This window comes from Sorangium sp. So ce1153 (genome assembly GCF_051521595.1).
GTDB lineage: Bacteria > Myxococcota_A > Polyangia > Polyangiales > Polyangiaceae > Sorangium.
This window is the reverse complement of sequence record NZ_CP150361.1, coordinates 7,764,661-7,822,331: the sequence shown is the minus strand read 5'-3', so window position 1 is coordinate 7,822,331 and position 57,671 is coordinate 7,764,661. Positions and strand designations below refer to the sequence as shown.

45 protein-coding genes (1 of these 45 running past the window's edge) are annotated in these 57,671 nt (G+C 71.7%); 16 read left to right on the top strand and 29 right to left on the bottom strand.

Annotated features, from left to right (window positions below):
* Positions 1-291, top strand: partial view of a cytochrome P450 gene (locus tag WME85_RS28185; protein WP_437825526.1) — the 3' portion only. It extends 1,140 nt beyond the left edge of the window; the window shows 291 of its 1,431 coding nt (coding positions 1,141-1,431); its start codon lies beyond the left edge, outside the window; its stop codon occupies positions 289-291.
* Between the two features lie 42 nt (positions 292-333).
* Here the strand turns inward: WME85_RS28185 and WME85_RS28180 are convergent, their stop codons facing one another.
* From WME85_RS28180 to WME85_RS28150, 7 genes are all read right to left on the bottom strand, one after another.
* The gene (locus WME85_RS28180) at positions 334-2,583 is read right to left on the bottom strand and encodes a cyclic nucleotide-binding domain-containing protein (RefSeq protein WP_437825525.1); all 2,250 of its coding nucleotides are present in this window, start codon (positions 2,581-2,583) and stop codon (positions 334-336) included.
* Positions 2,584-2,890: 307 nt separating this feature from the next.
* Positions 2,891-3,961, bottom strand: a complete 1,071-nt coding sequence (locus WME85_RS28175; protein WP_437825524.1) for an alpha/beta hydrolase family protein — start codon at positions 3,959-3,961, stop codon at positions 2,891-2,893.
* A 129-nt stretch (positions 3,962-4,090) separates the two neighbouring features.
* Entirely contained in the window at positions 4,091-5,128 is a 1,038-nt protein-coding gene (locus WME85_RS28170) for an alpha/beta hydrolase family protein (RefSeq protein ID WP_437825522.1), read from the bottom strand.
* Positions 5,129-5,237: 109 nt separating this feature from the next.
* Positions 5,238-5,645 carry an Mpo1-like protein gene (locus WME85_RS28165; protein ID WP_437825521.1) on the bottom strand — a complete coding sequence of 136 codons (408 nt, stop codon included), beginning with the start codon at positions 5,643-5,645 and terminating at the stop codon, positions 5,238-5,240.
* Positions 5,646-5,825: 180 nt separating this feature from the next.
* The gene (locus WME85_RS28160; RefSeq protein ID WP_437825519.1) at positions 5,826-8,075 is read right to left on the bottom strand and encodes a cyclic nucleotide-binding domain-containing protein; all 2,250 of its coding nucleotides are present in this window, start codon (positions 8,073-8,075) and stop codon (positions 5,826-5,828) included.
* 371 nt (positions 8,076-8,446) lie between these two features.
* Positions 8,447-9,247 (bottom strand): crotonase/enoyl-CoA hydratase family protein, encoded by an 801-nt coding sequence (locus WME85_RS28155; RefSeq protein WP_437825516.1) that lies wholly within the window; start codon positions 9,245-9,247, stop codon positions 8,447-8,449.
* 89 nt (positions 9,248-9,336) lie between these two features.
* Complete coding sequence (locus tag WME85_RS28150) at positions 9,337-10,104, bottom strand: patatin-like phospholipase family protein (protein WP_437825515.1); 768 nt, start codon at positions 10,102-10,104, stop codon at positions 9,337-9,339.
* A 362-nt stretch (positions 10,105-10,466) separates the two neighbouring features.
* Here WME85_RS28150 and WME85_RS28145 point away from each other — a divergent pair, with 362 nt between their 5' ends.
* Together WME85_RS28145 and WME85_RS28140 are read left to right on the top strand one after the other, a co-directional pair.
* Entirely contained in the window at positions 10,467-11,282 is an 816-nt protein-coding gene (locus tag WME85_RS28145; protein ID WP_437825513.1) for a lysophospholipid acyltransferase family protein, read from the top strand.
* A gap of 92 nt (positions 11,283-11,374) precedes the next feature.
* Positions 11,375-12,415, top strand: coding sequence for a zinc-dependent alcohol dehydrogenase (locus tag WME85_RS28140; protein ID WP_437825511.1), 1,041 nt, complete (start codon positions 11,375-11,377; stop codon positions 12,413-12,415).
* On the opposite strand, the gene WME85_RS28135 is transcribed toward WME85_RS28140, so the two are convergent.
* Complete coding sequence (locus tag WME85_RS28135) at positions 12,416-13,627, bottom strand: alpha/beta hydrolase family protein (RefSeq protein WP_437825509.1); 1,212 nt, start codon at positions 13,625-13,627, stop codon at positions 12,416-12,418.
* Between the two features lie 245 nt (positions 13,628-13,872).
* Here WME85_RS28135 and WME85_RS28130 point away from each other — a divergent pair, with 245 nt between their 5' ends.
* The 3 genes from WME85_RS28130 to WME85_RS28120 all read left to right on the top strand — a co-directional run bounded on the left by WME85_RS28130 (position 13,873) and on the right by WME85_RS28120 (position 16,488).
* A complete protein-coding gene (locus WME85_RS28130; protein WP_437825508.1) occupies positions 13,873-14,766 on the top strand; it encodes a ferritin-like domain-containing protein in 894 nt (297 codons plus the stop codon).
* A 41-nt stretch (positions 14,767-14,807) separates the two neighbouring features.
* On the top strand, positions 14,808-15,488 hold the full coding sequence (locus WME85_RS28125; RefSeq protein WP_437825505.1) for a hypothetical protein: 681 nt from the start codon (positions 14,808-14,810) through the stop codon (positions 15,486-15,488).
* A gap of 88 nt (positions 15,489-15,576) precedes the next feature.
* Positions 15,577-16,488 carry a fatty acid desaturase gene (locus WME85_RS28120; protein ID WP_437825504.1) on the top strand — a complete coding sequence of 304 codons (912 nt, stop codon included), beginning with the start codon at positions 15,577-15,579 and terminating at the stop codon, positions 16,486-16,488.
* A 56-nt stretch (positions 16,489-16,544) separates the two neighbouring features.
* On the opposite strand, the gene WME85_RS28115 is transcribed toward WME85_RS28120, so the two are convergent.
* Positions 16,545-18,110 carry a serine/threonine-protein kinase gene (locus WME85_RS28115; RefSeq protein ID WP_437825503.1) on the bottom strand — a complete coding sequence of 522 codons (1,566 nt, stop codon included), beginning with the start codon at positions 18,108-18,110 and terminating at the stop codon, positions 16,545-16,547.
* A 351-nt stretch (positions 18,111-18,461) separates the two neighbouring features.
* Here WME85_RS28115 and rpsO point away from each other — a divergent pair, with 351 nt between their 5' ends.
* From rpsO to WME85_RS28090, 5 genes are all read left to right on the top strand, one after another.
* A complete protein-coding gene (gene rpsO, locus WME85_RS28110) occupies positions 18,462-18,728 on the top strand; it encodes a 30S ribosomal protein S15 (protein ID WP_437302115.1) in 267 nt (88 codons plus the stop codon).
* Positions 18,729-19,291: 563 nt separating this feature from the next.
* Positions 19,292-21,562, top strand: coding sequence for a polyribonucleotide nucleotidyltransferase (pnp, locus tag WME85_RS28105; RefSeq protein ID WP_437825501.1), 2,271 nt, complete (start codon positions 19,292-19,294; stop codon positions 21,560-21,562).
* Positions 21,563-21,856: 294 nt separating this feature from the next.
* A complete protein-coding gene (gene pyk, locus WME85_RS28100; RefSeq protein ID WP_437302113.1) occupies positions 21,857-23,284 on the top strand; it encodes a pyruvate kinase in 1,428 nt (475 codons plus the stop codon).
* A complete protein-coding gene (locus WME85_RS28095) occupies positions 23,281-25,179 on the top strand; it encodes a serine/threonine-protein kinase (RefSeq protein WP_437825499.1) in 1,899 nt (632 codons plus the stop codon). The genes pyk and WME85_RS28095 overlap by 4 nt, the downstream gene beginning before the upstream one ends.
* 84 nt (positions 25,180-25,263) lie before the next feature.
* The gene (locus tag WME85_RS28090) at positions 25,264-26,328 is read left to right on the top strand and encodes a hypothetical protein (RefSeq protein ID WP_437825497.1); all 1,065 of its coding nucleotides are present in this window, start codon (positions 25,264-25,266) and stop codon (positions 26,326-26,328) included.
* A gap of 19 nt (positions 26,329-26,347) precedes the next feature.
* Here the strand turns inward: WME85_RS28090 and WME85_RS28085 are convergent, their stop codons facing one another.
* Positions 26,348-27,106 carry a class I SAM-dependent methyltransferase gene (locus WME85_RS28085; protein WP_437825494.1) on the bottom strand — a complete coding sequence of 253 codons (759 nt, stop codon included), beginning with the start codon at positions 27,104-27,106 and terminating at the stop codon, positions 26,348-26,350.
* 78 nt (positions 27,107-27,184) lie between these two features.
* Between WME85_RS28085 and WME85_RS28080 the strand changes: the two genes are divergently transcribed.
* The gene (locus WME85_RS28080) at positions 27,185-27,682 is read left to right on the top strand and encodes a hypothetical protein (protein WP_437825491.1); all 498 of its coding nucleotides are present in this window, start codon (positions 27,185-27,187) and stop codon (positions 27,680-27,682) included.
* Positions 27,683-27,729: 47 nt separating this feature from the next.
* Here the strand turns inward: WME85_RS28080 and WME85_RS28075 are convergent, their stop codons facing one another.
* Entirely contained in the window at positions 27,730-32,775 is a 5,046-nt protein-coding gene (locus tag WME85_RS28075; protein ID WP_437825489.1) for a translocation/assembly module TamB domain-containing protein, read from the bottom strand.
* A gap of 133 nt (positions 32,776-32,908) precedes the next feature.
* On the bottom strand, positions 32,909-34,615 hold the full coding sequence (locus WME85_RS28070; protein WP_437825486.1) for a protein kinase domain-containing protein: 1,707 nt from the start codon (positions 34,613-34,615) through the stop codon (positions 32,909-32,911).
* Between the two features lie 160 nt (positions 34,616-34,775).
* Between WME85_RS28070 and WME85_RS28065 the strand changes: the two genes are divergently transcribed.
* Complete coding sequence (locus tag WME85_RS28065; RefSeq protein WP_437825484.1) at positions 34,776-36,326, top strand: phytoene desaturase family protein; 1,551 nt, start codon at positions 34,776-34,778, stop codon at positions 36,324-36,326.
* Positions 36,327-36,382: 56 nt separating this feature from the next.
* Here WME85_RS28065 and WME85_RS28060 read toward each other — a convergent pair whose 3' ends face one another.
* On the bottom strand, positions 36,383-37,603 hold the full coding sequence (locus tag WME85_RS28060; protein WP_437825482.1) for a hypothetical protein: 1,221 nt from the start codon (positions 37,601-37,603) through the stop codon (positions 36,383-36,385).
* Between the two features lie 563 nt (positions 37,604-38,166).
* Positions 38,167-38,760 (bottom strand): hypothetical protein, encoded by a 594-nt coding sequence (locus tag WME85_RS28055; protein WP_437302104.1) that lies wholly within the window; start codon positions 38,758-38,760, stop codon positions 38,167-38,169.
* 512 nt (positions 38,761-39,272) lie between these two features.
* Here WME85_RS28055 and WME85_RS28050 point away from each other — a divergent pair.
* From WME85_RS28050 to WME85_RS28040, 3 genes are all read left to right on the top strand, one after another.
* Positions 39,273-39,782, top strand: coding sequence for a GNAT family N-acetyltransferase (locus tag WME85_RS28050; RefSeq protein ID WP_437825480.1), 510 nt, complete (start codon positions 39,273-39,275; stop codon positions 39,780-39,782).
* A 104-nt stretch (positions 39,783-39,886) separates the two neighbouring features.
* Entirely contained in the window at positions 39,887-40,495 is a 609-nt protein-coding gene (locus tag WME85_RS28045; RefSeq protein WP_437751359.1) for a TetR family transcriptional regulator, read from the top strand.
* Positions 40,496-40,611: 116 nt separating this feature from the next.
* Entirely contained in the window at positions 40,612-41,619 is a 1,008-nt protein-coding gene (locus WME85_RS28040; protein ID WP_437825478.1) for a Rieske 2Fe-2S domain-containing protein, read from the top strand.
* A 186-nt stretch (positions 41,620-41,805) separates the two neighbouring features.
* On the opposite strand, the gene WME85_RS28035 is transcribed toward WME85_RS28040, so the two are convergent.
* The 15 genes from WME85_RS28035 to WME85_RS27965 all read right to left on the bottom strand — a co-directional run bounded on the left by WME85_RS28035 (position 41,806) and on the right by WME85_RS27965 (position 57,415).
* The gene (locus tag WME85_RS28035) at positions 41,806-42,618 is read right to left on the bottom strand and encodes a ferritin-like domain-containing protein (RefSeq protein ID WP_437825476.1); all 813 of its coding nucleotides are present in this window, start codon (positions 42,616-42,618) and stop codon (positions 41,806-41,808) included.
* Between the two features lie 117 nt (positions 42,619-42,735).
* A complete protein-coding gene (locus WME85_RS28030; RefSeq protein WP_437825474.1) occupies positions 42,736-43,635 on the bottom strand; it encodes a hypothetical protein in 900 nt (299 codons plus the stop codon).
* A gap of 250 nt (positions 43,636-43,885) precedes the next feature.
* Entirely contained in the window at positions 43,886-44,593 is a 708-nt protein-coding gene (locus WME85_RS28025) for a hypothetical protein (protein ID WP_437825472.1), read from the bottom strand.
* Between the two features lie 318 nt (positions 44,594-44,911).
* Entirely contained in the window at positions 44,912-45,247 is a 336-nt protein-coding gene (locus WME85_RS28020; RefSeq protein ID WP_437825470.1) for a cytochrome C oxidase subunit IV family protein, read from the bottom strand.
* A 15-nt stretch (positions 45,248-45,262) separates the two neighbouring features.
* Positions 45,263-45,943 carry a cytochrome c oxidase subunit 3 family protein gene (locus WME85_RS28015; protein ID WP_437302096.1) on the bottom strand — a complete coding sequence of 227 codons (681 nt, stop codon included), beginning with the start codon at positions 45,941-45,943 and terminating at the stop codon, positions 45,263-45,265.
* Positions 45,915-47,576 (bottom strand): cytochrome c oxidase subunit I, encoded by a 1,662-nt coding sequence (locus WME85_RS28010; protein ID WP_437825468.1) that lies wholly within the window; start codon positions 47,574-47,576, stop codon positions 45,915-45,917. Before WME85_RS28010 ends, WME85_RS28015 begins: the two co-directional genes overlap by 29 nt.
* The gene (gene coxB, locus WME85_RS28005; protein WP_437825466.1) at positions 47,573-48,664 is read right to left on the bottom strand and encodes a cytochrome c oxidase subunit II; all 1,092 of its coding nucleotides are present in this window, start codon (positions 48,662-48,664) and stop codon (positions 47,573-47,575) included. The genes WME85_RS28010 and coxB overlap by 4 nt, the downstream gene beginning before the upstream one ends.
* Positions 48,661-49,506 carry an SCO family protein gene (locus WME85_RS28000; RefSeq protein ID WP_437825464.1) on the bottom strand — a complete coding sequence of 282 codons (846 nt, stop codon included), beginning with the start codon at positions 49,504-49,506 and terminating at the stop codon, positions 48,661-48,663. Before WME85_RS28000 ends, coxB begins: the two co-directional genes overlap by 4 nt.
* On the bottom strand, positions 49,506-49,898 hold the full coding sequence (locus tag WME85_RS27995) for a hypothetical protein (RefSeq protein WP_437825462.1): 393 nt from the start codon (positions 49,896-49,898) through the stop codon (positions 49,506-49,508). The genes WME85_RS28000 and WME85_RS27995 overlap by 1 nt, the downstream gene beginning before the upstream one ends.
* Positions 49,895-51,082, bottom strand: a complete 1,188-nt coding sequence (locus tag WME85_RS27990) for a hypothetical protein (protein WP_437825460.1) — start codon at positions 51,080-51,082, stop codon at positions 49,895-49,897. The genes WME85_RS27995 and WME85_RS27990 overlap by 4 nt, the downstream gene beginning before the upstream one ends.
* Entirely contained in the window at positions 51,079-51,738 is a 660-nt protein-coding gene (locus WME85_RS27985; protein WP_437825458.1) for a c-type cytochrome, read from the bottom strand. Before WME85_RS27985 ends, WME85_RS27990 begins: the two co-directional genes overlap by 4 nt.
* Positions 51,735-52,268, bottom strand: coding sequence for a DUF3341 domain-containing protein (locus WME85_RS27980; RefSeq protein ID WP_437825456.1), 534 nt, complete (start codon positions 52,266-52,268; stop codon positions 51,735-51,737). Before WME85_RS27980 ends, WME85_RS27985 begins: the two co-directional genes overlap by 4 nt.
* 1 nt (position 52,269) lies before the next feature.
* Positions 52,270-53,613 (bottom strand): NrfD/PsrC family molybdoenzyme membrane anchor subunit, encoded by a 1,344-nt coding sequence (gene nrfD, locus WME85_RS27975; protein WP_437825455.1) that lies wholly within the window; start codon positions 53,611-53,613, stop codon positions 52,270-52,272.
* A complete protein-coding gene (locus WME85_RS27970) occupies positions 53,610-56,675 on the bottom strand; it encodes a TAT-variant-translocated molybdopterin oxidoreductase (protein ID WP_437825454.1) in 3,066 nt (1,021 codons plus the stop codon). The genes nrfD and WME85_RS27970 overlap by 4 nt, the downstream gene beginning before the upstream one ends.
* 89 nt (positions 56,676-56,764) lie before the next feature.
* Positions 56,765-57,415: a cytochrome c3 family protein gene (locus tag WME85_RS27965; RefSeq protein WP_437825452.1), complete on the bottom strand. Its 651-nt coding sequence runs from the start codon at positions 57,413-57,415 to the stop codon at positions 56,765-56,767.
* Positions 57,416-57,671: the final 256 nt, after the last annotated feature.

Genomic DNA, 57,671 nt, shown 5'->3' with positions numbered 1-57,671 from the left:
TGGCCGGATCCGCTGCGCTTCGACCCCGATCGCTTCCTCGTGGAGCCGCCGCCGGGCCACTACATCCCGTTCGGGTTCGGCCCGCGCACGTGCGTCGGCGACGCCTTCACCCTGATCTGCTCGAAGATGATCTCCGCGAGCATCCTCGCGAGCTACGACATCGAGCTGCTCCCGCCGGCCGAGTACGCGACCAAGGTGACGGCGGGCACGATGGCCCCTCGCAACGGCATCCGGGCGCGCGTCACCCGGCGGTGGCGCAGGCTGAGCGTGCCTGCACGAGAGGCTCCATAGCTCTCCTCGTCGAGGGCGAGCCCCTCGACGCCGGGGCGAGCCTCAGAAGTCGCGGTTCCGGCAGAACGCCGTGTACTTGTTCTTCACGGACTCGATGAAGGGCGGCAGCGTCGGCTGCACGTGCTCCACGATCTTGGCCGCGAGGTGGCTGTCCACCATGGTGAACTTTCCCATCGAGGGAGCCCACGTGATCTGGGCGGCGGTGGCCTGGCGATTGCCCGCCTCGTGCATCAACAGGAACATGGCGCGCAGGCCGTCCTTCGTCCGCCCGAGCGGCGAGAGCTGCGACAGGATCCGCGTGATGCCTGACTTGTGGAGCTCGCGCGCCAGGCGGTTCGGCGGAGGGATCACGTTGGACGCGATGATGAAGTCGGCCCCTTCCTCGACGAGCGCGCTGACCGGCACGTTGTTGGCGATGCCTCCGTCCACGTACCGGGCCCCGTCCTGGATCTCGGGGATGATGAACGTCGGTATCGCGGTGCTGGCGAACATCGCGTGGACCGCCCGGCCGTGACGGAAGACCCGCGCCCTGCCCCGCTGGATATCCACCGCGACGGGGAGCGTCGGCAACGGCATGTCCTGAAGGTACTTGTGCGCGATGAGCTTCTTCTCGACCAGGCCTTCAAGGGGCTTTCGCGTGATCGGCGCGATCGCGTGCCAGATCGCGAAATCTTTCCCGAGCTTGACCATCGAGTCCAGCCCATCGAGCCCTCGGCTCGCGTAGGCGCAGGCGACCACGGCCCCGATGCTGGTCCCCGCGACCATGTCGATCGGGATCCCTGCGTCGTGGAGGGCGCGCAGGAGCGCCACGTGCGCGTAGCCCCAGGCGGCGCCGCCGCCGAGGGCCACGCCCACGACCTGGCGCGCGAGCGTCCGCGCGAGGCGCTGCAGCGCGGCGCGGTTCTGCGCTGGCAGCGACGTGTACAGCAGATCCGAGCCGGGCTTGCCGTCGACGACGAGCCGGATCGAGCCGCTCCGCACCATGTGCACTTCCTTCTCGCTGCCCGGCGAGCGCACCTCGATGTATTGCACCGGGGAGAGCTGGGGCGTCTCGATGGGGAAGGGCTGCCGCAGGTCGTCCGTGAAGTAGACGGCCGAAGAGACGCGGTTGTCGATGATCTTGTCCCAGACGGGCTCCGCCAGCCAGTCGAGCGCGCCCGGAATCGTCGTGTACAGGACCAGATACCTGTGGCCCATCCGCTGCGCGACGGCGTCCAGCACCTGCAGGGCGCGCGTCGGGTCGCTCGGGATCCTGAGCACGTTGTCCGCCGCGGCACCGGCCGTCTCGGGGGCGACCTCCAGGATGGCGACGTTCTTCTCCCCGGCGTCCCCGAACGCGGCGGGTATCAGGGAGGCGACGGAGCGGGTGGGGTACGGCGTGCGGTTGACCACGAGCACCAGATCCTGCGGCCTCGCCGCGACGGCGGACGACCCCGCCCGCGCCACGACGGCGCGGCGGAACGAGCCGCAGGCGCGCCGGAGGGCCTCGATGTCGATGCGATCGATGGCGAGCACCTCGGTGTCGCTCTGCGCCACGGCCGTCTCCGTGCGCTTGCCCGAGGCGAGGAGATCCGTGTCGCCGAACACGGCACCTCGCCCGATGACCGTGATCTTCTCCACCTGATCTTCCGGCACCTGGTGCTTCGCCTCCACCTCGCCGTTGACGACGAGGTAGCAGGTGTTCGCCGGCTCGCCCGCCTGATAGATCGTCGTCCCGGAGCGGAAATCGAGCAGCGTCATCTCCTGGAGGAGCCGGTGACGGAGGACGGAGCTCGAGTTGCGGAACAGGGGAGCGTGCTGCAGGAGCTCGGCGAGCTCGGCCAGCCGCACGCCGATCGAGAGGCGCTTGAGGAGCTGAGCGTGGAGCCCGGGCGCCCTGGCCTCGGCGCGGCGGAGCGCGTCCTTGTCCCAGCTCGCGACGAGCGTCTCGCGGCTCGTGGCGTACGAGTACGCGTTCTCCTCGTCGAGGAGCGCGCCGCCGCCGAAGACGCCGCCGCGGTTGTAGTTGAGCAGGACCTCGCGCAGCGCCTCGCCCCAGAAGGCGTCCACGTCTCCTTTCAGGATGAGGAAGAGGCGCTCGGACCTCTCGCCTTCCCGCCCGATGAGGGTGTCGGCGGCGATCCGCTCGACGCGCGCCGCGCGGAGCAGCGCGTCGACGTGCTGCTCGCTCAGCGCTCGAAAGGACGGAGAGATCGAGATGACCTCCTGCAGCTCGGCCTGGTCCTTCGCGTCCACCTGTGTCGCTCGGCCGCCGGCCTGTCCACCATTCGCTGTCGTGGTCTGAAGCGTCATTACAGTAACCTCATGGGGGGGCAATTCAGACGAGGAGATCACAGGCGATCTCGTGTGGCCATCCGATGCTGGGCTGCGTGCTGCACGCTACCGTGGCGCGGCCGACAGCCTCAAGGAAAATGAGCGCGTGAGCCGACGTGATCATCGCGTGTGTTCGACGCCCGGGCAGGTGTGCGAGATCGTGGAGAGTGACGCGCGTTCGAGAATGACCGTCATGGACGAACGCGGCATCCGCAGGTACGTTCGTGCGGAAGATCGGCCCTTCTTCCTTCGCAGATCCGGGCGTCTTCCGACGTGCCATGAAGGATCAAAATCCCCGCAGCGCGCCCTCCGTCGCCGTGCGGGCGGGCAGAGCCGGCTGCGGTGCAGCGATCGCCCGGCGCAACCGCACCATCGCCTCCACCGCGGCCCACCGTAGCGCCGGGCTGTGCTGTATCAGCGCCCCGGCGTGCCCGGTGAGCAGCCACCTGAGCTCGCTGCCCTTCCAGAGCTCGTGGAGCCTCTGCACCTCGTCCGGGACGACATAGCCATCGTGTCGCGCCCCGACGATCACCGCGGCCTCGGGGCACCGGGGCACCGGGTGTCGATCGATGTCCAGCATCGCGACGTACTCGCCGATCTTCTGTCGGGCCTCGTCCGCGCCGCCCTCGCCGCGCCCGAGGCGCTCGAACTCGACCGAGCGGGACAGGAGATCTCGCGTGAACACCGGCACCGCCGATCGACCAGCGCAGAGGATCGCCGCGGCGAGCGGCTTCGGCCAGCGGGCGGCCACGAGCGCCGCCACGGTCGCGCCCATGCTGAAGCCGGTGATCCCGAGCTGGGTGTGACCGTTCGCGGCGAGCCACGCGAGCAGGGCCCGGCCTTCCTGCATCATCCCCATGCTCATGAGCATGAGCTCGCCGAACGTCCGGAGAGCGGTGCCCTGCTGGCCTGGAGGGCGACGGAGGCCGTAGAACGGGCTCTCGAGCAGGAGGACCCCGATCCCCGTGGCCTCCACCATCCGCCCGAGGAGGCGCGTGCGCGTGGCGAACCCTTCATCGCCGGACGCGGCGAGCATCACGTACATCGGCTGTTCGGGCGCGGGGCGCCGGAAGCGCGGGGAGAGCTCGCGCACATGAGCGACGCGCGACGCCTCAGGGAGCTCGGCGAGCGGCGAGCGAAAGGTACCGTCACGGACCGAGAGAGCTCCCACGACCCGCGGCGGCGCAGCCCAGGAGACGGCGATGGGCTGCGGTTGCGCTGCGAACCAGGCATCCGACACGCGCGACGCGATCTGCGCCGCGTCGCCGAACCCTTCAGTGAAGAGCCGGCGCCGGATCGAGGTCAACGCGTGGAAGTGGTCAATCCAGTGAACAGAGCCCATGTTCGTGGCAAACAAGGTTGGCATCATCGTGGGATCGATCAAAAAACAAGCGTTCCACGTTCCGTCCCCTCGACCTCTGGTGGAGCGTGTCCACCAGCGCTCGACAGGGGATCGCCTCTCCTGCGGGGCGTCGGTCGCCTCCTGTCACCGCCCCGCCGGCCGCTCTCGCGCCATCGCTCGGCCGAGGCGCTCCATCGCCTCCACCGTGGCCCGCCGCAGCGCCTCCGTGTGCCGCACCACCGCCCCGGCGTGGCCCGTCGAGAGCCACCGGACCTCGCTGCCCGTCCAGAGCTCGTGGAGCCTCTGCACCTCGTCCGCGGAGACATATCCATCGTGCCTCGCCCCGACGATCACGGCAGCGGCGGGGCACCGGGGCAGCGGGTGACGATCGAGATCGATCACCTCGATGTACCGGGCAAGCAACTGCCGGGCCTCCTCGGCGCCGCCCAGGCCGCGGCCGAGCTGCTCGAAATCGACCCAGCGGGACAGGAGCCCCCGGACGAACACCGGCACCGACGAAAGGCCGGCGCCGAGGATCGCCGCGGCGAGCGGGCCGGGCCAGCGCGCGGCCACGAGCGCCGCGATCGTCGCGCCCATGCTGAAGCCCGTGGTCCCGAGCTGGGTGTGCCCCCTCGCGGCGAGCCACGCGAGCAGGGCTCGGCCCTCGTCAATCATCCCGATCGTCATGAGCATCTGTTCGCCCACCGTCCGGACCACCGTGCCCCTCTGGCCCGGAGGTCGACGGAGGCCGTACAGCGGATTTTCGAGAAGGAGGGCCCCGATCCCCGTGGACTCCACCACGGGCCGGAGGAGGTGCGTGCGCGCGGCGAACCCTGCCTCGCCCGTCGCACCGAACACCACGTACATCGGCTGCTCGGCCGCGGTGCGAGCGACGCGCGGCAGGAGCTCGCGCACATGGGCGACGCGCGCCGCCCCCGGGAGATCTGCGACCGGCGAGCGGAACGTGCCGTCGCGCACCGCGAGGCGCCCGACCACGCGCGGCGGCGCAGCCCAGGTGATCTCGACGGGCTGGGGGGGCGCTGCGAACCATTCGTCGGACATGCGCAGATGGATCCGCGCCGCCTCGCCGAAGCCCTCGATGAAGATCCGGCGCCGGCTCGAGGCCACGGCGCACACCCGGTCGATCCAGTGGATGGGAGGACCCATTTCGTGCGACGACAAGAGATAGCTCAGCCGGAGAAGACCGCCAGAGGGCAATGGAGCTATGCCCCCATGGGTCCCTGGCCGTTCACATCAAATCACATCCAGTTCACGCGGGCAGGGCTCAGCGTCAGTTGACGCTCGCCTGGTCGCGATACGGCTCCGCCGCGACGGAGCTCCCGTTCGCGTGCTCCGGTCGATCGCCGTCGCTGGCCATCGCCCGCTCGACCTCGGCGTCCATGGTTCCGCCGAGCATCTTCATGCACATGATGAAATCCGCCCGGAGCGACCAGAGCGGGTACTTGAAGGTCGCCGGCCGGTTCTTCTCGATGAAGAAGTGAGCGGCCCACGCGGGTCCGTAAGCAGCGAGGGGGACGAGGGGGAGGAGCGAGCGCCTCCGGAAGAGCAGCCCGCCGGCCAGGCACGCCATCGCGACCGTCGACCCGACGAAGTGCAGGGTGCGTGTCGTCTTGTGTGCGTGTTGCCGCACGTAGAACGGCCAGAAATCATCGAACGTCTTGATTCGCTCTTCCTTCATCGGGGCGACCTCGCCGGCATAGAATGCCAGACCTTCAGGCAATTCGACAAGCCTGGCCTGCTCCGCCAGGGCGGCCCCCGTGCCTCACGGCCGGGCGGGGGAGGGTGAGCTCGGCGCGCCTCCCGGGCGCGCCCTCGACGCCTCGCACGAGCTCAAGGCTGTCGACGTTGGCGTCAGGCCTCAGTAATCACGGTTCCGGCAGAACGCCGTGTACTTGCGCTTCACGGAGTCGATGAAGCGCGGCAGCGTCGGCTGCACGTGCTCCACGATCTTGGCCGCGAGGTGGCTGTCCAGCATGCCGAAATTCCCCATCGAGGGAGCCCATGTGATCTGGGCGGCGGTGGCCTGGCGATTGCCCGCCTCGTGCATCAACAGGAACATGGCGCGCAGGCCGTCCTTCGTCCGTCCGAGCGGCGAGAGCTGCGACAGGATGCGCGTGAAGTTGGATTTGTGGAGCTCGCGCGCCAGCCGGCTCGGCGGCGGGATCACGTTGGACGCGATGATGAAGTCGGCCCCTTCCTCGACGAGCGCGCTGACCGGCACGTTGTTGGCGATGCCCCCGTCCACGTACCGGGCTCCGTCCTGGATCTCGGGGATGAACAACGTCGGTATCGCGGTGCTGGCGAACATCGCGTGGACCGCCCGGCCATGACGGAAGACCCGCGCCCTGCCCCGCTGGATGTCGACCGCGACGGGGAGCGTCGGCAACGGCATGTCCTGAAGGTAGTTGTGCGCGATGAGCTTCTTCTCGATCAACCCCTCCAGGGGCTTGCGTGTGATCGGCGCGATCGCGTGCCACAGCGCGAAATCGACCCCGAGCTTGATCATCGCGTCCAGCCCGTCGAGCCCTCGGCTCCCGTAGGCGCAGGCGACCACGGCCCCGATGCTGGTGCCCGCGACCACGTCGATCGGGATCCCCGCTTCGTGGAGGGCGCGCAGGAGCGCCACGTGCGCGTAGCCCCAGGCGGCGCCGCCGCCGAGGGCCACGCCCACGACCTGGCGCGCGAGCGTCCGCGCGAGGCGCTGCAGCGCGGTGCGGTTCTGCGCTGGCAGCGACGTGTACAGCAGATCCGAGCCGGGCTTGCCGTCGACGACGAGCCGGATCGAGCCGCTCCGCACCATGGGAGCGTCCTTCTCGCTGCCCGGCGAGCGCACCTCGATGTATTGCACCGGGGCGAGCTGGGGCGTCTCGATGGGGAACGGCTGCCGGAGGTCCTTCGTGAAATAGACGGCCGACGAGATGCGGTTGTCGATGATCTTGTCCCAGACGGGATCCCCCAGCCATGTGAGCGCGCCCGGGGTGGTGGTGTAAAGGACCAGGTACCGGTGGCCCATGCGCCGCGCGGCATCGTCCAGCGCCTGGATGGCGCGCGTCGCATCGCTCGGGAGCCTGAGCACGTCGTCCGCGGTGGAGTCGGCCTTCTCGGGGGCGACCTCCAGGAGGGCGACGTCCTTCTCCGCGGCGTCCGCGAACGCGGACTGTATCAGGGACGCGACCGAGCGGGTGGGGTACGGCGTGCGATTGACCACGAGGATCAGGTCCTGCGGCCTCTCCGCGATGGCGGACGACCCCGCCCGCGCGCCGACGGCGCGGCGGAACGAGCCGCAGGCGCGCCGGAGGGCCTCGATGTCGATGCGATCGATGGCGAGCACCTCGGTGTCGCTCTGCGCCACGGCCGTCTCCGTGCGTATGCCCGAGGTGAGGAGATCCGTGTCGCCGAACACGGCACCTCGCCCGACGACCGTGATCTTCTCCACCTGGTCCTCCGGCGCCTGGTGCTTCGCCTCCACCTCGCCGTCGACGACGAGGTAGCAGGTGTTCGCCGGCTCGCCCGCCTGGTAGATCGGTGTCCCGGAGGGGAACTCCATCAACGTCATTTCCTGGAGGAGCCGGTGACGGAGGACGGAGCTCGAGTTGCGGAACAGGGGAGCGTGCTGCAGGATCTCGGCGAACTCGGCCAGCCGCACGCCGATCGAGAGGCGCTTGAGGAGCTGAGCGTGGAGCCCGGGCGCCCTGGCCTCGGCGCGGCGGAGCGCGTCCTTGTCCCAGCTCGCGACGAGCGTCTCGCGGCTCGTGGCGTACGAGTACGCGTTCTCCTCGTCGAGGAGCGCGCCGCCGCCGAAGACGCCGCCGCGGTTGTAGTTGAGCAGGACCTCGCGCAGCTTCTCGCCCCAGAAGGCGTCCACGTCTCCTCTCAGGATGAGGAAGAGGCGCTGGGACCTCTCGCCTTCCCGTCCGATGATGGTGTCGGCGGCGATCCGCTCGACGTGCGCCGTGCGGAGCAGCGCGTCGATGTGCTGCTCGCTCAGCGCTCGGAACGTCGGAGAGATCGCGAGGACCTCCTGGAGCTCGGTCTGCTCCTTCGCATCCATCGGCGTCGCTCGAGCGCCGGTCTGTCCACCATTCACTGTCGTGGTCCGAAGCGTCATTGCAGCAACCTCATGCGGGCCGATCACAGGGGAGGGGACCGCACGAGATCCCGTCTCACCAAACGATACTGCATCGCGTGATTCACACTAACGTGGCGCGGCCGATATCCTCAAGGAAAATGAGCAGATGAGCCGACGCGGACGTCGCGTGCGCGCGCTGGCTGGTCACAGGCGCTCGTCGCGCGTTTCGCGTCTGCGGAGATGGCGCCCCGCGTGAGCGTCCCCGCCGTGGACGGACCTGGCGCACCAGGCCTGTTCTCATGCGCCGATGACGGATGATAGATGATGGATGGCCGAGGATCGATGACGGATCACCGGGGTCAGCGCACCGGATCGGCGGCATGGACGCCCCCCGCGCGGGGGGCTCCCGATCAACGTCCTTTGAAGTTGCCGGCGCGGCGCTCGATGAAGGACGCGAGCCCCTCCTGCGCGTCCTCGGTGGCCATCAGCTGCCGCAGCTCCGGCAGCAGCGCGCTCATGGCGGCGTTCTCGCCCTCGACGACGGCCGTGCGCGCCGAGCGCATCGTCGCCGCCACCGCGAGCGGCGCTTGCGCCGCCACGCGCTCCGCCAGCTCGATGGCCCTCGGCAGCGCCTGGTCCGGCTCCACGACCTCCTGCACGAGCCCGAGGCGGAGCGCCTCCCGGGCGTCGAACTCGTCGCCCGTGAGCAGCCAGCGCATCGCGTTTCCCCAGCCGGCCTCGGCGACGAAGCGCACGGTGGCGCCGCCGAACGGCAGGATGCCGCGCTTCACCTCGATCTGGGCGAACCGGGTGTCCGAGCTGGCCACGCGGATGTCGCAGGCGAGCATCAGCTCGATGCCGAGCGTGAGGCACAGGCCGCGCACGGCCACCACCACGGGCTTCAATCGGCCCTGGCCGTGGGTGCCCCACGGGTCGACCGCCTCCTCGGAGAGGATGTGCTGGGCTTGCGCGAGATCCTGCGCGACGCTGAGCAGGTCGAGGCCTGCGGTGAAATCGGGGCCGTGCGTGAACACGACGCCACAGCGCAGCGCCGGGTTCCGCTCCAGCTCGGTGAACGCGTCGGAGAGCGCGACGATCATCTCCCGGTTGAACGCGTTCTTCTTCTTCGCGCGATCGATGCCCATGAGATAGAGCGGGCCGCGCGCTTCGCGCGTGATGTAGCTCTCGGCGACGGACGTGGAATCAGACATGGGTACCCCCGGTCGGCTTTCGCCTTCCACTTGCTGAGACGGTTTGTTAAGGGTCCTGGATAAGCTGAGGTGTACGGAGGGCGATGGCCTCAGACCGGCGACTCGAGCGCTCGCCGGGCCATCGCGCGGGCGAGCTCGTAGGCGCGCGGCCCCTGCTCCAGCCGGAACGGCGATACAGGCGGCAGCGCCGGCTCGGTCAGCACGTGGAGGCCGGCGCGGGACGGCGGCTTGCTCTGCGCGCCGTCGATGACCGTCCACGGAGGGCGGACCGGCAGGTGGTGGAAGAGGACGCGCGCGTCGGCGCTGGCCGCGAGGATGCCGGGGCGGTCGGCGATGCCGCCGTCGAGGTAGCGGCGCCCGCCGATCGCGACGGGCTGAAACAGGCCGGGCACGGCGCACGAGGCGCGGACCGCGGGCATCAGATCGCCGCCGTCGAGCACCACGCTGCGCCTGTGCGCCACGTCCCAGGCCACGAGCCGCACGGGAAAGCGGCAATCAGCGAAGGAGCGCACGCCTCTCGACGAGAGCGCGTCGTCGAGGAGCCGCTCCAGCAGCCGTCCGCGCAGCAGGCCCGGGCCGGTGCCGCGGCGGGAGAAGATGCCGAAGGTCGGATCCGGATCCCAGAAGTCCTCTCGTCGCAGCGCGAACAGGCGAGCGCGCATGTCGTCGGCCGAGAGGCCGGCGCCCCACATCGCGGCGACCATCGCGCCGGCGCTCGATCCCCCCGCGAGCGAGGGCGACAGCCCCGCCTCCTCCAGCGCGGCCACGACGCCCACGTGGGCGAAGAAGCCGAAGAAGCCCGATGAGAGGATGAGCTCGAACGGCTCGCTTCTCAAGTGCTCAGCCAGCGTCGTCACGGGCGCATGCTACCGCAGCGCGTCGCGCGGCGCTACACGTCCCGCCGCGACGCCGCCGGGCCTGTCAACGAGCCTCGCCGCGGGCTCGGCGTCTCGCGGACACCCAGGCGCCAGCGTGGATCATCGCGCGGATCACGGCGGTGACATCCTGGCGAGCTGGACGGCAACGGTAACCGAACGTCGCATGGCCGCCGCATGGACGGCGAGTCGGGGAAGGGGAGGTCACATCCGAGAGCTCCTGTCGCGCCGGCGCCTTCAAACCGAGCGTGAATGCGATTGACTTGGTTCTCTCGCAACGATACTGGTAGGGACACTACCCACATTCCGCAGCGCGAGCGCTGACTTCAAGGAGTCTCTGTAGAATGGATCACACGGGACAAGAATCCACGATGTTCCCCCTGCGGCAGCGGAACTTCAAGGCGTTGAAGAAGACGGTGTTCCCCGCGCTGCGATCGCTCATCGACCTGGGGTATTTCTCGCTCAGCGTGGAGGGTGCAGAGCACGTCCCGCGGAGTGGCCCGGTGGTGTACGCAGGAAACCACGCTGGGTGGTTCACGATTGACTCGTTCTTCGCGGCGCTGGCCGTGGCGGATCACGTCAGCTTCGATCGCATCCCCTGGGTCGCCGGCCAGGATCAGATGCTCATGATCCCGGAGCTCGGCCCCTTCTTCGCGGATTCAGGTGTGTTCCCGTCGTCGTGGCTGAGGAAGCCCGAGGCGCTGCCCCCCGGGATGGACGTCCTCTGCGTCTTCCCCGAGGGCACCGAGGGCAACTGCAAATCGTTCGTGCACGCGTACCAGATGCGAGAATGGAAGACGGGCTTTCTCCGCCTCGCCCTGGCGCGCGGCGCGAAGGTCCTGCCGGTGTCGGTCCTCGGCAGCGAGGAGTGCTTGCCGTCCATCGCGCCGATCCGCTTCCTGAAGCCCATCGTGGGGACGATCCTGCCGCTGCCGCTCTCCCTGGTCCCGCTCCCGTCGCGGTGGAAGTTCATCTTCCATGAGCCCGTGGACGTCCAGGGCGCGCTGCCCGGCTTCGAGAGCGACGACCCCGAGACACAGAAGCGGCGCCTCCGGGACCTCGCCGCGAGCATCCGAGAGACCGTGCAGCGCACGCTCGATCGAGAGGCAGCGGATCGCGGCCTGGTGCGTCTCTCCAAGCTCCTGAAGCCGTCTGGCTGAGCAGGGGACGCGGGGCCATCCCCTGGCCGCCCGCGACGGCCCGAGAGAAACCGACGACCCATCGCCCGAGCGCGCGGGCACCGAGGAGGGCTATGCGTGTACTGAGCTACGTCGAGGCGGGATTGCTGGAGTGGCGCGAGGCGCCCGAGCCCCGCGTCGACGGCGATGGTGTCGCGATCGTCCGCCCGGTGGCGGCCAGCACCTGTGACGCGGACTGGGCGATCGTGGCGGGCAGGACGCCGCTGCCCGGTCCTTTCGCGCTCGGGCACGAGGCTGTCGCGGAGGTCGTGGCGATCGGCGACGGCGTGACCCGGGTCGCCGTGGGGCAGCTCGTCGTCGTGGCGTGGCAGATCTGCTGCGGCGCTTGCGATCGCTGCGCGGCGGGGTTGACGGCCCAGTGCCGCGCGGTGCCGAGGGGCGCGATGTTCGGCTCGCCGATCGGCGGAGATTTCGGGGGCCTCTTCTCCGATCTCGTGCGTGTGCCGTTCGCGGACGCGATGCTGGTTCCCCTGCCTGCCGGCGTCTCGCCCGAGGCGGTCGTCAGCGCCGGCGACAACCTCACCGACGCGTGGGCCGCGGCCAGCCGGGCGCTCGCTGCATGGCCGGGCGCCAGCGCGCTCGTCGTCGGCGGCTCGGGCGGCCTCGCGCTCTACGCGGTGCAGGCGGCGCTGTGCGCTGGCGCGTCGGCGGTCGATTACGTGGATCGCGACCCGGGACGGCTGGCGCTGGCCGCCTCCGTGGGCGCTCGGCCGATCCGGCGCGCCGAGGCGGCGGACCTCGGTGAATACCCCGTGGTGATCGAGTCCAGCGGCAACCCCGACGAGCTGCAGCGAGCGCTCCGCGCGACGGCGCCGGGGGGCACCTGCCACTCCAGCTCGATCTTCTTCGGCGACGTGCCGATGCCGCTCCTCGACATGTTCATGAAGGACATCACCTTCCGCATCGGCCGCTGCAGCACGCGCCCCTTCATCCCGTCGGTGCTGCAGCTGGTCGCCGAGGGCAAGCTGCACCCGGAGCGCGTCACGAGCGCCGTGTTCCCCTGGGACGAGGCGCCCGCGGCGCTCTCCCAGCGGAGCACCAAGCCCGTGCTGGTGCGCCCGGCCGTCCTCGCCGGCGCTGCGCAGGGCGCCTGATCAGCGTCCTCTGGAGGCGCCGTTCCGGCGCTCGATGAGGCGCCTCGCCCGACGTGCGATGTCGATGAAGGACCAGAGCCCTTGCGGCGCGCCCTCCTTCGCCGCCGCCGTCGTCGCCTCTGTCGTCGCCTCCGTCGTCGCCTCCGTCGTCGCCTCCGTCGTCGCCTCCGTCGTCGCCTCCGTCGTCGATAGCGGGCGCAGCTCTGGCCGCGGCGCGGCGATCGCCCGGCGCAGCCGCGCCATCGCCTCCACCGCGGCCCACCGCAGCGCCGCCCCGTGCTGAATCAGCGCCCCGGCATGGCCGGTGGGAAGCCACCTGAGCTCGCTGCCCTTCCAGAGCTCGTGGAGCCTCTCCACATCGCGCGCGAGGACATAGCCATCGTACCTCGCGCCGACGATCACCGCGGCCTCGGGGCACCGGGGCAGCGGGTGTCGATCGACGTCGGCGATCGCGATGTACTCCCCGAGCTTTCGCCGGGCCACCTCGGCGCCGCCTTCGCCGCGGCCGAGGCGCTCGAAATCGATCGACCGGGACAGGAGGTCCCGCGTGAACGCCGGCGCCGACGTGACGCCGGCGCAGCAGACCGCCACGGCGAGCGGCTCCGGCCAGCGGGCCGCCACGAGCGCCGCCTGGGCCGCGCCCATGCTGAAGCCGGTGATCCCGAGCTGGGTGTGGCCGGTCGCGGCGAGCCACGCGAGCAGGGACCGGCCTTCCTGCAGCATGCCCATGTTCATGAGCACGAGATCACCCACCGTCCGGAGCGCCGTGCCCTGCTGCCACGGGGGGCGGCGGAGGCCGTAAAACGGGTTCTCCAGCAGGAGGACCCCGATCCCCGTGGACTCCACCATGGGCCGGAGGAGGCGCGTGCGCGAGGCGAACCCTTCCTGGCCTGACGCCGCGAGCACCACGTACATCGGCTGATCGGCCGCGGGGCGCCGGGCGCGCGGGAGGAGCTCGCGCACGTGGGCAGTGCGCACCGCCCCGGGGAGCTCGGCGACAGGCGACGAGAACGTGCCGTCGCGGACCGTGAGACTCCCCGCGATGCGCGGCAACCCGGCCCAGGACACGGCGATGGGCTGGGGCGGCGTTGCCAGCCAGGCGTCGGACACGCGCGACGCGATGTGCGCCGCGTCGCCGAAGCCGCCAGCGAAGAGCCGGCGCCGCATCGAGGTCAGGGCGTGTACGTGATCAATCCAGTGAACAGGGCCCATGGTCGCCGTGACGTTAGCACCCGGGCGCGTTCCCCTGCGGTTGTCCATCCCGGCACCGCCGGTGCCGCGGCGAAGGGCGACGCCGTCGCGGTGCGCTCAGATAGATGGCGAAAAATTGGGCAATCGTGTATAAGAGCGCACCAGGGGGTGGTGCGACACCCCATCAAGAGCGCAGCATCGCACGGGTCAACGCGGCAGTCACCGTTTCCTCACGCGGATCGTTGAAGGAGAACATGATGGATCAAGTGGAAACGCCTCTGGTGATGCCCGAGCGCGCCTGGCTGAAGAGCATCGATTTCGGTGCCGTCGATGCTGCGCAGGTCTCGCGGGACCCTCTCCTTTTCTCCCTGCTCGCGACGGCCTCGTTCACGGAGACGACGTCCCACGTCTACACGCGGAACCTGGTCGAGTACTACGAGGGCGAGTCGGAGATCGTGCGCTGGCTCAAGGAAGAATGGGAGCCGGAGGAGCTGCAGCACGGGCGCGCGCTCCGGTCGTATGTCCAGACCGTATGGCCCGACTTCGATTGGGAGCGGGCCTACGCCGCGTTCTTCGCCGAATATTCACGGCATTGCAGCATGGATGGGCTGCAGCCGACGCGCGCCCTGGAGATGGTCGCTCGCTGCGTGGTGGAGACCGGCACCTCGACCTACTACCGCGCGGTCCACGAGTACGTGGGCGAGCCGGTGCTGCGGCAGATCGCCGGCAACATCAGCCGCGACGAGGCCCGTCACTACAGCCACTTCTACAACTTCTTCCGAGGGCTCGATGAGCGCGAGAAGAACAGCCGGACGGCCATCCTGAGGACGATCTTCCGCCGGCTCGCGATGATCCGCAAGGACGACGGTTACATCGCGTTCCGCCACGTGTTCAAGGTCCGCTTTCCGGAGACCCCGTTCACGAACGCGCACTACATCCGGTTCAACGACCAGATGCGGTCGATGTACCGCTCCTTTTATCCGTTCCCGATGGCGAGCCGGATGCTCGTCAGGCCGCTCGGCCTCCCGCCCCGCCTCGAGCGCGCAGCCGCGGCCGCGGTCGCGCGCAGCGGGAACGCGGTGGCGCTCGGGATGGTCGCCTCGACGGCGATCACGTTGATGCTGGAAGGCGAACCGGACGCGGCGATGGCGGCAGCGTGACGTCAGTAACGTCAGATACCCTGAAGGCAGGAGCTCCCCGAGTGAAAAAGAACGCCATGAACCCTGTCCAGCAGCGACTCCTCTGGGTGGTCCCGTCGCTGTTGATGGCCGTCCACTTCCTGTACTGGCCGCTCGTGCGAGGGACGAGCATCGCGTTCCCCTTGTTCGTCGCCGTCATCCCGTTCCTGTTCGGGCTGCTCATGGTGGGGACCGCCGTGCGGATCTGGCACCTGTGGTCCTGGACGATCCCGATGCCGCACGTGTGCTTCCTCTGGGCGTCCTACACGACGCTGGGCCCCCTGGTCCTCAACGACACGATCTCCATGCCGTTCAGCGCGATGGGCGTCGTGAAGATGAGCCTCCTGACGGGGTTCATCAGCGCGGTGACCGGGACCGTGATCGACACGATCAGCATGGATGAGCGCCTCCTGACGGTGCACAGCCGCGTGGCGGCCCTGGGCGTGGGCACCGTCAAGACGGTCATCGCGTACAGCTTCCTGTTCTTCGGCGCCTTCGGCCTCTTCATCGGGCCGATCACGAAGGTGGGGCACTACTACCTGGTGGAGCTCGGCGACACGAGCCGGATCTGGCTGCTCATTGTGCTGACCATCGTGCCGACCTGCGCCATGTTCCTGGCCTACTTCGCCATCGCGTCGAACCCGCGCGGCGCGCCCGGCGCGCTGGCCGCGAAGCAGCAGCCCGACAGCGCCAGCTCCTCCTGAGCGTCGCGCCCGTGTCGTGCACCGTGAGCGCTCCAGGTTCGTCGCGACGTTCCGGAGCAGTGAGACCAGGAGCGACGCTCGGAGGGTTGTGACCACGGCAAAAACGTCCTTCGCACCGGCGCAGTCCCTCTCCCGGGAAGCCGGTGAGCCCTCGACCCCCGGCGACGGACCCGGCGAGGCCTCGCTCTTCAAGGTGCCTCGCGTCGCCTGGGGCACGGTCGCGCTGTTCAGCGGCCTGTTCACGGGGTGGAGCGTGGCGCTGATTGGAGGGGCGCTGGGGTGGCTGCCCCCGCCCGCGGCCATGGCGCTCTCGGGCGCGAGCGTCTTCTCCGCGTTCACGGTGATGCACGACGCCTCGCACAACGCGGTGTCCCGCGTCCGCTGGCTGAACTCTCTGCTCGGCCACGCGAGCGCGAGCCTCCTGTTCCTGACGTTCGTCCACTTCAAGAACGTTCACCTGCGCCACCACCGCTTCACGGGCGATCCGGAGCGGGACCCGGACCGCTTCACCGGCGAGGGGCCCTCGTGGATGCTGCCCCTCCGCTGGGCGACGGCGGACGTGCACTACGCCCTCGCCTACGAGGCGCCCGAAGGCGGCATGTCGAAGCGCGACGCCCGCGAGACATGGCTCTCGCTCGCGGTCGTCGCGGGGATCGCGCTCGGCCTCTGCCTGTCAGGGCACGCCCTCGACTTCTTCCTCTTCTGGCTCCTTCCGGCGCGGGTCATGCTGTTCTGGCTCGCCTACAGCTTCGACTACGTGCCCCACCAGCGACCCCACTGCCGGTCGCGGAACGAGAGCCCTTATCGCGCCTCGTTCGTCGTCGGTGGACGCGCGATGACCGTGCTGATGCTCTGCCAGAACTACCACCTGGTGCACCACCTCTACCCGTCGGTGCCGTTCTACAGGTACCCGCTGATCTGGCGGGAGCGCCGCGCGGCGCTCCTGGCCCGGGGAGCCCGGCTCGTCCGGCTTTTCGCGCGCCCGCGCCCGTCCGCGTGACATTCGCGCCGCGCGTCGCGGCGTCGAGCTGGCGAGTTTCCCCTTGACGTCGCGGCTCAGCGCTGCTCGCTGCGGAGCAGCAGGTACGCGCCGGCGGCGCCGACCGCGCCGATCCCGAACAGCACGACGTCCCACATGGGCCACGCGACGCCGGCCGCGCGCCGGAGGACGACGGCCTCGACGACCCGCACGAGCAGCGACGCGAAGCCGTACGCGCACAGCCCGACGACGATCGGCCGGCGAAGGTTGTCGGAGAGATCGACGGCCTTCATGCTGTTGTTCCACACGCTCCGGCGCACGTGGCGCGCGCCGATCAGCGCGGGGGTGATCAGCGCGAAGCCGATGCCGGACGCGAGCAGGACCGCCTCGAGGCCCGTCAGGTTGTCGGTGACGCCGCCGCCGCGCGAGAGGCGGATGATCGCGGTCACCAGCGTGATCAGGCTGCCGGCGACCCAGAACAGGCCGAGCAGCGAGAGCAGCAGGATGAGCGGCCTCGCCATGCTCACCTGCTGCGCCTGGCGGAGCTGCATCGTCGGCGCGGCGCGCGGCGCCGACGGCAGCGACGTGCGCGGCCCGGGCAGCAGGCCGGGGGAGGTCGGCTCCCTCGGCTCGGGCTCGTTCGAGTCGTAGAGCGCGAGCTCCGCGTCGAACTCCTCCATCGTCTGGTAGCGGTGGTGGGGCTCCTTCGCCATGGCGCGCTGGATGATCATCTCCAGCGGCTCGGGGATGCTCGGCTCGAGCGAGCGCGGGCGCGGCGGGTCCTCGGTGAGCACCGCGGTCAGCGTCGCGGTCGGATCGTTGCGATCGAACGGGCGGCTGCCGGTGAGCGCGCAGTAGAGGATCGCGCCGACGGCGTAGATGTCCGCGCGGTGATCGACGCGCTCGCCGCGGGCCTGCTCCGGCGCCATGTACGACGGCGTGCCCATGATCATGCCGGTCTGCGTGAGCGCGGCGCCCGGCGCGTCGTCGACCTTGGAGATGCCGAAGTCGATCACCTTGGCCGTGGGCATCGCGAGGTCGCCGGTGAGGAAGACGTTCTCCGGCTTCATGTCGCGGTGCACCACGCCCTTGGCGTGCGCCGCGGCGAGCGCCTTGCAGATCTGCCGCACGATGCGCACGGCGGGCCCGATCTTCATCTTGCCGACGTCGTTGAGGTAGTCGGCGAGCTCCTTGCCCTCGAGGAACTCGTTGACGAGGAACGGCCGCCCCTCCGCGGTGCGGTGCACGTCGAAGACGGTGACCACGTACGGGCTCTGCACTGCAGCCGCGGCCTCGGCCTCGCGCTGGAACCGCGAGATCACCTGCGGCTGCCGCGCGAACTCCGGGTGCAGCATCTTGATGGCGAAGCGCTTGCTCGAGATCCGGGTGTGGCGCGCCTCGTAGACGCGCCCCATGCCGCCCTCGCCGACGACGCGCACGACCGTGTACGTCTCGTTCAGCGTCTTGCCGACGAGATCGTCGCGGAGCGCGTCGTCCTCCGACTCGTCGAGCGTCGTTGCGTCGCGTGGACACACCCTGAACTCGGCCGGGTACCGGACCCCGCACGTGGGGCATACCTTGGGGGTCGCCTTGTCGCTCGCGGGGGTCGGGAGCGAGGTGGCCGAGGTGGAAAGGCTCGTCATCGCGGTCGCGATATGCAGGTCCGACTGCGAGCCGCGCGCGTCCGACTGCGGTCGGGAAGCTTCTTCAGGGGGCCGGATGGTGCCGGGCATCGCTGACCGAGGGTAGCCAATCGGCCGTTCTGGGGGTGACAAATCGCGCGGTCATGTCGACCGCGTTGACGGACGCGTTGACGGACGGGCGCGCCTGCGTATACTCGCGCGCTCCTCTGCTCACTGGCCTGAACTTCGTGGGCTCCCGCCGCTCCGGGCGTGGGGCTCGCCTTCAGGCGTCGCTTGGCCAGTCGCTGGCGCGTCGGACGCGCCGGCCCGGACGCTCGGCAGCGCACCGGACAAGGCCATGGAGAGCCAGCCATGCTGCATTCTGTTCAGAAGACGGACATCATCACGAAGTACGCGATCCACGAGGGGGACACCGGGTCGCCCGAGGTCCAGATCGCCCTCCTCAGCGAGCGGATCAACCAGCTGCAGGAGCACTTCCGCACGCACCAGAAGGACCACCACTCCCGCCGGGGCCTGCTGAAGCTGGTGAGCCAGCGCCGCCGGCAGCTGGACTACCTGAAGCGCGTCGACATCGAACGCTACCGCAACCTCATCAACCGCCTCAACCTCCGCAAGTAGCCGTCGTCCGGGCCCCGCGCGCCGGTCCCCCCGGCGCGCCGCGCCTCGACGGCGCCTCCCAGGCCAAGCCTCCTGGCGGGCCTCCGGAAAGTCTCCCGGATGGCTCCCGGACAGGCCGCGCAGCGGTCGCTGCGCCCTGTGCCTCACCCCCGCCAGCTTCCCGTCCGCCCTGCCGCGCTGCCCTGTTGCAACGCGCTGCGGCAGTCCGTTCCAGGTCGCTCCTGGATCCCTTCCTCCGCCGTCATTCGCGCCGCGTCGCTCGGTTCGTCTGGGCTCCTCCGAGCCCTTCCGTTCGGGAGGTTTCGCGGCGCGCTCCCCTGAACGTCTGCTTTTTGCGCTGGCGAGAGCGGAGCGGACGCTTTAAGGAGGTCGTTCACTGACCATGGAACGGCGGGGCGACCGGCCTCGTGGTTCCCGAGCGCGGGCTCCGCGCGTCTTCGTCTTCGCTTCGTGCGCAGCAGCCCGGCTCCTGCGCAGGGACCGAGGAAGAAGAGCAGCCCCTCGCGCTCGGCGTAGCGCCGCACGCAGCGGCCCTTGCGATCGCGAGAGAGAGCTGAAATCCAATGTTTGTTCGTGAATCCGTCATGGTGGGCGGCCGTGCCCTCACCCTCGAGACCGGCCGCCTGGCCAAGCAGGCGCACGGGGCCGTGCTCGTCACCTACGGCGATACCATGGTGCTCGTCACCGTCGTCTCGCAGGACGAGCGGCCGGGCCTCGACTTCTTCCCGCTCACCTGCGAGTTCGTCGAGAAGACGTACGCCGCCGGCAAGATCCCCGGCGGCTTCTTCAAGCGCGAGGCGCGCCAGCGCGAGGAGGAGATCCTCACGTGCCGCCTCATGGACCGCCCGCTCCGCCCGCTCTTCCCCGAGGGCTTCAAGCGCGACACGCAGATCATCGCGACCGTCCTCTCCAGCGACAAGCAGAACAAGGCGGACGTCCTCGCCCTCACGGGCGCGAGCGCCGCGCTGCACATCTCGGAGATCCCCTGGCACGGCCCCGTCGTGGGCGTGCGCGTCGGCCGGCTCGACGGCGAGTTCGTCGCGTACCCGACGGTCGCCGACATCGAGCGCTGCGACATCGATCTCGTCGTCGCCTGCTCGCGCGACGCGATCGTGATGGTCGAGGGCGGCGCCGCCGAGGCGACCGAGGCGGAGATCATCGACGCGCTGATGTTCGCGCACGAGACGGCGCAGCCGGTCATCGACCTCATCGAGAAGATGCGCGCCGCGGTGGGCAAGCAGAAGCGCGAGTTCGTCGCCCCGGCGCTGCCGGACGACGTGAAGCAGCGCGTCGCCCAGATCGTCGACCAGGACCTCAAGGCCGCGACGAAGGTGACCGACAAGAAGGCGCGCTACGACGGCTACAGCACGCTCAAGAAGAAGCTGACCGAGACCCTGAGCGCCGAGCTCGGCGCCGAGAGGTTCCTGCCGCTCCAGGGGCTCGTGAAGGCCGAGTTCGAGGAGCGCAAGGCGCACGTCGTCCGCACCTACGTGATCGAGGAGGGCCGGCGCATCGACGGCCGCGACGGCAAGAGCATCCGGCCGATCATGTGCGAGGTGGGCCTGCTCCCGCGCGTCCACGGCAGCGCGCTGTTCCAGCGCGGCGAGACGCAGGCGATCGTCACGACGACGCTCGGCACCTCGACCGACGAGCAGAAGATCGACGGCCTGATGGGGGAGACGTGGAAGCGCTTCTACCTCCACTACAACTTCCCCCCCTTCTCGACCGGCGAGACGAAGCCGATGCGCGGCCCCGGCCGCCGCGAGATCGGCCATGGCGCGCTCGCCGAGCGCGCGCTCTCCCGGATGATCCCGCCGCCGGATCAGTTCCCCTACACGATCCGCATCGTGTCGGAGACGCTGGAGTCGAACGGCTCGTCGTCGATGGCGGCGGTGTGCGGCGGGTGCCTGTCGCTCATGGACGGGGGCGTGCCGATCAAGTCGCCCGTCGCCGGCATCGCGATGGGGCTCATCATGGAGGGCCAGCGCTACGCCGTGCTCTCGGACATCCTCGGCGACGAGGATCACCTCGGGGACATGGACTTCAAGGTCTGCGGCACGGCGCGCGGCGTGACCGCGATCCAGATGGATATCAAGATCGCCGGCCTGAGCCGGCAGATCCTGATGCAGGCGCTGGATCAGGCGCGCGAGGGGCGCATCCACATCCTGAACAAGATGCTCGAGACGCTGCCGACCACGCGGCCCGAGCTCAGCCAGTACGCGCCGCGGATCACCACGGTGCGCGTGAAGCCCGACCAGATCCGGCTCATCATCGGCCCCGGCGGCAAGACCATCAAGGGCATCGTCGACCAGACCGGCGTCGCGATCGACGTCGAGGACGACGGCACGGTGAACGTCGCGTCGGCCGACTCGGAGGCGGTGAGGAAGGCGCTCGACATCATCAAGGGCCTGACGGCGGAGCCCGAGGTCGGGACGACGTACAAGGGGACCGTCAAGCGCATCACCGACTTCGGCGCGTTCGTCGAGATCCTGCCGAACACCGACGGTCTGCTGCACATCTCCGAGATGGCGCACACCCGCGTCGAGCGCGTGGAGGACGTCCTCAAGGAGGGCGACGCGCTCGACGTGAAGGTGCTGAGCGTCGATCGCGACGGGAAGATCCGGCTGAGCCGGCGCGAGCTGCTCCCGCTCCCCGAGGGCGAGGAGGGCGATCGGGCGCGCGAGCGCATGGCGCAGGCGCGCGACGCCGGCCCGCCGCCGCGGCGCGATGGGCCCGGCGGAGGGCGCGGCGGCGACCGCGACCGCGGATCGCGGCCCGGCATGGAGCGCGACCGAGGCGGACCGCCGCGGGAGCGCCGCGAGCGCCGGTCCTAGTCACAGGCTCTCCAGGCAGGGGAGGCGATGCCGCGCTGCGGCGCGCCGCTGGGCCTCCCCTTCGCTCACCCCCGTCACGAAGATCACCTGATCCGCAGCGATCTGCGGCCATGCGCGGCGATCGCTGCCCGCGCGCAGACCTGCGCGCCCGGCCGCTGCGTTGACGCGCGCGGGCGCGCTGCGCGTCGCGCCTGGACCCTCCATCCAGCCGCTTTGTTGGAATCCGATGAAGTCCGCATGGCTCGTTCACAATCAGGGTAGTGTCGCGACCCCTGCTCGTGGCATGCTCCGCCCGTGCTCGTACGCAGAGCGAAAATCGTCTGTACCATTGGCCCTTCGTGTGACTCTCAAACGACGCTGGAGCAGCTTATCCGCGCCGGTATGGATGTCGCTCGACTCAACTTCTCTCACGGCTCGCATGAGGATCATGGCAAAGCAATCGCCACGGTCCGCGCGGCCGCGGAGGCCTGCGGAAAGCCTGTGGCGATCCTGCAGGACCTCTGTGGCCCGAAGATCCGAGCCGGTCGCTTCCCCGGCAACACCTTCGAGGTCGCTGACGGGGCTTCCGTTTGGCTGGTAGAGGCGAACAGGGACAGCCCTGTCGCCACGCCGGGCGAGATCCCGATCCTCTACGAGGGTCTCGCCTCCGACCTGCAGCCGGGCGACGTCGTCCTGCTCGACGACGGCCGCGTCGTCGTCACCGTCACCAAGGTCGACGGGGACCGCGTCCAGGCCGGCGTGACGCAGGGCGGACGCCTGCGCGATCGCGTCGGTGTCCACCTGCCCGCCAGGCGCGTGCGCATCTCCTCCCTCACCGAGAAGGACAAGGCCGACCTGAGCTTTGGCCTCGCGCAGGGGGTCGATTACGTCGCCCTCTCGTTCGTGCGCAACGCGGACGAGGTCCGGCACGTGCGCGACATCTGCGAGGCGTGGGGCAGGCCGACGCCGATCGTCTCGAAGATCGAGACGCCAGGCGCCATCGACAACCTCGAGGCGATCATCCTCGCCTCGGACGGGGTCATGGTGGCGCGCGGCGATCTCGGCGTGGAGTTCAACCCCGAGCGCGTGCCGATCATCCAGCGCGAGATCCTCGGCCTCGCCCGCGTGCACCAGAAGCCGGTCATCGTCGCGACCGAGATGCTCCAGTCGATGGTGACCGCGACGCGCCCGACGCGCGCCGAGGCGAGCGACGTGGCGACGGCCGTCTTCGACGGCACCGACGCGGTGATGCTCTCGCAGGAGACCGCGACCGGCGCGCACCCGCCGCTCGTCGTGCGGATGATGGCGCGCATCGTCACCGAGGCGGAGCAGAGCTCGTTCTACCGCTACCTCTCGAGCGAGCAGCCCGGTCAGCGCGCCAACGTCCCCGAGGCGACCGCGCGCGCCGCCTGCGACATCGCGAAGGACATCGGAGCGAAGCTCATCATCGCGTTCACCGAGAGCGGCCTCACCGCGCGGTACGCGTCGAAGGCGCGCCCCGTGGTGCCGATCGTCGCCTTCTCGCCGAACGACACGACCCGCCGGCGGCTCGCGCTGCTCTGGGGCGTGGTGCCGTTCCCCGTCGACGCGCTCCGGAACTCGGACGAGATGGTCGAGCGGGCCACCGGTCAGCTGCTCGCGAGCGGCCTCGTCTCGCCGGGCGACAAGCTCGTCACCATCTTCGGCGCTCCTGTCGGCGTCTCGGGGTCGACCAACACGATTCGGGTGAAGGTTGTTGAATGAGCCTGCCCGCCCGCGATAGGGGCTCGGCGGGCGAGCAGGAACCCACCTCCAGGCACGCGGGCGCAGAAGGCCTCCCGAAGCTCGACAAGTACGAGCTGATCGAGGAGCTCGGCCATGGCGGAATGGCCACGGTCTACCGCGCCCGCGATCCGCGGCTTCGACGCGAGGTCGCGGTCAAGATCATCCACAGACACCTCCGGGAAAACGCGGAGGTCGGCACCCGCTTCGTCGCCGAGGCGCGCGCGGCGGCGAAGCTGCGCCACCCCGGCATCGTCGAGGTCTACGACGTCTCCAGCGAGCAGGACCGCGAGCGCTACCTCGTCGTCGAGCTGCTCCGCGGCGCCACGCTGCGCAAGATCCTGAGCGACCACCGCGACATGCCGGCCGAGATCGGCGCCGCCGTGGTGCTCGAGCTCTGCGACGCGCTGGAGCACGCGCACGCGTCGGGAATCATCCACCGCGACGTGAAGCCCGAGAACGTGCTGGTCGAGCTGCCGTGCGATCGCGCGGGCGCCAGCTGGGACGGCGCCGGCGTGGTCATCAAGCTGACCGACTTCGGCATCGCCAAGCTCCTCGACGCCCAGGGCGTCACCTCGACCGGGCAGGTGCTCGGGTCGCCGGCGCATATGGCCCCGGAGCAGATCGAGGGGGGCGAGGTCGACCCGCGCACCGACGTCTTCGCGCTCGGGGTGCTGTTCTACGAGTGTCTCGTCGGGCACCTGCCGTTCGAGGGCAAGAACCCGGCGCAGGTGCTCCGCAAGGTGCTCGAGGGGGCCTACCCGGAGGCCGACCGCGAGCGGCCCGCCGTGGGCGCGCGGTGGAGCCGGATCGTCGCGGGGGCCCTCGCGCACGACATCGCGGCCCGCACCGCGAGCCCGAGGGCGCTCGCCGAGCTGATCCGGGCCGAGCTCACGGAGCTCGGCGTCGTGGAGCCGCGCGTCGAGCTCGCCGCCTACTTCGCCGACCCGGCGGGCTACACCGCGCGGCACGTGGCGCGGCTCGTCCCGCGGCTCGTGGCGCGCGCGGAGGCCGGGCGCAAGCGCGGCGACGTGCCGGGCGCGGCCGCCGACTACAACCGCGCCCTCGCCCTCGCGCCGAACGACCTCACGATCCTCAAGCGGCTCGCGAAGCTCAACGCGAGCCGCAGCCGGCGGGCGCTCGCGCGGCGCGCGCTCGGCGTGGCGCTCGGGTCGGTGGCGCTCGGCGTCGCCGCGTTCGCGATCGCCCGCGCGCTCCGCGAGCCGCCGCCGCAGGTGGACGCGCCCGCGGCGGTCGAGCCGTCGCCGGCGCCGCTCGACGCGCTGATCCCGCTGCCGAACCTGCGCGCGGTCGCGCCCAGCGCCACGGACGCGGCCGTCGCGCCGCGCCCGCGCTCGCGGCCCCAGCCGCCCCCGAGCGCGCCCGCCATCGCGCCGCAGGCCGAGGCCTCGGCCGTCCGCGATGTCGCCTTCCAGATCGTCCCGAGCGGCGCCAAGCTGCTGATCGACGGCGTCGAGATCAACTGGTTCGGCGCGAACAAGGTCACGCCGCTCAAGGTTGGCGCCCACAGCGTCCACATCAGCGTGCCGAGCTCGCGGTGCTGCAAGGCGTACTCGGGCGTCATCTCGGTCGTCGCGCCCAAGCCGGGCGCCGCCGCGCCGCAGCGGATCGTCCACAAGCTGGAGATCCTGCCCAGCACGGTGGTCCTGAGCGGCGCGCCGCCGGGCGCGCAGTACGCGTGCTCGCAGATCGGGCTCATCGGCTATGCGGGCAGCCCGCAGACAGTGACCTTGAGCGACGTGTTCTGGAGCGGGCGCTGCACGTTCACGCCCGCGACGCCGGACGCGGCGCCGCGCTTCGGCAACGTGACGCTCGTGGCCGGCGAGTCGAACACCGTTTCCTGGCCGTCGGGGTGAAGGCATCGCCTTCATTCCGGCGCCCGCTCGTGAAATCTCAGCATCCCCGTCGAAACTCCGCTACACAACGGCGCACCCCTCCGCATGGCTGCGCGAACTCCAGGCGGGAAATCTCCCGGCGCTCGCTTCCCATCGGTCGGGAGCAGCCGCGCCCTGCTCGCGCCGCGGCGCCTCGTCGCGGCGGCGGCGAGCGCCCTCGCGCTCTGCGCCGCGGGCGGCCCCGCGCGGGCCGACGACATGCAGCAGTTCGAGGTGGCCAAGACGCGCTTCGACGCCGGGCACTACGAGGAGGCCGTGACCCGCTTCGCGGCGATGCTCGACCCCGCGAACGCGCCCTGCGAGCGCGGCCCGACCGACGCCGCGAGCAAGCCGTGCAGGCTCTCCGAGCCCGACCTGGTCGAGCGGGCGCGCGGCCTCGCCGCCGCGGCGCTCGTGGCGCTGCGGCGCACGAGCGAAGCGGACGCGTACATCGAGCAGATCCTCCTCGACAACCCGGCGTACGCGCCGAACCCGGCGGTGTTCCAGCCCGAGGTCATCGATCGGTTCTCGGCGGTGCGGGCGCGCATGCGGGCGCGGATCGAGGAGATGACGCGGCAGAAGGCCGAGGCGCAGCGCGCGGAGCGGCTGCGGATCGAGCGGAGCCGCGAGGACGAGCGCCGCTGGATCGCCGAGCTCCGGCGGCTCGCCGGGCGCGAGCGGGTCGTGGAGCGGAACTCCCGCTGGATCGCGATGCTGCCGTTCGGGGTCGGGCAGTTCCAGAACGGTGACGACGGGCTCGGCTGGTTCTTCCTGGTCAGCCAGGCGGTCGCGGGCGGGACCTCGATCGTCTCGGCGCTGGCGCTGTCGAGCTACGAGAACGTCGACGTCACGCCGGCGTCGCCGGTGGACGGCGGCCCCCCCGCGCAGAGCGTCGACATCGCGGCGCTGAACCGCCGGATCGGCACCGCGGCCGCGGTGAACCGCGTGGCCTTCGGGGCGTTCGCGACGCTCGTCGCGGCCGGGATCGCCCACGCGCAGATCACGTTTGTCCCGCAGACGGTCGCCTTCCGCGCGCGCCCCGTCCCGCGGCCGCCCCCGAGCTTCACCGCCGCGCCGGCGATCTCCGCGCTCCCCGGCGGCTTCTACGCGGGGCTCGTCGGCCGGTTCTGACCCGAGGGCCTCGCGCGGCTCACGCCTTCTGCGCGGCGGCGATCCAGAACCCGCCGAGCTGCGCGAGCAGCGAGTCGCACAGCGCCCACTCCGCCCTGTGCAGGAGCCGGCCGAGCCCCGGCACGCGCATCGCGGCCGCGAACGGCGTCACGATGCGCACGCCCCGCGAGGCGACGACGCGCACGCTCGCCGGCATCAAGGCGGCGGCGGCGCGCGGCGCGTCGAAGCGCGTGAAGACGGCGCTCTCCCGGGTCCTGTCGCTGATGGCGCCCGCCGGGCCGAGCTTCTTCACGAGCCCGCGCAGGCTGTAGGGGTTGTAGAACTCGGCGATCACGTGCCCGCCGGGCCGCACCACGCGCGCCATCTCCGACAGGGCGCGGCGCACGTCCTCGACGTGGGCGAGCACCTTGAACGAGCAGGCCACGTCGAAGCTCTCGTCGGCGAACGGCAGCGCGGTGGCGCTGCCCTCCACGACGTCGAGGCCGCGCTCGCGGGCGCGCTCGAGCATGCCGGGCGAGAGATCGACGCCGCGCGAGGCGCGCGCGAACTCGCGGATGCGCGCGAGCAGGAGCCCGGTCCCGCACCCGACCTCCAGCACGTCGCGGCCCTCGCCGAAGCGCCGCACGAAGTCGACCTCGAGCGCGTCGACGAGGTCGTGGTAACCCCCGCGGTCCCGCCCGTCGCGCCGGGCCTCGTAGCGCGCCGAGAACTCGTCGTAGTACGCCCGCGTCGCGCGCAGGTGCTCGTCCGCCTTGGCCTCTGCCGTGTGGGCTCCCATGGGCTCGCTATAGTACTCCCCGGGCCGCGCGGCTTGCGCGGCGCCGCGCCGGGCTGCATCTCTCCTGCGAGGTGACCCATGAAGCCCGGCGACCATCCTGATTTCTTCCGGTTCGCGCCGCCCCCCGGAACCTCCCGCGAGAGCTCGATCCGGCTCGATCGCGAGGGCCGCTTCTGGCACGACGGCGCGCGCGTCGACCATCCGGCGCTCGAGCGCGGGCTCCGGTCGTGGATCGCGCGGCACCCGGACGACGGCCGTCCGATCCTCACGAACGGCTACGACTGGTGCTACTTCCAGGTCGACGCCGCCCCGCTCTTCGTCGACGCGCTCCGGATCGGGGACGACGGCGCGGTCGTGCTGGTCCTGTTCGACGGCGCGGAGGAGCCGCTCGACCCGGCGACGCTCTCGGTCGGCGACGACGGCGTCGTGTACGCCCGCGCCCGGGGCGGCGCCCTCGAGGCCCGCTTCTCGCGGCACGCGCAGTCGCAGCTCGCCCCGCTGCTCGTCGAGGCCGAGCCGCCCACGCTCCGGATCGGCGGGCGCGAGGTCCGGCTGCCCCCGCGGGGCGCCCCGTAGCCCGGGGAAGGCAGTCCGCCCCTGGCGCCGGCGCAGGCCGCCGCCGCTCAGTAGCGGTACTGCCAGAGCAGATCGAGCACGCCCGAGGTCGTCTGGCGCTCGTCGACGCCCACCGTGCCCCGGAGCGTCCAGTGCTCGTCGAAGCGCCAGTCGACGGTGACCTCGGTCCGCGTGCCGCGCTCGTTCGCCGTGCCCCCGGGGGTCGCCCCGCCCGCGCTGGTCGTGGCGCTCGGCGCCGCGCCTTCCTGGAAGGTGGCCTGCGCCGTGAGGTCGTCGTTCAGCCGGTAGATCAGGCTCGTCCGCAGCGAGCCCTCCGCCGTCGTCCCGAACCGCGTCGACAGCCCGCGCAGCGGCGCGATGCCGCTCAGCAGCGCGTTGAACTGCGCCGCCGCGAGCTCGCTGCCGACCGACGCGGCGACGTTGCCCGCCGCCTGCCGAGCGGGCGTCTGGGCGCCCGCCGCCTGCGCCCCCTCGGAGAAATCGGCGCCGAAGAGGAGCCGCGCGAGGATGTCCTGCTGCGAGCTCGGCGGGTTCGAGGTGAAGCGGAGCTTCGTGTTCGTGATCGGCCGGAGCGTGCCGTTGTAGGCGGCGTAGATGCGCGTGCCGTCGGGGGCGTCCCAGCGCGCGGTGACGTTCAGGTGCGGGTTCGACGGCTCCTCCTCGCGCAGGCGCACGCGGCCGCCGTCGATCTCGAACGTCTTGCCGTAGATCTCGAGCTCACCGCGCTGGATCACGATGCCGCCCGACACCCGCACGTCCTCGGCGATCACGACCCGGGGCGGCGCGTCGCTGGCGCTCGTCAGGCGGAGCCGTAGCCCTCCGCCGGTGACCTGCGCGTCGTCCACGTAGAACGTCATCGCGTAGCGGAGCGCGTCCGACGCGCGCCGCTGCTTCTCCGGGCCGAGCGGCTGGGAGACGGCGATGTCGGGGTTGTCGTCGAGCGGCTGCACGTTCCGGCTGCTCGTCGCCGGCAGCGACAGGCGCAGCCTCGGCACCGTCGCGTAGAGCGCGAGCTCGCCCGGCTTCTTCTCCGCGATGAACGACAGCGCCCCGGAGGCCGTCCCGAGCGGCACCCCCTCGAGCGTGAGCGGCAGCGCCTGGTCGTCGGCGATGGTCAGCGCCCCGGCCCCGTCGCGCAGCGCGAGCCCGTCGAGGCGGAGCAGCGCCCAGCCCTGCGCCAGCCCGGTCATGCCCGCCGCGCGGAAGCCCTCGATCCGGACGACGCCGTCGTCGGCCGTGATGCGGGCGCTCACGCCGCGCAGCTCCTGGCCGAACTCCGGGATGTGCACGACGCCGTCGCTGACCTCGAGCTGGGCGCGCAGGCTGCCCGCGCCGGCGCCGGGCTCGCCGCCGAGCTCGACGCGGAGGTCGCCGTCCAGGTAGCCGTCGACCTTGCTGAGCAGCCGGCCGACAAGCGGCTGCAGCGCCGCGAGCCGGAAGCGCTCCGCGGAGACGGCGACGTCGGTGCGCTCGCCGTCGGGGACCGGGATGAGCCCGCCCTCGAAGCGCACGCTGGCGTAGGCGTTCGCCCGGAGCTTGCCGCCGCTCGGGCCCTCGAGCGCGAGCTCGGTGACGCGCAGGTCCCCGCGCGCGCCGCCGGGCCTGGGGTCGACCCGCAGCGAGAGCACGCCGCGCTTGAAGGCGACGTCGCCCCCGAGCGAGAGGTCGGGGAGCGTGAGGTGCGCCGTGAGCTTCGGCGCGACGTTGAGGTCGCGCATCTCGATCTCGCCGCTCACGTGCCCGTCGATGCCGTTGTCGCCGAGCAGCGGGACGTCGCCGAGCGGCACCTCGCGCAGCGTCGCGCGGAGGGAGCCGGTCCACGCGGGGAGCGGGCGCGCGCCCTTCAGCGCGCGCGGGGACGGGTCCGCGAGCAGGCGGCCGAGCGGCGCGACCACCTCGGCGCGCACGGTCGCGATCTCGGCCGCGCCGCGCGCGACGTGCGCGTCCAGCGTCGCCTTCTCGCTGTCGTACGTGAGCCACGCGTCCAGGTCGGTGGGGAACAGGAGATCCCTCGTCTCCGGGGCGCCCTCTGGCGCGTACACGAAGTTCCAGAGGAGGGTGCGCGCCGTGAGGACCGGGCGCGCGACGGTGCCGCTCGCGTACGCGTCGATGCGCAGCTCGCCGCCGAGCGGCGGGATCGCCTCGCGCACGAACGAGGGCAGGGTGGAGAGCTCCTCCATCGAGCGCCGCGGGATGGAGGCCGTCGCGGCGACGGGCGAGCGCAGGAGCGACGCCCACCGGCCCGCGGGCGGCCCGGTGAGCGCGGCGAGATCGAGGTCGATCGTGCCGGACGCGTCGGCGAGCAGCCCGCCGTCGTACAGGGTCAGCGCGGCCTCGGCCCTGCCGGTCGTGCCGCTGAGCGAGCCCTTGAGCTGCGCGTCGATGAAGCGCGACTCCCAGGCCGGGCGCTCGGCGCCGAGGCGGTGCGGCCCGGCGAGCGCGAGGCCCTGCGTGCGCACGAGCGCGTCGTGCAGCGAGGGGAACGGCTCGCCGGCCGCGCGCGACACATGGAAGCGGGTCGTGAGCTTGCCGCGCACCTCGCTCACGATGTGCCCGATCGGCATGAGCTGCGCGAGGCACCCGAGGTCCCAGTCGTCCGCGGCGACCTCGGCCTTCCCGATCAGGGCGGTCCACGTGTCCGCGCGCAGGAGCGGCCCCTTCAGCGTGCCCTCGGCGCCCGACACGCGCACGCTCGCGAGGGGGCCAGCGCACCGCGGCGCCACGCCTCCCCGCGCCTGTCCGCCGGTCGCCGGCGGCGCCTTGCCGTCGATGCGCACGAGCGCGTCGGCCTTGACCTGATCGCGGTCGAACGTCGCCGCGAGCTGCGCCGAGACCCCGGAGAGGAACGCGACCTCGCCGCCCGCGAGATCGAGGCGCACGTGGCCCGAGCGCCCGGCCTTGCGGTCGTGAGCGAGGGCGACGTCGACCTTCGCGCGCCCGCGCACGCGGAGCGGGACCCCGAGCAGCCGCGCGACGCGGCCGACGTCGATGTCCTCGCCCTGGAGGCGCCCGGTGACGTCGTCGCCGCGCACCGCGAGCTGGCCCTTCAGGGAGCCGAGCTGCGCCGAGGTGAGCTCGAGGCCCTCGACGGCGAGCCCGCCGGCCGAGGGGGTGATCGCCGCGATCTTCCCCGCGATCTCGGCGCCCTCGCGCTTCAGCTGGAGATCGATGTCGCGGAGGCCGCCGGTGGCGGAGCTCAGCCGGGCCGAGGCGCTCAGCGCGTCGTCGCCGTCGGTGACCGTCGCGCGCAGCTGCGGCGAGGCCAGCGGGCCGGTGACGCGCGCGGTGACCTCGTCGAACGTCTGGCCGCCGGCGAGCGCCTCCTGGCCGGAGAGCGAGGCGTCGAGCGCGAGCGCGTCGAGCGGCCCGGAGACCCGCCCGGCGAGGTGCGCGCTGGCGAGGCCGACGTCGGGGCCGACCCGGAGCCCGGCGAACGCGCCCTCGACCCGCGCGTCGAGCGCTCCGTCGCGCCAGGTCCCCGCGACGCGCACGCGGCCGGCGCCGTCGACGGGCCCGGCGAGGCGCGGCGCCGCGGCGATCGCCGCGACGTCGGCCGTGGCCGCGAAGCGGACGCCCTGGCCGCCCGGCAGGAGCGAGATCTCGGCGTCGATCGGCGCGCCCGGCTCGTGGAGGTGCGCGCGCGCGTGGAGCTCGCCGCGGTCGAGCACGAGGTGGACGTCCGCGGCCGGCACCGGCTGGCCGAGCAGCGCGGTGGGCTCGGTCCGCGCCTCGGCGACGAGCCGTAGCTCGTCGCCGAGCTCGACGTGCGCCCGGCCCTCGGCCGTGATCAAGGGCTCCTCCGCCGCCCCGCGGCGGTGCTCCGACGGGGCCTTCGCTCCGGCGGCGCCTGTCCGGGCGGGCGCGGCGCCTGTCCGGGCGGGCGCGGCGCCTGTCCGGGTGGGCGCGGCGCCTGTCCGGGTGGGCACGGCGCCTGTCCGGGTGGGCACGGCGCCTGTCCGGGTGGGCACGGCGCCTGTCCGGGTGGGCACGGCGCCGGTCTGGCCCGCAGCGGCGCCGAGGTCGCCGCCTGCATCGGCGGGCGTGAGGTTCACGCCGAAGAGCCGCGGATCGACGTCGCGCACCCGCACGTCGGCGTCGAGGCGAACGGGGCCCGTCACGTCGAGCCGCCCCGCGAGCGCGATGTTGCCCCCGGCCGGGCCAGGAGGGTCTGCCGACACAGAGGCCACCACGTCGAGCTGCGGGAGATGGCCGTCGAGGGCCACCCGCACGGAGACCGGCTCGGTGAGGGGGTGATCCGGCAGGAGGCTGCGCAGCTGCTCCGGCGTGGCGCGCGGGACGCTCGCTTGCGCCTCGACGTGCTCCTCGTCCAGCACGGCCCGGGCGGTGATCTCGACGTCAGCGAGCCGACCGGCGAAGCTGCTCCACATCCGGACCTTGTCGCCGGCGCGGAGGTGGTAGTTCGCGGTGCCCGCGGTCCTGGCCGGCAAGAAGGCGCGGTCCACGAGGCCGGTCTGGTCGACGTCGACCGCGACGCCCTCCGGGCCGACGTGCACCGACCCGACGAGCCGGGTGACGTCGGCGTCCAGCGCGCGCGGCGGCGCGAGCTGGCCGTGGACCCAGCCGCGCCCGATCTCGATGTGCGACAGGGCCACGAGGACGTCGCGCGGCGGCCCCTCGGGCGCCGCCGAGGGCGGGCGGCTCGGCGGCAGCGGCATGAACGTGTCGCCCAGCGTGACGCCCCCCGCGCCGCTGCTCTGGACCAGCACCTCCATCTGCTCGACCCGGACGTACGGGACCTCGATGCGCAGCGCGCCCGTCCCGAAGAGGGCGCCGCCGAGCATCGGGAGCACGTCGGCCCGCGCCTCGAGGCCGCTCGCGCGGATCACCGGGTTCCCCCACGGATCGAGCGCGACAGCGGCGCGGATCCGGACGCCGTCCAGGCCCAGCGCGTCGATCTCGTCGGCGACGATCCGCCCCTGGAAGAGGGAGCCGAGCAGCCGGTTCGTGGCGTCGCGGGCGACGCGGCGCGCGGCGGGCGTGTCGAGGTGGAGCGCGACGCCGACGGCCGCGGCGCCGGCGAACGTCAGCGCGAGCCCGATCGCGGCCGCGGCGGCCGACGCGGCGCGGCGCATGCGTCCCGGCGCGCGCGGCGGCGAGCGCCTTGGCTCTGGTGCGGGGTCGGCCGTCACAGCGGGTAGCTTAATACGCACGAGGCGCGGCGACCGTGCTGCCGCGATCTGGAATGCAGGCGGTGGAGGTGTGAGCTCAGCCGGCGAGCCGCTCGAGCTCCACGAAGAGCGTCCCGAGCTCCGGCTTCGACCGGAGCGGCGCGCAGAAGCGGCTGGCCAGGTGCAGCAGCTCCGCGTCGAGCTGATCGGCCCGGCGCCCCATCTCGGCGATGCGCTCCTGGGACTCCCGGCGCCGCGCCTCGAGCTGCCGATCGAGCTCCTCGAGCCGCTCGCGCAGCTTCTTGATCTGCGCGTCCACCTCGGCCACCTCGTGCTCGCGGGCGATCGCCTCGCTCTCCGCCTCGTAGTCCGCCTTCCGCGACGCGTACCAGCCCTCGACGAGCTCGGCGAGCCTCCGGTAGCTGGCGGCGAGCTCGAGGTAGGGCTCGGCGAACCCGCTCCGGCCTTCCCAGCGCACGGCCTCCTTGTGCGCGCTCAGCACCGCGGGGATGAACGCCTGCGTCGTCGCGGTCAGCGGCGCCACCCTGGCGCGGAACGAGCGGGCCTCGTCGCGCGTGAGCGAGGCGTCCACCGTGAGCGCATCCATGGCGCGCCCGATCTGCAGCCGGCCGTCGCGCCACTCCTCGGCGACGCCCTCGAGGCGCCGCTGCTCGTCGAGGGCCCGCGAGCGGAGCTCGGCGTGCTCCCGCACGAGGCCGCGCAGCCCCTCGAGCTGCCGCTGGATCTCCGCCGGCGTCGAGGCGCCGAACGCGCGGGCCGTCATCCGCTCGAACAGGTCGAGCCGGCTGATCCAGGGGTCGCGCCCGGCGCCCCTCGACCGCACCGCCGAGTCGCGCGGCATCGCCTCCGGCGGCGGCGGGAGCGCGATCATGTTCGCGGCCGCGATCTCCTCGAGCTCCGCGAGCACGCGGTAGGCGTCGACCGGGCGCTCCGAGGGCTCCTTCGCCATCAGCGCGCTGACCAGCCGGTCGAGCGCGTCGGGCATCTCCGGGGCGAGCTCCTGGAGGCGCGGCGGCTGCTCGTTCATGTGCTTCAGGATCCAGCTCGCCGGATCGGGCGCGTCGAACGGCAGCCGCTGGGTGATCATCTCGAACATGATGACCCCGAGCGAGTAGAGGTCGGCCGGCGGGCCCGCGTCGATGGTCGTGCTGCGCTCGGGCGCCATGTACTGCGGCGTGCCGAAGATCTCGCCGAGGTTCGTGAGCCGCGCGTCCTGCGCGCACCGGGCGATGCCGAAGTCGAGCAGCTTCACCCAGTCGCCCTTCAGCAGGAACACGTTCTCGGGCTTGAGATCGCGGTGCACGACGTCGAAGTCGTGCGCTCGGCCGAGGGCGCGCGTCATCTGCACCCAGATGGGCAGCGCCCGCGCGAGCGGCACGCGGCTGCGCTCCACCAGGTCGGCGAGGCTCGTCCCCTGCAGCAGCTCCATCACGAGGAAGGGGAGCCCGTCGTCGGTGTCGCCCTGATCGAAGATCTCGATGATGTTCGGGTGCGCGAGCCGCTGCGCGTGCCGCGCCTCGCGCCGGAAGCGCTCGCGGGTCGTCGTGTCCTGCGCGAACTCGCGGTTCAGGATCTTGATGGCGCACGGGGTGCCGATGAGCTTGTTGTACGCCCTGTAGACCGTGGCCATCCCGCCGATGCCGAGCGCCTGCTCGATGACGTAGCGGCCCGCGATCGACATCCCGATGCGGGGGTCCTTCTCGGAGACAAGCGACGAGCCGTCGATGAAGCAGAAGGCGCTCTCGGCCGGATAACGCTGATGGCACTGCGGGCAGGTCTTCATGGCGGGCACGTCGGCTGCAAGGCTACACTCTACGGGGGGCCGCTCTCGAGGGTCAACGCTCGGCGCGCGCCGCGGCGCTTTGTTCGTGCCGCTCGCGCCGCGCTCGTCAGCGCGACGCGGCGTCACATCCGAGCTCGCCGCGTTATGTTCTCGCGACGTCATGGACGAGCTCCCCTTGCGCGCGGTGGTGATCGGCTCGGGCGTCGGCGGCGCCGCCGCGGCGCTGCTCCTTTCGCACGCCGGCGTCCCCACCCTGCTCGCGGAGAAGGAGCGTCGCCTGGGCGGCGCCGCCGCGGCGTACGAGAGGGATGGCTTCCGTGTCGATACAGGCACGCACATGCTCTGCCGCGGCGAGGAGGGCCCGCTCGGCGACGTGCTCCGTCGCGTCGGCCAGGGCGGCGCGATCACCTTCCGGCAGAGCAGCGAGCCCCCCGCGCTCTGCGTCGCGGGCGGCGCGCGCGGGGTTCGCGCCGGCGCCGCGCCGCGCGCGGGCCGCGTCGTCCTTCAGGCCGAGCTCTGGCGGCTCGCCGGCGCCGCGCGGGAGCTCGCGCGCGGCCTCGATCTCACGGCCCTGGAGGCCGCGCGCGCCGCGCGCCTCCTCGCGCACGCGGCGGCGATGCGCGACGTGGACATGGCCGCGTGCGACGACGCGACGGCCGAGGCCTACGCCGCCCGCTTCGTCCCGCGCGCCGCCGCCGCTGCCCGGCTCGGCGGCCTGCTCGGCTTGCCGCTGCTGCTGCCCGGCGCCGAGGCCTCGGCGGGCGAGGCGCTCTTCTCGTGGCGCCGGATCGCCCGCTCCGGACAGCAGCGCTACCCCGAGGGCGGCGCGGCCCGCGTCCCCGAGGTGTTCTGCCGCCTCGCCCGGGAGCTCGGCGCCGCCGTGTGGACGGGCGCGGGCGTGCGGCGCGTGCTGGTGAGCGATCGGCGCGTGCGCGGCGTGGAGCTCGAGGACGGGACCGCGCTGCCCGCGCGCATCGTGGTGAGCACGGTCGGCCTCCTGCCCACCGTCTCGGGTCTCGTGGGCGAGGCGCACTTCCCCGAGGCGTACGTGGCGCGCGCCCGCGCGCTCGCGCCGCAGCCGAGGCAGGTCCAGGTGAAGATCGGGCTGCGCAGGCGGCTCGCCGCGGCGGGCGCGCTCGCCGGCCTCGGCGGCGGCAGCGACGGCGACGGCGCGCCGGCCCTGCCGTTCTACTGCCTCGTGCCGACGCGCTTCGACCCGTCGCTCGCGCCGCCCGGTCACGAGCTCCTCTGCGCGTGCGCCGTGTCCGGCGGGCGCGGCGGCGCGTCGCGCGGCGCTCCCGCCGCGTCGGTCGACGGGCTCTTGCGCGCGCTCGCCGGCGCGGTCCCCGGGCTCCTCTCCGAGGCGATCTTCGTCGACGGCGCGCCCGCGGACGGGCGCGGCGAAGCTCTCGCTCAGGCGGGCGAGCTCGCGGCGGCGACGGCGCAGACGCCCGGCCAGGTCGGCCGCGCGCGCCCGGCGGTGTACACGCCGGTCCGAGGGCTGTACCTCGCGGGGCGCGGCGCCGGCGGGCGCGGCGCGGGGATGGAGCTCGCCGCCTCGAGCGCGATCGAGTGCGTCGATCGCATCCTCGTCGACATGGGCCGCGATCTCGGCGCGCCCGCGCCCCCCGCGCTGATCGACATCGCCGGCGATCTGCTCGGGCGCGCGGCGGCCTCGACCGTGACGTGGGCCGCGCGCCCGCGCGGCTAGGCTAGAGGCGACCGGCCGACGGCGAGGCGCCGCGCGCGCTGCGCCGCGGGGGCGCTTCAGCGCGGCGTCGAGCCCCGGTTGCCGCGCGCGAGCGCGTCGAGCGGCAGGTTCTGATCCTCGAACACGGCGTCGAGCTCCTCGCTGCTCCGCTCGCGCACGCCCGAGCGCGGCGACAGCTCGGGGCGCACCGAGGAAGGCGGGGCGAGGCGCGCTGACATCGGCGGCATCGTCCGGATCGAGGGCGGGGGCTCGGTGCCCGAGAGCGTGCCTCGCGGGACGGCGCGCGCCGAGGGGGGCGGGCTCGACAGCGTGCGCACGGAAGGCGGGCTCGGCAGGCTCCGCGCCGAGGGCGGCGGAGGGATCTGCGTGGTCGACGCCGGCATCGGCGTCGTCCGGCGCAGCGGGCCCCCCACCAGCGAGCGCGACGACGGCGGCGGCGTGCTCGGCTGCGCGCGGAAGGAGGGGGGAGGGCTCGACAGGTGCTCCGCGCGCGTCGAGGAGGGCGCCGCGCGCGTCGAGGGGGGCGGGCTCGACAGGGGACCGCTCGCGGCGACCGCCGGCTGTGCCGGGAGGCCCGAGAGCGCGCGCCCGGACGGCGGGGGCACCGAGCGAGGCGCGCCCGGCGCGGCGTGCAGGCCCGGGCCCGCCGGCAGGCGCGACGACGCCGGCGCCGTGGAGCGCAGCGACGGCGGGGACCGGAACGACGGCGGCGCGCTCGACGGAGGCACCGGCGTGGGCGAGCGGCCCGTCATCAGCGGCGTCCGGAAGGAAGGGGGGGACCCGGAGCGCGACGACGGCGGCGGCATGGTGCTCTGGCTCGACGACGGGTCGCCGCGCCGCGGGGCGAGCCGCGGGTCGGCGCTCGCGCCCTGCTTCTGCGCGGCGCGCGGGTCCGCGCCCGCGGCCCCCACGGTCTCGCTGCGCTGCGTGCCGATCAGCGTGTAGCGACCGCTTCCCTCGTCGCGCCGCACGGCGTCGCGCTGCGCGCTCATCTCGCGGGTGTCGCGCAGCGCGCCGTTCAGCATCGCCTCGAGCTCCCGCTCGCTGACCTCCTCGTCAAGCCGCACCAGCGTCGAGCGTACGTCCCGGGCGAGCGCGTCGAACTCGGCCGGGTCCATCGCGTAGACGCTGTTGGACATGACGATCGCGAGCGGTCGCCGCTCGGCGGCGATCGTCGCAGCGGTGGCGGCATCGCAGCGGTGCAGGAGCACCCCGCAGCCAGGCGCCACCGTGAGGCACAGGCTGAAGAGCGCCGGCCACGCCGGATCAAGGACCACAAGAATGCTCGGTACATGAAGCGGGGTTGCAGTGATCTGCGCGCGGCGGTCCATGGCAGATCGAGGATAACTGAAACTGCCGGGTAGATCGTAGTTCTCTTTCTCTGAATCGGTCATTTTCACTCTGCTTATACGTGCAGCTATGCGTGCAGCTGTGCGTGCAGCTGTGCGTGCTGCGATGAGGACAGCGGCGTAGATCTCCTACAGCTTCATTGTCTGTGCGCCGCGCGTTCCTGCTGCTCCTGCTGTTCGTTTCCACCGCGCGTTTCTCTGCCGCGCGTTCCTGCTGCGTGTCCCTGCTGCGCGTTCCTGCCCGCGCGCTGCGCGCCGCGCGCTGCGCGCCGCGCGCCGCGCGCCCTCCCGGCTCTCGCGTCCGCCCGGTGCGAGGTGGCGCGCCAGGTGAGGCGCGAGCGCCGCGCGCCCTCCGCCGGGATGAGCGGCGGAGGACGCGCGGCGCGGCAACGCCGGTGTCGCGGTGGGCGTCGTGTCCCCGGTGAGCGCCGAGAGATGACGTGGTGCGACGTCCGCGCCGCGCCGGGCTGCTTCCCTCGGCGGATCGAGGATCACAGCCCGGTGTAGATGGTGGCGAAGGAGGCCGCCTCGCCGCGGAGCAGCAGGTTGAGCCGCGGGTTCGGGACCTTGAAGGTGTGGATTTTTGCGTTCCTCACGTCGAGCACCGCGAAGGCGCCGCCCGGCGTGCTCTCCGCGAGGCCGTTCATGAGCAGGTTCAGCACGACCGAGACGCGCTTGGACGACAGGGGCTCGCCGCGGAAATACATCTTGATCACGTGAGGCGTCCCGTCGATGACGAGCCCGAGCTCCGGATTCACGTTGATCTCGAGATCGCCGAGGCGGTACGTCGACGAGGGCGGCTCGAACCACGTCATCTTCGACGACGCGAGGAACTTTCGGTAACCATTCACCACCGACGGGTAGATCCGGCGGCGCCGCTCGTCGTGCTGCGCGGCGAGGAAGCCGTCGAGCACGCTTGTGGGCTTTCCGCTCCTGTGCATGTCGACGATCGCCTCTCGCACCTGCCTGTAAAAGTCCGTGTGGAGCTCGTCCTTCCGCTCCTTGAACTCCCTGACGCCGGTCAGCTTGGGCGTCCCGGCCTTGAGAACGAAGTCGACAAAGTACGTGAGCGAGATCTTTTCCATGAAGTCTCCTCCAAAACGAAGCATTCTGGCGCGCCATTTACACGCGTCGTGCGATAGACACGCCGTCGCGCCGCGTTCTTGATGTCTACCATGGATAGCCATCTTGGACCCGTCCGAAAAGGGATCGATCGGACGGACATTGTCCCAACCTGTCAGGGGCGGACGGCGGGGGCGTCGCTCGTGAAAACACGTTTTATTTCATGTACTTACGTCGGTCGGAAAAGTCCTTCGCGCCCGGCCGCGCCGGGTTCGAGTAGGCTCCGCAAGGCCCTGACAGGAGCGGGGCGCGATGCGCGATGGTAATCGACAGTATCCAGCTGTTATGCGGTGGTTTTCCTGTGGAGAAACGGAGAGACCAGGACGACTCGATGCGTCGACGAGGTCGGACGCGGTCTGTCACAGCCAGGCGCGCGACAGCGCTTGACGCGCCCCGCACGGGCGAAGGCGCCCGCCCCGGCGCGGGCGAATGGGCGAGCAGCAGAGGCACATTGGCTCGGAGAGGAGCGTGAACAATGAACATCAGACCTGAGCGCGCGGGCGACGAGGCAGCGATCCGCGCTGTCCACCTCGCGGCGTTCCCCTCGGCGAGCGAGGCCGACCTGGTCGACCGGCTGCGGGACGCGGGGCGCGCGGCCGTCTCCCTCGTCGCGGAGCGCGACGGCGTCGTCGCCGGACATGTCCTGTTCAGCCCTGTGGCGATCGCCGGCCCCGGCGCGGTCGACGGAGGGCTCGGCCTCGCGCCGCTCGCGGTCGTCCCGGAGCTCCAGGGCCGCGGCGTGGGCTCCGGGCTGGCCCGAGCAGGGATCGAGGCGTGCAGGGCGGCCGGCTTCGCCTTCGCCGTCGTCCTCGGGTCGCCGGAGTACTACGCCCGGTTCGGGTTCAAGAAGGCCAGTCTGTTCGGCCTGGGCAACGAGTACGCGGCGGACGAGGCGTTCATGGCCCTGGAGCTCGCCCAGGGGTCGCTCGACGCCGCTCGAGGCGTCGCGACCTACAGCCCGGAGTTCGGCGTCTTCAAGGAATGATCTCTCACCGAGGACAGCCGGGAACCACGCCCGCCACGCGGGCACCCGGCGCGGCCTCGACGAACGGGCTTGCATACATACATGCGTGAATGTATATACAAGGGGTGCGACGGACCAAGGAGGAAGCGGCGGCGACCCGCGAGCAGATCCTCGACGCGGCGCTGCGCGTGTTCAGCCGCAAGGGGTACTCGGCGGCGACGCTGCAGGACGTCGCCGCCGAGGCCGGGCTGACGCGGGGCGCTGTCTACTGGCACTTCAAGGGCAAGGTGGAGCTTTACTCGGCGCTCGTCGGCGAGCGCTTCGCCCGGGCGAACGAGGTCTTCGCCGAGGCGCTGTCACCCCGGTACTCGCCGCTCGAGTCGATCGAGCGCCTGCTCACGCGATCGCTCGAGTACCTGGAGGAAGATCCGGAGTACCGCGCGGTCCTCTCGATCTCGCTGTTCAAGACCGAGCTCACGCCCGAGCTCGAGCCGGGGTTCCAGCAGAAGATCGCGAGCATGCGCCGCCTCGTCGACGCGGTCGCCGACCTCGTCCGCAAGGGGATCGCGGCCGGCGAGATCGACCGCGCCACCGACCCGAGGGCCGCGGCGCTCGCGGCCGTCAGCCTCGTGAACGGCGCGACGGCGCTGCACCTCATGGACCCGAAGGTGCTGGAGTCCAGGGCCGCCGTGCGCCGCATGGTCGCCACGTTCGTCCGCGGCCTCCGGCGCTGAGACAGCCAGTCTTCTCCGCGGCCGCCTCCGGCAGCCGTCTTCGTCCGCTTCGTCCGTTTCATCCGTTTCGTCCGTCAATTTACATACATTCGTGAATGTTTGCCGGAGGTGAAGCCATGTTTCTCAGGCAGTACTGGTATGTTGCCTGTGCGTCCTCGCAGCTCGGGGCGGCGCCCCGCGCGGTCCGGGTCCTCGATCAGGACATCGTCGTGTTCCGCGAAGGCGGCGGCCGTCCCCGGGCGCTCGTCGATCGCTGCTGCCACCGCGGCGTCAGGCTGTCGCTCGGGCGCGTGACCGGGGGATCGCTCGCGTGCGGATACCACGGCTGGAGGTTCGGCGGCGGCGGCGAGTGCGTGCATATCCCGTCGCTCGCGCGCGGCCGGCGCATCCCGGAGAGGTGCGGTGTCCCCTCGTTCCCGTGCGCGGAGCAGGACGGGTATGTGTGGGTCTGGCTCGGCGGCGACGGAGCCGGCGCGCCGCCCGCCGCGCCCCGGATCGACGGGTTCGCGGCGCACCGCTGGGATCAGGGCTCCGTCGAGCTCGGGTGCGCCTCGCTCAGGGGCCTCGAGAACAACCTCGACTGGTGCCATCCGGTGTTCGCGCACCCGTGGACCCACGGGCAGTTCTACATCGCGCTGCTCCGTGGCCTGCGCGAGCAGCTCCTGGAGGTGCGGCCCACGGCGGATGGGATGACGCTGAGGGGGCCTATCCGCGGGGACGGCGCGGCGTCCGACCAGCGGTCATCGCAGACGCTGCTCTCGTTCAAGCTCCCCGACCGCGTCGAGGTCCGCTCGCTGGGAGGGCCGTCGCGCCGGATCGTCCTGCACTTCGTCCCGACCGCGCCCCATCGGTGCCGCATGGAGTGGCTCGTCGCGCGGGCGCTGCCCTTCGGCGCCCGCGTGCGCTTTCGCCAGGAGGAGCCGGCGATCCTCCGGCAGGACCGGCTCCTCCTCGAGAGCGCGGAGCAGGCCGCCGCGGGCCAGGGCGAGCTCCGCGAGCACCACGTCGAGGCGGACGCGCCCACGCTGATGCTGCGCCGCATCGTCGCGTGGGCGGCGCAGGGAGAATGGGAGAAGAAGCGCGCGAGCCTGCCAGAGCGGCGGGTCGTCCGGGTGATGTCCTAGAGCGACAAACGGTTTGAAACCACGAGAAAAAGCCGAAATTTCACAGGGAGGCGGGGAGGCGGGGAGCGAGAGACGGCAAGAGAAAGAATTTTATTTTTTTTCTTCCTCCCCGCCTCCCCGCCTCCCTGTGAAATTTCTCCGGGTCTCAACGTGATCGATGTTCTAGCGGCCGTCCTCGGGGCTGGATCAGGCTGGGGTGGCCGTCCGGTCGGGCGGGGTCGCCGAGCGCCGCCACGCGGAGAGCGCGTCGATGCCGTGCTCGCCGAAGCGGGGCACGTAGTCCCGCTCCACAGCGCGCTCGAGGATCTCGCCGTAACGGGCGACAGGCATGAGGCCCCAGGCGCGGTCGTCGTCGGAGATCGCCGCGCGACGCGCGCCGCCCGCGGGCATGTAGCTCCGGCGAAGCCGCGAGAACATGGCGTGGAGCTCCCGCTCGACCAGCGCGCGCACGGCCGGCGCGCACGGCAGCTCGAGCAGGTAGCGGAGCAGCGTCCAGCCGAAGTCGCGGTGCCGCACCTCGTCGCGCAGGATGCGATCGAGCGCCCGCCGCGCGACAGGGACGGTGCACCCCTCGCGGAGCACCTTGAAGAGCGGGACCGCGACCGTCTCGCCAAGACAGAAGATCTCCACGCCCGCCCGCGCGACCGCCAGCTCGAGCGGCTCGTCTCCGCCGCTCCTGAGGCCGAGGGTCTCGCGGCGGAGCGCCGACAAGGCGCCGCCGCCCGCGAGGACGTGGACGCGGTGGCTGAGCCGCGCGTGCGCGAGCTCGTCCTTGACGATGCGCAGGCCGTCGTCGATGAGATCCGGCGACGCGCCGATCTGGATGAGCCAGAGCGTGAGGTGCTGCGTGATCGCCGCCGAGCGGTACTCGGCCTCGATGCGGCGTCCCCACTCCGCGCGCACCGCGTCGCTCGCGGGCGGGAGGGGCGATGGCTGCGCGCGCGGCGCCTGCTCCGCGGCCGCGGTGCTGTCCTGCTCTGCGTCGGGGGCGTCCGTCATGGGGTCACGCTATGCGCTGGGTATGGGTGCGGCAAGACGGGAGGCGGCGCGCGCCCGCCGAAGGCGCCCGCCCGCCGCGACAGGCGGGAGGCACGAGCGCGCCTGCCGCGGCGGCGCTCACCCCGCGGTCGTCGCCGCGGAAGGCGGCACGCAGACGTTCTTGTACGCTCCGCACGCGGCGCAGGTCGCCTCGCCGCCCGACGAGGCGCCGCAGGGGTTGACGACGACCTCCTGGCAGAGCGTCCCGGCCGGACACGCCTTGTCGGTCTCGCAAGGCAGGCTCGGGAAGCAGCCCGCCGCGGCCAGCGCCGGGGGCCCCGGCTCATCGGCGCAGCCTGGCACAAGCCACTGACATGCAGGCCCGAGGCTCGCGCACGCGCCCGCGGTGGCGGCCCTGAGGCACTCTTCCGGCGGCGGCGGGTTGCAGAAGGCCTCGTGCACCTGCCACCGCCAGGCGTCGCCTTGCAGGACGCACTCCCCGTCGACGGGCATCGGACCGCAGCCGGTGGGCATCATGAAGCCGCATGTCCCGATCCCTGCCTCGCAGGGATCCCCGTCGGCCGGCAGCTCCTCCGGGCACGCCGGCGGCGGCGGGTTGCAGGAGACAGCGACCGTCACGGACCACGTGCCGTCCTCGCCGCAGGTCACGATGGTCGGATCCGGGCAATCGGGAGGACCGTTGTAGGCGCAGCCCGCCCCGAGCTGCCAGCACGCGCTGCCGGTCGCCGGCATCTCGGCGGGGCACTCCGGGGGCGGTGGCGGGTTGCAGGACATCTCGGCCTCTACCTGCCACGCCCCGTCCACGCACCCGTAACCGATGGGGTTGTCGCAACTGTCGATGTACTCGCAGGAAAGGTCGTCCGCCTCGCAGCTCGAGCCCCTCTCCGGGATCTCCTCGGGACAGCTGCCGCCCTCCACGGTGGGGTCGCACCCCGGCAGCGCCACGGCGCCCGCGAGCGACGCCGCCGCGACGGTCACGATGAAGGGAGCCCGGAGCACCTTTCGCTTCTTCTGCATGGCCATGATTTGCTCTGTCCTTTCTGCGGCACAACATGGCGCAAGTCTGGTCCTTGCGCGTCCTGCGACTGGACTGAGCAAGCGAGATGCCAGGTAGATCTGCAGGCGGTAATGAGGTGCCAGGTCGACGGGCGGGCGGTGATCGCAAGAGCCATGAGCGAGCTCCCATGAGGCGGTAAAATGTCACGGGTATCGATCTTTTCTGCCGCGCTCCCGCCCCGCGCCTTTCCGGTCCACCCCCGGCCACCGCCTACCGGCAGGCGCCGATCTGCACGTCGTCGATGTTCCAGCCCGACATGGGCGCGCCCCCGAAGGCGATGACGGCGCTGTAGCCGAACCGCACCCGCAGACTCCGGCTCTTGTAGGGGGTGAGATCGTACGTGACGCGCCTCCACGCGGACTCGACGACATCGTCGTGGGGAGACTCGTAGACGATCCTCCAGCGCGAGCCGTCGAAGACCTCGACACGGGCCTTGTTGCGGTACGTCGCGTTCAGCCAGCGCCAGAAGGAGAGCGTGACCCGCCCGCGGACGGCCGCGTCGACGGCGGGGCTTGTCAGGTAGCGCTGCGGGTGCGGCGCGGTGACGCTCGGGCTGCGGCCGAGGAGCACGCCCGCGACGCCGTTGTCGCCGGTGAGCGTGTGATCGATCGCCGGATCGGGGGACCCCGCGCGCTGGTCGCTGGACGCCCGCGCCGGGCCGATCTCCCAGCCGGACGCGAGGCTCCACCTGGCGGCGTTGTCGGCGAAGCCGTCGGCGAAGAGGACCTCTGCGGAGCACGGCGCGACCGGGCCGTCGTTCCCGCGGGCGCCGCGGAGCGCCGCCGGGGCGCGCGCCGCCCAGTCCACCACCGGGTAAACGTCCCGCTCCGCCAGCCACGGCTCGTCCGCCGGGCCGGAGGTGCACCCCGCCGCGGCGAGACCGCACGAGACAGCGGCCCGCACAATCCACCTCTTCATGGTCGCTCCTACGAACGTGCAATGCCCCTGGCGCAGGCACCATTCCGCCGGGGCGGTCGCGCAGCGCCGAGAGCACGTGTTTGTAGGACCGAAACGGGGCGGTGGATAGCCCATGTGAGCGGCGCCCGATGCCGTGAGATCGGCGTCATGTGCCCTCTGACAGGGCCAATCCTCGGCGGCCTTGCCGAGCTCGAGCGCACGGCGAGGGGACGGCGCGGCGCGCCCGTGCCCGTCCAGCGCCGTGGAGACCCCGGCACCGGGCCATCATTGGCCTCGACGCGCACCTGCTCCAGCCCGGGCGACACGGCGGTGGACGGATCACCGCGGACCGGCCGCGGCCTCGGGCGGAGCCGGCGGGACGGGCCCGCGCGAGATCGTCTCGCGCGACAGCACGTCGGAGATCATCAGCGTGAGCAAGAGGCCGAGGAGGAGGGCCGCGACGATCATCGGGAGGGCGTTCGCGAAGCGCTGCTCGATGAGGTGCATGAAGAAGAGCAGCACCAGCACCGTCTTCGCCGTGGCGATGAGCAGCGCCGCGACGACGTCGGCCCCGCCGAGGTGGGCCAGCGAGAGGAGGTACGAGGCCAGCGTGAGCGCCATCAGGACGAGCCAGACGATCACGTAGGTCCGCGAGGAGAGGTGCTTGACGATCATGGGAGCAACGTGCCCTTAGCGGTGCATCAGGTAGAGCATCGGCCAGAGGAAGATCCAGACCACGTCGACGAGGTGCCAGTAGAGCCCGCCGAGCTCGACGTGCGTCTCGTTGCCCGCGCCGTACCGGCGCCGGAAGCACCCCCACGCGAGCCAGCCGAGGACCACGAGCCCCGCCGTGACGTGGATGGCGTGGAGCCCGGTGGTCACGAAGTACAGCGTGAAGAACACCCGCGCGCCGGCCTGCGGGAGCTCCCCGAAGCGGTAGGCGGCGCCGGGGAAGATCCCCTCGTGGAAGTGCTCGGTGTACTCGATCCCCTTCAGCGTCAGGAAGGCGGCCCCGAGCGCGATGGCGCCGAGCAGGAGGCGGCCAGCCCGCGCCGGCCGATCGAGGCGCACGGCGTAGACGCTCAGCGCGACGAGCAGGCTGCTCGTCAGGAGGATCGCCGTGTTCGCCGTGCCGATGACGGCGTTGTTGTGCGCGATGCCGGCGGCGAACTCGGCGCCGAACATCGCGCGGTAGGCGGCATACAGGCCGAAGAGCCCGCCGAACAGGAGGACCTCGCTGGCGAGGAAGATCCACATGCCGAAGTGCGCGGCGTGGGTCTGCTTCTCGAGATCCTCGAACTGCATGACGAGCCGCGCCGGGGCGAGCGGCTGCGGCTGCGGCTCAATCAGCGGTGGCTGAGATTCGGGCATGGGCCTCCTCGTCGGTCAGGTGGTAGTCGTACGGGCCGCGCTCGATGATCGGGGTCTCCGCGAAGTTGTGCTTCGTCGGGATGGGCGCCGTCAGCCACTCGTAGCTCCGGGACCGCCACGGGTTGGCCGGGGCGCGCGCCCCCCAGCGCAGGGAGATGAGGAGGTTCACCAGCGTGAGCAGCAGCGCGCCGGAGAGCAGGTAGGCGCCGCCGGTCGAGAGGACGTTCAGCCACTGGTATTGCTCCGGATAGCTGTAATAACGGCGCGGCATCCCGGCGTTGCCCAGCAGGAACTGCGGGAGGAACGTCAGGATGAAGCCCGCGAACACGCCGAAGGACGTGAGCAGCCCCATGGACTCGGAGTACATGCGGCCGAACATCTTGGGGAACCAGTAGTGCGCGGCCGCGAGGAACGCGGTGACCGTACCGCCGACCATGATGAAGTGGAAGTGGGCGACGACGAAGTACGTGTCGTGCCAGTGCACGTCGAGCGACTGGGTCGCGACGGCGACGCCCGTCATGCCCCCGAAGACGAAGAGGAACAGGAACCAGAAGAAGTAGAGCATCGGGGTGTTGAAGTGGATGGCCCCCCTCTGCAGCGTCGCCACCCAGGTGAAGACCTTGATGGCGGAGAACATCGCGACGAACATCGAGAACGCGCCGAAGATGCCGGCGTCGAGCTCGCTCATCCCGGCCACGAACATGTGGTGGCCCCACCCGGCGAAGCCGATGAGCGCGATGCCGAGCGACGAGAGGGCGATCGCCCAGTAGGACGCCGGCTGCCGCTGCGAGAAGGTGCAGACCACCTCGCTGATGACCCCGAGGGCCGGGAGCACCATGATGTAGACGGCAGGGTGAGAGTAGAACCAGAACAGGTGCTGGAACAGCACGGGATCTCCGCCCAGCGCCGGGTCGAAGACGCCGAAATGATAGACGTTGTCGAGCCCCACGAGCAGGATCGTGAGGCCGAGGACGGGGGTCGCGAGCAGCATGATGATGCTCGTGCTGTAGATGGACCACGTGAAGAGCGGCAGCCTGCCCCAGCCGAGCCCGCGGGCGCGCATCGTGTGCGTCGTGGCGATGAAGTTCACCGCCGTCATGATCGACGAGACGCCGAGGATGAAGATGCCGATCACGACCGGCATGACGGCCGCGGGGGTGACCGTGCTGTACGGCGGGTAGAACGTCCACCCGGTGTCCGCGCCCCCGGCGATCGCCGCCGCCAGCGTGACGACGGCGCCGATCGCGTACACGTAGAGGCTCGCCAGGTTGAGCCGCGGGAAGGCGAGATCCTTGGCCCCGATCATGATCGGGAGGACGAAGTTCCCGAAGATGTTCGGGATCGACGGGATCATGAAGAGCCACACCATGACCACGCCGTGGAGCGTGAACATGCGGTTGTAGGTCGACGCGTCGATCACGGTGGGCCCGGGGGTCAGCAGCTCTGTCCGGAGGACGAGCGCGAAGGCGCCGCCGAGCAGGAGCATCGGCACGATGATCGCGTAGAACATGAGCCCGATCCGCTTGTGATCGGTCGTGAGCAGCCACGAGCGCACGCCCGCGTCGGCCCGCAGATAGTCGCGCTCGTGCGCGCCGTGCGCTGGCGCTGTCCCCTCGATCTCGTGTGCGATCATGGCGTCACCCCTCCCGGCGCCGGAGCGCCTCCTCCGCTGACCCCGCCGTCCCACGGCACCACGGGGCCGTGGGGCACGTCGCGGATCGATTTCATGAGCTCGATGATCGCGGCGATGTCGGGCGGCGTGATCTGCCCCAGATACGACGGCATGACCGGCGGGAACCCGCGGTGCAGCGCGGCGAGCGGATCCATGATCGACTCCGTGAGGTAGACCTCGTCGGCGACGCGCTCGCCGCCGTCCTCGAGCGGCACGACCGAGCGGTAAAGGCCGGCCCAGGTCGGGCCGACGTGCTGCGTGCCGTCGAGGGTGTGGCACCGGAGGCAGCCGTGGCGGGCGGCGGCGTGCTCGCCGCGGGCCGGCATCGTCGGCGGCGCCGCGGCGAGCTCCTCCTCGGCCCGGGCGGCGGCCGCCCGCGCGAACGCCGGGGTGCTCGCCGCGCCGCCCGCGAGCCAGCGCTCGTAATCGGCCGGGTCGAGCGCGATCACCTGGCCGCGCATTCCCGAGTGGCTCGTGCCGCAGTACTCCGTGCAGAGGATGGGGTACGCGCCGGGCTGGGTCGCCTCGAACCAGGCCGTCGTGTACCGGCCCGGGAGGACGTCCTGCTTGATGCGAAACTCGGGCACGAAGAAGCTGTGGATGACGTCGCGAGACGTCATGATGAGCCTGACCGGCCTCCGCACCGGGACGTAGAGCACCGAGATCTCGCTCTCTCCCTCCGGATAGCCGAACTTCCACATCCACTGCTTGCCGGTGACGTAGACGTCGAGCGCGTCGTCCGGCGCCGTGCGCAGGTCGACGAACTGGCGCGTGCCGATGTTCCAGAAGGTGAGGAACAGGAAGCCGAGGCCGAAGAGCGACACCGTCTCCAGGAAGAGCGCCGGCCTGACGAGCGTCCCGGCGTGAGGACGCGCCGTGTCCTGGATCCGCCGGCGATAATGGATGAGGAAATACCCGCCGATCAGCGTGATCAGCATGGCGCCGCCCATCGTCACCCCGATGACGAAGTAGTGCAGCCCGTCGATCTCGCGGGCGAGCGAGGAGCGCTGCTCGGGCAGGAAGAGCAGCTGGCGCAGGAGCTCGTTCATCGCGCGCCCTCCTGCTTGCGGTGCCGCCACCCGCGCCACCCGAAGAAGGCGAGCAGCGCGACGACCCAGGTCAGGATGCCAGCCGCGCCGAGCCGCAGGAAGCCGGCCACATGAGGGCCGTAGCGGCGGCTCGCGGGGTCGTAGCGATAACACGTCATGAGGACGCGATCGAGCGTGGTGCCCACCTGCCCGCGGCTCGCCTCGAGGAGCGCGAGCCGGAGATCGAGGGCGGAGAACTCGATGCCATAGAGGTAGCGGGAGATGCGGCCGTCCGGCGTGAGCACGAAGACGGCCGCCGGGTGCGCGTACTGGTCCGTCTGCGCGTCGTACGCGGCGCGGAAGCCGAGATCTCCGGCGAGCGCGCGGAGCTCGGGCGGCTCGCCGGTGAGGAACGGCCAGGCGTCCGGCGCCGGCGCGCCCGTCTTGACAAGGGCGCTCAGGGAAGACAGCGTGGCTTTGCGCTTCCGCGCCGCGGCGTCCGGCGTGTCCCGGGGATCGAAGCTCACCGTGAGCGCGCGGTAGTGCTCGCCGAGCCGGTAATCGAGCTTCGCCATGCCCGAGACGAGGCCGCGCAGCACGAGGCCGCAGAGCGTCGGGCAGCGGTAATAGGCGAGGACGAGGAGGACCGGCCGCACGCCGTCGAAGTGCTCGGCGAGCGGCGCGCTCCGGCCATCCATGTCCGTGAACGGGAGCGACGTGTCGATGGCGCTCCCGGGGCGCTCGTCGATGCCGGCCTCGCGCGCGGCGGGCGGGAGCGCGGGCGGATCCGCGGCGGCCGCGAGCGGCGCGCGCGAGAGCGCCAGCGCGAGCAGCGCCGCGGCGGACAGCGGGAGCGGCCGCATCAGCGGCTCTCCTCCGCGACGAGTCGCATCGCTTCCTCGATCGGGATCTGCACGAGCCCGCGCTCCCGGTCGACCCAGCCGAAGCGGCTGAGCTCCTCGTGCTTCCGGCGATTGAGCACCTCGCCGAGGCCCTCCTCGCCGCTGGCCTTGCGCTGGAAGATCCGCTGATCCACCCCGGCCACCACGCCGCGCGGCTGGAAGCCCGCGCGCATGGCCTCCGCGCTCCTCCCCGCCGGGCGGAGCTCCGCCTCGCGGTCGCGCAGGATCGTCCACGACCAGATGGCCAGGACGAGGAAGATCACGTTCACGGCGAACGAGATGGCCAGGATGCGCCGCCAGGGGACGAGATCGTCTTCCTGGCGCACGTCGGGACGTCGGTAATGGGAGGTCATACGCTCTCGTAACGGAGTGCGGCCGGCAGCGCCGGGTCGTTGACGGGGACGAGCGGCTTGCCGCGCTGCCGGAGCGCGGCGAACGCGACGCACGGGCCGACGACGGCGAGGAGCGCCGCGAGATCGAGCCAGTGGTACGGCGCGCGGGCGCCGGAGGCCTCGGGCACGACGAGCCAGTGCATGTCGAGGTAGTGCGCGGCGAGGACCCAGGCGGCGACGGCCGACAGCCAGGCTGGCCTCCGCTTGATCCCGTAGTTGAGCAGGATCACGAAGGGGATGACGAAGCGCGCGAGGACCATGACGAGGGTCGCTGTCCCCCACGGGCCGTGGTAGCGGCGGAGGTAGAACTCGACCTCTTCCGGCTTGTCCGCGATCCACATCAGCATGAACTGGAAGAACGCGGCGTAGGCCCAGAAGATGGTGAACGCGAGGAGCAGCCGGCCCAGCGCGTAGTAGTGCGACGCGCTGAGCCCGGGCAGGAGCCCGGCGCGATCCGCGGTGAACGCGAGGGCCGTGAGCAGCGCTATCGCCGCGACGAAGCCGCCGGCGAAGACGTACACGGGGAACATCGTCGAGACCCACGTCGGCGCGAGGGACATGAGCCAGTCGAACGAGGCGAACGAGAGCGCGAGCGCGACGGGCGGCAGGCCGCCGATGCTGAGCGCGCGGAGCCGCCCGCCGCCCGCGAGCGCCGGGCTCGCGTCGCCGCGGAGCGAGCCGCGGCGGAGCAGGGCGCCGAGGGCGAGCCACACGACGAAATAGACGCCCGTCCTCACGAGGAAGAAGGGGAGGTTCAGGTAAGGCGTCTTGTGGATCAGGGCCGCTCGGACGTGCTCGTCATGGACCGACTCGGGGTGGAGCCAGTCGCCGTAGAGGGCGTCGAGCCCGAACAGGAGCGGGAGGAACAGCAGGGCGAGGACCGGCAGCGCCGAGACGATCGCCTCCGTGAGGCGGCGGACGGCGACTGGCCACGTCGCGCTCATCGCGTGGCAGATCATGAGGAAGATGAGCGCGCCCACCGCGGTGGTCACGGCGTAGGCGTAGGCCGCGAGGTACGCGTAGAAGACGCGCTCACGGTCGACGAACCCGCCGGCGACGAGCAGGAGGGCGCCGAGGAGCGCGAGGCCGAGGGACCGCGAGATGAGCGCGCGGCCCCCGCGGAAGATGGGAATGCGCCGGTTCACGGGAGCTCCTTCCTGGCGCGCTCCTGGAGAGGTTGGGGGAGCGCGTCGAGCGCGGCGGCGCGGCTCCTCCCGAGCGCCTTGACGTAGGCCACGATGGCCCAGCGCTCCCGGAGGGGGATCTGCGGCTCGTACGAGCGCATGAGCCCGTAGCCCTCGACGATGGTCTGGTAGATGCGGCCGGGCGGGAACGCCTGCACGCGCGAGTCGACGAGCGACGGCGGGCGCCGCTGCGTCATGTTCCGCGCGACCTCCGACTCGCCATCTCCGGCGACCCCGTGGCAGGCGGCGCAGAAGATCTCGAAGCGCCCCTGGCCGTACCGGATCAGCTCCAGCGTGACCGGGACGGGGATGCGCGCGACGTGCGCGCCGCCCGCGACGCCCCGCGTGAGCCCGGGATCGCCGGTCACCCGGTCGTTCGGCACCGTGCCCTCGGGCGGGTGGCGCATGACGGCGCCGTCGTCGAAGAGCTCCGACGGCTCGTAGGGGGCGTAGCGCTTCTGGCGGATCATGCGCTCGAGATCCAGCGCGTTGGCCTCGCCGGGCTCGGGGTCGCTCGGGGTCGCCGGGGCGCACGAGAGGCAGAGCGCGCAGAGCGTGCAGAGCGTGCAGATCGTCGAAGCGAGGCAGGAGAGCGTCGCGAGCAGGCCGCGCCTCACGAGCGCTCCCTCCCGGCCCAGGCGACGGTGGTCGCGCCGAGATCGGTGAGATCGCGCTCGGCGATGGGCCTGATGAGCGCCGGATCGCGGGCGTCGATGCCGATCCAGAACCGATCGATCGAGGCGCGCTCGAACCCCGGGACGTCGAACACCGGATTCCAGAGCTCGGGCAGCCGCGTGAGGAAGAGCAGCGCCACGAACCCCATGAGGGCGGCCGTGAGCACCGTCATCTCGAAGGTGATCGGCACGAAGGCCGGCGCCGCGTGCTGCGGCCGCCCGCCGACGTTGAGCGGGTAGTCGTACGCGTTGTTGTACCACTGCACGAGGTAGCCTCCGGCGCCACCCGCGAGCGCGAAGGGCAGGACGATCCAGTTGAGCGGCGATCGGCGGAGGCCGAGCGCCGCCTCGGCGCCGTGCACCGGGTACGGCGTGAACGCGTCGAGCCGCCGGTATCCGCGGCTGCGGAGCTCCGCGAGCGCCCGGAGCATCGCCTCGGGCGTCTCGAACTCGGCGAGCAGTCCTCTCTTCATCTCAGTGCTCCTCCTTGCTGAGCTCGTGGTTCAGCTCCTTGACCTCGGCCACGGGGATGAACGGGAAGAGGCGCAGGAAGATCAGGAAGAGCAGCAGGAAGAAGCTGATCGTCCCGGCGAACATCGAGAGATCGACCCACGTCGGGCGGTAGGCGTGCCACGCCGACGGGATGAACTCGCGCTGCAGCGACATGACGATGATCACGAACCGCTCGGACCACATCCCGACGTTCACGAGGATCGAGATGATCCAGAGCAGGGCCATGTTCCTCCGGACCCGCGAGGACCAGAGCAGCTGCGGGACGAGCACGTTGCAGATCATCTGCGCCCAGAAGACGGCGGCGTTCGGCCCGCTCGGGCGCGCCACGAAGTACTGATAGATCTCGTACTCCGAGGCGCTGTACCAGGCGGCGAAGAACTCGATGATGTACGAGTAGATGACGATCCACGCGGTGACGAGCGTCAGGTGGCTCAGGTTGTCGATGTGCCGCTGGGTGACGATGTTCCCGAGGTGGAAGACCCGGCGCGCCGGGATGAGCAGCGTCAGCACCATCGCGAAGCCGGAGAAGATGGCCCCGGCGACGAAGAACGGGGGGAAGATGGTCGAGTGCCAGCCCGGCACGAGCGCCATCGCGAAATCGGTGCTCACGATCGAGTGGACCGAGAGCACGAGCGGCGTCGCGAGCCCGGCGAGCAGCCCGTAGAGGAGCCGGTAGTGGCGGAAGTCGCGCGCGGAGCCGCGCCAGCCGAGCGACAGGACGCCGTAGATGACCCGCCGGCGGCGGTCGGGGGCGCGGTCGCGGAGCGCCGCGAAGTCGGGGACGAGCCCGAGGTACCAGAAGACGAGAGAGACCGTGAAGTACGTGAAGACGGCCGCGGCGTCCCACGGCAGCGCGCTCTTGAACTGGGGCCAGACCCGGAGCGTCGAGGGGTAGGGGACGAGCCAGTAGGCGAACCACGGCCGGCCGAGGTGCAGGAGCGGATAGAGGCCCGCCTGGATGACGGCGAAGAGCGTCATCGCCTCGGCGAACCGGTTGATGCTCGTGCGCCAGCGCTGCTCGAGCAGGAGCAGGATCGCGGAGATGAACGTCCCCGCGTGGCCGATTCCGACCCAGAAAACGAAGTTGATGATCCCGAACGCCCAGCCGACAGGGATGTTGTTGCCCCAGACCCCGATCCCGGTGACGACGGTGTAGGTGACGGTCACCGCGAGCAGGGCGGTCCCGGCCCCGGCGAGGGCGAACGCCGCCGACCACAGCCTGGATCGCGGCTTCCACACGACCGACAGGAGATCGTCCGAGAGCGCCGCGTCGGTGGGCCGGCCGAGGAGGAGGGGCTCGGTCACGGCTCGTCGAGCTCCGGGTTCGTGTTGTCGATGCGCGCGAGGTAGATGTTCCTCGGCCGGGTGCCCTGGTCGTGGAGCACCTCGAAGCTCCGCGGCTCGCCCCGCCACGCGACCATCTCCGTCTCCTTGTGCTCGAGCGAGCCGAACTGGATCGCCCGCGTCGGACACGCCTGCTGGCAGGCGGTGACGACCTCTCCCGGCCGGATCGCGCGCTGCTCGACGCGCGCGGCGATCTCCGCGCGGCGGATCCGCTGCACGCAGTACGTGCACTTCTCCATGACGCCGCGCTCCCGCACGGTCACGTCGGGGTTGCGCTGGAGCCGCGCGAGCCCGTCGTTGTAGGCGTGGAGCTCGGTGAAGTCGAACCAGTTGAACCGGCGGACTTTGTAAGGACAGTTGTTCGAGCAGAACCGCGTCCCGACGCAGCGGTTGTAGGTCATCTCGTTGAGGCCGTCGGGGCTGTGCGTCGTCGCGTTGACGGGGCACACGTACTCACACGGCGCCTTCTCGCAGTGCTGGCACAGCATGGGCTGGTGCACGACGCGCGGGTCGCGCGGGTCGCCGGAGTAGTAGGTGTCGATCCGGAGCCAGTGCATCTCGCGGCTCTTCAGGACCTCCTCTCTCCCCACCACGAGGACGTTGTTCTCGGCCTGACACGCGACCATGCACGAGCTGCACCCGGTGCAGATCGTGAGATCGATCGTCATCGCCCACTGCGCGAGCGGCACCCCGGGGGCAGGCGCCACGGGCATCAAGGACGGCTGCGGCCCCTTGAGCGCTTCCGTGAAGTCGGGGTGCTCGCGGTAGACGGCGAGGGGAACCGAGAGCGCGATGGGGCGCCCTTGCAGGCTGAAGTGCCGCTGCGTCAGGGCGAGCGGGTGCTTCTGGCCCGGCCGCTTCTTCACCGACGCGCCCGCCGCGAAGAACGGCGCGTCCGCGGTCCGGAGCCGGTACGCGTCGAACCCCACGCCGGCGGCGATCGACTCGGCGCCGCTGCGCCCGTAGCCGAGCTTCAGCGACACGGTCCCGTCGGCGTGGCCCGGCGCGACGAGCACCGGTATCGAGAGACTTCGCCCGCGGAGCTCTATGTCGACCATGTCCTCGCTCTCGACGCCGAGCGCCTTGGCCGTCTCCGGGCTGAGCAGCGCGGCGTTGTCCCAGGTGAGCTTGGTCGTGGGATCGGGCAGCTCGAGCAGCCACGGGTTGTTGGCGAACCGGCCGTCATAGACGGTCGCGTCGGTCGAGAAGGCGACCTCGATGGTGTCCGCCGGCGCCGGGGCCGTCGCGGCGAGCTGCCCGAGCGCCGCGGCGATGCCGTCCGGCCGCAGCGCGGTGGCCTCGCGCGGGGCCGCGGTGCCCTCGACGAGCCCGCGCCGGAGCGCGTCCTCCCAGAACGCGTCGAAATCGTCGCCGCCCCGGCGCGCCCGCCAGGCGTCGCGGAGCAGCTCGCGCGCGCTCCGGCGCGGCTCTCCCGCGAACACCGTGAGCACCTCGGCGGCCGTCCTGCCCTGGAAGAGCGGCTCGATGAGCGGCTGGACCAGCGAGATCGTGCCGTCGTAGGCGCGCGCGTCGCCCCAGGCCTCGAGCTCGTGCGCGGCGGGCACGAACCAGTCGCAGCCGGCCGCCGTCTCGTCCTCGTAGAGCCCGAGGTAGACCCGGCTCCGGACGGCGCGCAGCAGCGCGGAGAGCTCGAGATCTGCCGGCGCGGTGTACGCCACGTTGTCTTCGAGGATCACGAGGGTGTCGACGCCGCCCCTCCGGATCTCGTCGGCGAGCGCGGCGAGGTCCTGCTCCGCGGCGCCGGCCGCGATCAGCGTCCCCGGGGTGGCCCACGCCGCGCGGTCGTTGCGGAGCGCCGCGTTCATGACGTGCGCGAGCGCGTGGACCGGCGGCGGCTGCCGCTCCCCGGCGACGACGACGCTCGCCGCGCCGCCGCGCGCGAGGTCGCGCGCGAGCGCCTGGATGAACGGCCGGTCCTCCGCGCGCACCCGCGGCTGGAGCAGCCCGAGCGGCTGGAGCGCGCCGAGCGCCTCCGCAGGGACGGCCCCCCCGGGGCGCGCGCCCTCCGCGAGGAGCAGCTCCGCCGCGATCGCCGCGGCGATCGCCGGCACCTCGCTCGGGCGCCGGCGCAGGCGGTGATCGGCCATGCTCCCGGTCGGGGTCAGCCCGGGCTCGACGACGTAGAGCCGGCTCATCGTGCCCGTCGGCGAGCCGATGCGCCTGCGCTCCGCGAACTGGCGCGCGTACCGCAAGCTGAACGGCATCGACGCGAGGAAGTCCGCGTCGAGCGAGAGGATGACGTCCGCTGTCCGGAAGTCGTACTGCGCCTGGAGCGGCGCGCCGAAGGCGAGCTCGGCCCCGCGCGCCGCGTGCGGCGACCGGGCGGGCGCGTGGAACGTGAACCGGGCCGCCGGATGGCGCTCCTGGATGCGGCCGATGAGGTCGAGCAAGAGCGGCGAGCCGGTGGGCCTGAGGACGAAGCGGAGCCCGGCGCCGCGGTCGTCCCGCGCGCCCGCGAACTGCTCGACGAACGCCTCCCACGCCGCCGGCCCGGCGCCGCGCCGCGCCGCGCGCGCCCGGTGCTGATCGTAGAGGCCGAGCACCGACGCCTGCTCGTGGACGCCGGTCGCGCCGAGGCTCGCCGGGTGCTCCGGGTTGCCCTCGACCTTCGTCGGCCGCCCCTCGTGGTTCTCGACGAGGACGCCGGTGGCGAACCCGTCGAGCTCCAGGCTGGTCGCGTAGTAACGGAGGAGCCCCGGGGTCACCTCCGGCGGCGTGCTCACGTACGGGACGATCCTGTCCGCGGGCTTGGCGTTGCACCCGGACACGCCGGCGAGGGCCATGCTCGCGCCGAGGAGCTTGAGCCAGCTCCGCCGGGTCAGCGCGCCGGGGCTGTCGCCATCGACGAGGGGCGCGGCGAGGAGCGCGCCGGGGAGCGCCCGCGCCGCGGCGTCGCGGAGCTCCGGTGTCTCGAGGAGCTCCGCGAGGCTGCGCCAGTAGGCCTTGCCGGTCTTGCCGTCGAGCGCGGGGCTCCATGGGGTCTGTGTTCGGTCAGCCATCATCCCTCTTCAGATCATCGGTGGATCGGCGCCGCCGCCGGTGCTGCTCTCCCCTGCTCGCCGCGCGTCCGTCTCTCGGGTTCACCTGGGGTTCACCTGTGGCAGGTCGAGCAGTGCACGAGCCGCCGCACGCCGCGCTCCTGCGCGATCTGCCGGCCGATCCGCTCCGCGTCGGGGCCGGCGTCCCAGTCCATGTCGGTGATCGCCGAGGGCGGGCGGAGGTGCCGCTCCGGCGCCCTGTGGCAGTCGAGGCACCAGCCCATCGTCATCGGAGACGCCTTGTGGACGTCGGGCATCTGGTCCACGCGGCCGTGGCAGGTGACGCAGCCGACGCCCTTGCTCACGTGGATCGCGTGGTTGAAGTAGACGAAGTCGGGGATGTCGGTGACGCGGCTCCAGGGGATCGGCGTGCCCGAGAAATAGCTGGTCCGGACGAGCTCGAGCTTGGGGCTCTGGTTCCAGATCTGGCTGTGGCACCCCATGCAGAGCGCCGTCGACGGCATCCCCGCGTTGCCCGCCCGCTCGACCGTGTAATGGCAGAACCGGCAGTCGATGGCGTCGTCCTGCACATGGTGCCTGTGGTCGAACTGCACCGGCTGCTGCACGGGCACGTTCTTCCCGGTGTTCCAGTCGGAGCGCACATAGATCATCGGCGCTGCCACGGCCGCCGCGCCGCCGAGGAAGACGGCGGCGATGGCGAGTCGAAAGGCGGTGTTGCTCCAGCGCGGAAAAACGGATGCCATGAGCTCGTGTGGCCAGCCTCGCCCACCCTGCGGCAACGCGGCCGTCTCCATCGATGCGGGGATCGGCGGCCTCGTTTCGCGATCTCGCCGCCTCTCGCGCGCCGGGGGTCGCGAGCTCGGGTGATCCCGGAGCGGCGCCGTCCGGCGTGCGCCTCTACTGCTCGCGCCCGACTGCGTGCGACCTGCGCGCTCGCGTGCCGGCGATCACGCGATCTTCGCCTGTTGGGGCGGAGATCTGCGATATCTTCCCCTCATG

Excerpts from the sequence above, each read along its gene's own strand:
- WME85_RS28180 (WP_437825525.1), bottom strand. The coding sequence starts at position 2,583 with ATGACGCTTCAGACCACGACAGCGAATGGTGGACAGGCCGGCGGCCGA.
- WME85_RS28165 (WP_437825521.1), bottom strand. The coding sequence starts at position 5,645 with ATGAAGGAAGAGCGAATCAAGACGTTCGATGATTTCTGGCCGTTCTAC.
- WME85_RS28160 (WP_437825519.1), bottom strand. The coding sequence starts at position 8,075 with ATGACGCTTCGGACCACGACAGTGAATGGTGGACAGACCGGCGCTCGA.
- WME85_RS28155 (WP_437825516.1), bottom strand. The coding sequence starts at position 9,247 with ATGTCTGATTCCACGTCCGTCGCCGAGAGCTACATCACGCGCGAAGCG.
- WME85_RS28145 (WP_437825513.1), top strand. The coding sequence starts at position 10,467 with ATGGATCACACGGGACAAGAATCCACGATGTTCCCCCTGCGGCAGCGG.
- WME85_RS28140 (WP_437825511.1), top strand. The coding sequence starts at position 11,375 with ATGCGTGTACTGAGCTACGTCGAGGCGGGATTGCTGGAGTGGCGCGAG.
- WME85_RS28135 (WP_437825509.1), bottom strand. The coding sequence starts at position 13,627 with ATGGGCCCTGTTCACTGGATTGATCACGTACACGCCCTGACCTCGATG.
- WME85_RS28115 (WP_437825503.1), bottom strand. The coding sequence starts at position 18,110 with ATGACGAGCCTTTCCACCTCGGCCACCTCGCTCCCGACCCCCGCGAGC.
- rpsO (WP_437302115.1), top strand. The coding sequence starts at position 18,462 with ATGCTGCATTCTGTTCAGAAGACGGACATCATCACGAAGTACGCGATC.
- pnp (WP_437825501.1), top strand. The coding sequence starts at position 19,292 with ATGTTTGTTCGTGAATCCGTCATGGTGGGCGGCCGTGCCCTCACCCTC.
- WME85_RS28095 (WP_437825499.1), top strand. The coding sequence starts at position 23,281 with ATGAGCCTGCCCGCCCGCGATAGGGGCTCGGCGGGCGAGCAGGAACCC.
- WME85_RS28090 (WP_437825497.1), top strand. The coding sequence starts at position 25,264 with ATGGCTGCGCGAACTCCAGGCGGGAAATCTCCCGGCGCTCGCTTCCCA.
- WME85_RS28085 (WP_437825494.1), bottom strand. The coding sequence starts at position 27,106 with ATGGGAGCCCACACGGCAGAGGCCAAGGCGGACGAGCACCTGCGCGCG.
- WME85_RS28080 (WP_437825491.1), top strand. The coding sequence starts at position 27,185 with ATGAAGCCCGGCGACCATCCTGATTTCTTCCGGTTCGCGCCGCCCCCC.
- WME85_RS28075 (WP_437825489.1), bottom strand. The coding sequence starts at position 32,775 with ATGCGCCGCGCCGCGTCGGCCGCCGCGGCCGCGATCGGGCTCGCGCTG.
- WME85_RS28070 (WP_437825486.1), bottom strand. The coding sequence starts at position 34,615 with ATGAAGACCTGCCCGCAGTGCCATCAGCGTTATCCGGCCGAGAGCGCC.
- WME85_RS28065 (WP_437825484.1), top strand. The coding sequence starts at position 34,776 with ATGGACGAGCTCCCCTTGCGCGCGGTGGTGATCGGCTCGGGCGTCGGC.
- WME85_RS28055 (WP_437302104.1), bottom strand. The coding sequence starts at position 38,760 with ATGGAAAAGATCTCGCTCACGTACTTTGTCGACTTCGTTCTCAAGGCC.
- WME85_RS28050 (WP_437825480.1), top strand. The coding sequence starts at position 39,273 with ATGAACATCAGACCTGAGCGCGCGGGCGACGAGGCAGCGATCCGCGCT.
- WME85_RS28040 (WP_437825478.1), top strand. The coding sequence starts at position 40,612 with ATGTTTCTCAGGCAGTACTGGTATGTTGCCTGTGCGTCCTCGCAGCTC.
- WME85_RS28035 (WP_437825476.1), bottom strand. The coding sequence starts at position 42,618 with ATGACGGACGCCCCCGACGCAGAGCAGGACAGCACCGCGGCCGCGGAG.
- WME85_RS28030 (WP_437825474.1), bottom strand. The coding sequence starts at position 43,635 with ATGCAGAAGAAGCGAAAGGTGCTCCGGGCTCCCTTCATCGTGACCGTC.
- WME85_RS28025 (WP_437825472.1), bottom strand. The coding sequence starts at position 44,593 with ATGAAGAGGTGGATTGTGCGGGCCGCTGTCTCGTGCGGTCTCGCCGCG.
- WME85_RS28020 (WP_437825470.1), bottom strand. The coding sequence starts at position 45,247 with ATGATCGTCAAGCACCTCTCCTCGCGGACCTACGTGATCGTCTGGCTC.
- WME85_RS28015 (WP_437302096.1), bottom strand. The coding sequence starts at position 45,943 with ATGCCCGAATCTCAGCCACCGCTGATTGAGCCGCAGCCGCAGCCGCTC.
- WME85_RS28010 (WP_437825468.1), bottom strand. The coding sequence starts at position 47,576 with ATGATCGCACACGAGATCGAGGGGACAGCGCCAGCGCACGGCGCGCAC.
- coxB (WP_437825466.1), bottom strand. The coding sequence starts at position 48,664 with ATGAACGAGCTCCTGCGCCAGCTGCTCTTCCTGCCCGAGCAGCGCTCC.
- WME85_RS28000 (WP_437825464.1), bottom strand. The coding sequence starts at position 49,506 with ATGCGGCCGCTCCCGCTGTCCGCCGCGGCGCTGCTCGCGCTGGCGCTC.
- WME85_RS27995 (WP_437825462.1), bottom strand. The coding sequence starts at position 49,898 with ATGACCTCCCATTACCGACGTCCCGACGTGCGCCAGGAAGACGATCTC.
- WME85_RS27980 (WP_437825456.1), bottom strand. The coding sequence starts at position 52,268 with ATGAAGAGAGGACTGCTCGCCGAGTTCGAGACGCCCGAGGCGATGCTC.
- WME85_RS27970 (WP_437825454.1), bottom strand. The coding sequence starts at position 56,675 with ATGATGGCTGACCGAACACAGACCCCATGGAGCCCCGCGCTCGACGGC.
- WME85_RS27965 (WP_437825452.1), bottom strand. The coding sequence starts at position 57,415 with ATGGCATCCGTTTTTCCGCGCTGGAGCAACACCGCCTTTCGACTCGCC.